This is a genomic window from Streptomyces sp. NPDC097981, from assembly GCF_040302565.1.
Taxonomy (GTDB): domain Bacteria; phylum Actinomycetota; class Actinomycetes; order Streptomycetales; family Streptomycetaceae; genus Streptomyces.
The window spans coordinates 112,154-169,824 of sequence record NZ_JBEORW010000004.1; the positions used below are offsets into that span (position 1 = coordinate 112,154).

Below are 57,671 nucleotides of genomic sequence, written 5' to 3' on the forward strand. Positions count from 1 at the left end.
GCATCTGGTTGACGCGGCGGATCGCGGTGCGGGCCGTCTCGCTCTCGAAGCCGTGCTCCACGACGGCGTCGAGGAGCAGCGCGGTGTCGTCGTACCGCTTCTGCGGGCGGTCGGTGAACTCGGCGGTCTCGGCCAGCAGGCGGCCGATGCTGGGGACGGCGTAGGTGCGGAAGAGTGCGAGCTCCAAGGCGCGGGTGAAGTCCCAGGGGAACTCGTAGGTGGCGGTGAGCCGGTAGATGGCGAGGAAGTCCTTGTCGGGGTCGAGACGGAGGATCTCCCTCAGCCGGTCGTAACGCTGCACCGGGTGTCCCTTTCTGTGGCGGGTAGCCAACTCTACGTGCAGGTGGCGGGCTTGGAAATCGCCGCCCTCAGGCTCTCGACGCGGCGGTTACCCGCTGGTTAGGGTGCGCCGACGAGAGAGCGACCGGGAGGCCACGTGTCCGACGAGGAGGGGGGCGGTTCGCTCTATGTGCTGACCGCCGTACTGCTGACCCCCGCGCAGTTTCCGAGCATCCTGGGCGACGATTTCCCGGAGGCCTGCTCGCTGCTGGGCGTGAAGCCGGTGGCCCGGGGCTACGGGCTGGTGCTCGGCCAGGACGAGGAGGGCGCGCGCTGGACCGTCGTCGTGGACGACGTCTCGCTCGTGGCCATGGCGATCGCCTCGTGGGACTGCGGCATGGAGTACGACCTGTCGCCCGACGAGCGGACGATCGTGGTCTCGCTGGCGGGCTGGCCGCTCGACCTGTCGGTCGCGACGCCGGGGATCCCCGAGCCGCACGACCCGGAGCAGGGCGCCGACGGCACCGGACGGGTGCCGCTGGCGCCTCCGTCCGCCGAGGCGTGGGGGCCGGTGCAGCGGCGGATGGGCGCGGACCAGATCGCCCGCGAGTGGTCCGACTGGCGCGAACGGGTCGCGACGGACGGCGGGGCGGCGGCCGCGGCGCACCCCGGGCTCGCGCGGGCGCTCAAGGAGGCTCTGGAGTACACGCAGAGCCCGCCGCCACCCGGCAGGGTGCGGTCCTCGTTCGCGGGCGAGGGGGCGCGGACCCTGCGGGTGGACGGTCCCGGGTGGTCGCTGGTGGCCCGGACCGACGACTCGGCCTTCGTACTGCTGGACGAGGCGCCGGGCGAGGTTCTCACGGTCCCCCGCAACGGGCATCATGATCTTGACTTGCCGAAGATGCCGGACCTGCTCGCGGCCCTCGACCGCGTGGCCGTGCGCCCGGCCTGAACCCGAGGGGGACCCCGTGATGGTGGAATCGGAGCCGGTGGCGGTGGTGGTGGGCGGCCGCGCGGAGGTGGTCGACGACGACTGGGGGCGCGAGACGGCCGTGATCCGCCTCGACGCCGGGCGGTTCGGCCCGGAGGCTTTGTACGGGCTGGCCGAGTTCTCGCACCTTGAGGTCGTCTACCACTTCGACCGGGTCCCGGCGGAGAAGATCGAGACGGGCGCGCGGCACCCCCGGGGCAACACGGACTGGCCGCTGGTCGGCATTTTCGCCCAGCGCGGCAAGAACAGGCCGAACCGGCTCGGTCTCTCCCGGTGCCGGATCCTGAAGGTGGACGGCCTGGACGTGCACGTGGCGGGCCTGGACGCGGTCGACGGGACCCCGGTCCTCGACCTGAAGCCGTACATGGCCGAGTTCGGTCCGCGCGGAGAACTGACCCAGCCGGAGTGGGCCACGACGCTGATGCGGGACTACTACTGACCCCGGCACCACACCCGCGCCCGGGTCCGTACGCAGTCCCGGGCGCGGGCCGGTCAGGGTCGCCGCACGTGCCCGCTCAGCGGCCGAGCTGCTTCCTGGAGATACCCCGCAGGCGACGCCGCTGGGAGGAGTCCAGCAGCAGGTAGGCGGCCGCCGGCACACCGATCAGGACCAGCAGCCCTGCCCAGAACCCGACCGTCCAGAACAAAACGATGGCTGCCGCGACTCCGGCAACCGCGACCTTGCCTCGATTGGACACTGCGGACACCTCCACCTGTCGTCGTCCACTATCCCCATCAACGCGCTGCCCCGGCCATGCGTTCCCGGCCACCCGGACGGGCGGAGGGCCCGGCCGGTGCGCCTTGGCGGCGTTTCGGCACCGAGTGGCCGACGCAGCGCTTGTCGGGGCCCGGGACCGGGACGACGATGGGGCGCTCCGGGTACCGCGGCACCACGGGAGGGTGACATGCACGATCCGTCGGTGGCGCTGCCGGGCGGGGCCGATCCCGCCGAGCGCACGCGCGTCCTGCGGCGGGCGCATTCCGCGTTCACGCAGGACGGGCGGGTCGAGACCCCGGTCCGGGCGGTGATCGCGAGGTCCTGGCGGCGGTGCGCCCGGGCCCGGGTCAGCCCGGAGTGCACGCCCCGGGTGGAGCTGGCGGAGGCGGAGCTGCGGTCGTACCGCGCGCAGCACCCGCTGGCCCGGGTGATGCCGGTGTTCCGGGACCTCGTGGGGGCGTTCGCCACGCACGGGGCCCACCTGCTGGCGGTGTGCGACGCGCGGGGCAGCCTGCTGTGGGTGGAGGGCGAGGCTGCCACGCTGCGGCGGGCGGAGCGGCTCGGCTTCGTACCGGGCGCGCGCTGGGCCGAAACGGCAATGGGGACCAACGCGCCCGGCACGGCGGTCGCCGTCGGGGAGCCGGTCCAGGTTTTCGGGGCCGAGCACTTCAGCCGTCGGGTCCACCCCTGGACGTGTGCGGCGGCCCCGGTGCGCGACCCCCGTACCGGCCGGCTGCTCGGCGCCGTGGACATCACCGGCGGTGACGGCCTGGCCCATCCGCACTCCCTCGCCTTCGTGCAGGCGGTGGCCCGGGCCGCGGAGGCCCAGCTGGCGCTGCTGGACCCGCTCCCGTCCACCCCAGGGGACACCCTCGCCGCCCTCGGCCAGGACGAGGCGTTGCTGACCGGCGGCGGCACCCGGATCCGCCTGGGACGGCGCCACAGCGAGATCACGGCGCTCCTCGCGCACCATCCGGAGGGGCTGTCGGGCGAGGAACTGGCGATCGCGCTGTACGAGGACGAATCGGTGTCACCGGTGACCCTGCGCGCCGAGATGTCCCGGCTGCGCGGACTGCTGGGGGCCCGCGCCCCGCTCTCCCGCCCGTACCGCACGGCGGAGCCGGTGGAAGCGGACTTCACCGTCGTGGCCCGCCACCTCGCGGCCGGCGCCGTCTCGGCGGCCCTCCACCACTACGCGGGCCCGCTGCTCCCCGGCTCGACCGCACCGGGCATCGTCCGGCTGCGGCGCCGGATCGAGGACCAGGCGCGGGCCGCGGTGATCGCCCGGGCGGATGTGGGGCTGCTGACCGACTGGGTGTGCGCTCCGTGGGGCGCGGACGACGCCGCGGTGTGGCGGGCGCTGGCCGCGACGCTGCCGCCGGAGGGACGCCCGGCCGCGCTGGCCCGCGTACGGGCCCTCGACAGCGAACTCGGCACCGCAACAGGAGCCGGAACCCGAACCGGAACCGCACGTGCCGCCGAACCGGCCGTCGTACGGCGGGAGCCGGCCCGGCCCAGCCGTGCAACCCATCCGCAACCTGCCCGCTCCTAGCCTCCTCCCGAGCGCTGTCCGACGGCGGCCGGCGCCGGTCAAGGGGAGGACACCATGACCCGTTACGCTGCGCCCGGCACCGAAGACGCGCTCATGTCGTACGCGTCCCGCTACGGCCACTTCATCGGCGGCGAGTACGTCGAGCCCGTCCTCGGCGGGTACTTCGCCAATCCCTCCCCCGTCAACGGCGAGACCTTCACCGAGGTCGCGCGCGGCACGGCCGAGGACGTGGAGCGAGCCCTCGACGCGGCGCACGCGGCCGCGCCCGCCTGGGGGCGCACCCCGGCCGCCGAGCGGTCCGCCGTCCTGCTGCGCATCGCGGACCGGATGGAGCAGAACCTGGAGGCCTTGGCGGTCGCGGAGACCTGGGAGAACGGCAAGCCGGTCCGCGAGACCCTCGCCGCCGACATGCCGCTGGCCATCGACCAGTTCCGCTACTTCGCGGGCGCGCTGCGCGCCCAGGAGGGTGCGCTCAGCCAGCTCGACGAGGACACCGTCGCCTACCACTTCCACGAGCCGCTGGGCGTCGTCGGGCAGATCATCCCGTGGAACTTCCCGATCCTGATGGCGGTGTGGAAGCTGGCCCCGGCACTGGCGGCCGGGAACACGGTGGTGCTGAAGCCGGCCGAGCAGACCCCGGCCTCGGTGCACTACTGGCTGAGCCTGGTGGCGGACCTGCTGCCGCCGGGCGTGGTGAACATCGTCAACGGCTTCGGCGAGGAGGCCGGCAAGCCGCTGGCGTCCAGCCCGCGCGTGGCGAAGATCGCGTTCACCGGGGAGACGTCCACCGGGCGGCTGATCATGCAGTACGCGGCCGAGCACCTCAAGCCGGTCACTCTCGAACTCGGCGGCAAGAGCCCGAACCTCTTCTTCGACGACATCTGGACCACCGACGACGACCTGCGCGACAAGGCCCTGGAGGGGTTCGCCATGTTCGCCCTGAACCAGGGCGAGGTGTGCACGAGCCCCTCGCGCGCGCTGATCGAGCGCGGCCGGTACGGGGACTTCCTCGACGCGGCCGTGGCCCGTACCGAACTGATCGTGCCGGGGCACCCGTTGGACACGGACACGATGATCGGCGCGCAGGCCTCCGAGGAGCAGTTGCGCAAGGTCCTGTCGTACGTGGAGATCGGCCGGAAGGAGGGTGCGAAGATCCTCACCGGCGGCGGGCGCATCGACCACGGGGGCGACCTGGCGGGCGGCTTCTACGTGCAGCCGACCATCTTCGAGGGCGACAACCGGATGCGGATCTTCCAGGAGGAGATCTTCGGCCCCGTGGTGTCCGTGACCTCGTTCCAGGACTTCGACGACGCCGTCCGGATCGCCAACGACACGGCGTACGGACTGGGCGCCGGCGTGTGGACGCGCGACATCAACACGGCCTACCGTGCGGGCCGAGCGATCCAGGCGGGCCGCGTCTGGACGAACTGCTACCACGCCTACCCGGCCCACGCCGCCTTCGGCGGCTACAAGCAGTCGGGCATCGGCCGGGAGACCCACAAGATGATGCTGGAGCACTACCAGCAGACCAAGAACCTCCTGGTCAGCTACTCGCCCAAGAAGCTCGGGTTCTTCTAGAGCGCTGGAGTCCGCTGCCGGAGACGGGCGAGCGTGCCCTTGATCGGTGGCGCGGCACGCAGCGGTCGCGCTCGGTGCCAGGGGCCGTTCCCCCGCCGAGGTCCTCCGGCTCGCGGAGAGCCGGAGGACCTCGGTGTCACGCTCCTGCCGACACCCGGCCGAGGTCGGTCCAGCCGCCGGCCCGGTCACCGCCGTTCCACAGCAGGACGCGGACGGAGTTGTCCGCGGCGGTCAGGATGCAGTCACTGTCGCCGTCCCCGTCGTAGTCGGCGAACGCGACCATCCGCTGGTCGGTCGTCTCGCCGGCCGATACCGGGCCCGCGGGCACGGACCAGCCGCCGTGGCCGTCGCCGCCGCGGTTGAGGTACGTCTCCACGGCTCCGCTCTCCGCGAGCACGGTGTAGTCCGCGTACCCGTCTCCGTCGAAGTCCGTCCACCTCACGCGAGACGGGTCCTTGGTCGTACCGGTGGCGATCGTGCCGCGGTCCTGCCAGCCGCCGTGCCCGTCGCCCCCCTTGTTGAGGAAGACGGTGACGGGACCGTCGGGGCGCACCAGGGCGTAGTCGGTGCGGCCGTCGCCGTCGAAGTCGACGAAGCGGACCTGGTCAGCGTCCCGGGTCAGTCCGCTCGCCACCGAGTCGGCGAGTTCCCAGCCGCCGTGGCCGTCGCCGCCCCGGTTGAGGTACACCGACACGCTGCCGGTCTCGGAGATCAGGATGTAGTCCGCCCGGCCGTCGCCGTCCCAGTCGGCGAACCGGACCCGCTTGCGGTCCGTGGTGAGGCCGGTGGCGATCTGCCCGAGGTCCGACCAGCCTCCGCGGCCGTCGCCGCCCCGGTTGAGCATGACGCGGACCACGCCGCTGTCCGCGACGATGATGCGGTCGGCCCGGCCGTCGCCGTCCCAGTCCGCCCAGCGCAGCGGGCCGGTCCCACCGGACTCCGTGCCCGCCCTGCCCAGGTGCGTTCGGGCGGCGACACCGTCGAGGACGGCCTTGTCCATGCCTTCGAAGAAGGCCGCGCCCATCTTGGCGTAGCCGGCGTCCCGCGGGTGCAGGCTGTCAGCCATTTCACCGGGACTCAGCGCGGGCGCGTCGACGTACCGCACCCTCGCCCCGGCCCCGGCCTTGGCCGAAGCCCAGTTCTTCACCTCACGGTTGAAGGCGGGAACCCCCGGGACGTTCGAGGTCGGTATGAGGCCCATCACCACGACGGTGACACCGGGCCGCGCGACGAGGATCTCATCGGTGAGCGCCGCGAGCCGTGCAGGGGCATTGGCCTTGTCCGTCCCGCGGTCCAGGTCGTTGACGCCTTCGTGGAGCAGGACCACGTCCGGCTCGGCGGCCCGCACCCACCCCGGGGCGCCGGCTCGGATGTCGTTGATCATGGTGGCGCCGTGCGCCTCGTTGTCGGAGTCACCGTTCGGGCCGGCCTGGCGTGACCCGACGAAGTCGACCCGGAACCGAGCGTGGGTCAAGGCCTGCTGCCAGAGGGGCAGGCGATAGCCGAGGCCGGTCGAACCCTGGTATCCGTCGGTGATCGAGTCGCCCAGTGGCATGACGCGAAGGACGGGCGGAGCCGGATTCGGGGCGGCTGTCGCAGGGGTCGCCGCCGCCCCGATCAGGCCGCTGACGCCGACGGCCGTGGCGGCCGTCAGTGTGATCATCTTGCGCAACATACGTGGTGAGACCTTGTCTTCGTAACTGCCCGCGCTCGGCGGGGTCCGGTCGGTTCGCTGCGCCTGCGGCAGACGCGGCCCGGTCATGAGCCGCTGGGGACGCCGCCGAGTTCGGTCCAGCCTCCGGCCCCCGGATCGCCGCCGTTGAAGGCGTAGACGGTGGTGCCGTCGGGTTGCTGCAAGAGGTAGTCGGCATGGGTGTCGCCGGTGAGGTCGGCGAGCTGGACCCGGGAGTGGTCGGGCGTCACTCCCGACGCGGTCTGACCGAGCGGCTTCCAGCCTCCGTGGCGGTCACCGCCGCGGTTGAGGTAGGTCGTCACGCTGCCGCCGGGGTTGACGGTCCAGTAGTCGGCACGTCCGTCGCCGTCGAAGTCGCCCAGACGTACGCGGGTGCGGTCGGTCGTCGTTCCGGTGGCGATCTGGCCGAGATCGGCCCAACCGCCCGCTCCGGACGGGTCGCCGCCGCGGTTGAGGTGAACGTTGACCGGTCCGTTGTCCGCGATGACCCAGTAGTCGGCACGTCCGTCGCCGTCCTGGTCGGCGAAGCGGACCTGCTCGTGTGCGGTGGTCGTGCCCCACGCGATCCGGCCGATGGACTTCCAGCCGTTGGGGCCGCCGACATCGCCTCCCTGATTGAGGTAGGCGGTCACATTGCCGTTCGGGGCGATGTACAGGTAGTCGGCCCGCCCGTCGCCGTCGAAGTCGGCGAAACGTACCCGGGTACGGTCGGTGGTGATGCCCGTGGCGATGCGGCCGATGTCCTGCCACGTCCCCACGCCCTCGCCGCCGCGGTTCAGCGTGGCCCGGACTTCACCGCCCTCGCCGATGGTGAGCCGGTCAGCGCGTCCGTCGCCATCGAAGTCGGCCCAGCGGATGCTTCCGGTGCCGCCCGATTCGGTTCCTGCCCGTGGTACGGCGGGGCGCCGGGTCCAGCCGTCGGTGACGGCCTGCTCGAGGCCCTCGTGGTACGCGGCCGCCATCTTCCGGTATCCGGCCTCGTTGGGGTGGAGCCCGTCGGGGAGCTCGGATGGCCCGTCCAGGCGCGGGGGCTCGACGTACCGTACGTGCACCCCGTCCGCGGCACGGGCGGAGACGGCGGTCCGCAGGTCCGCGTTGAAGGTGTTGACACGGTCGTACTGGCCGCGGGTGTCCAAAAGCAGCCCCTGCACGATGACCGCGGTACCGGGCTTGTTGGCCTGGATGCGATCGATGAGCGAGGCCAGCTCGGCCGCCGCGGCGTGCGGATCGGCCCTGCGGGTGTTGAGGTCGTTGATGCCGAGGTGGAGCAGTACGGCATCGGGGTTCGCGGCGGCCTGCCAGCGGTCGATTCCGTCCCGGATGTTCCCGATCGTGTAGCCGCTGTGGCCCTCGTTGTCGGGATCGCCGCCTCCGCCGAACGACCCGGACCCGACGAAGTCGGGCGTGTACCGGTTCTGCATGGAGATCAGGTTCCACAGGGGTGCGCGGTAGCCGGCCTCGCCGTTGCTGCCGGCGCCGGCGGTGATCGAGTCGCCGAGCGGCATGATCCGCAGCAGTGCGGGGGCGGGCTGCGGTGCCGCTGCGGCCTGCGTGCAGCCCAGGCCGAATGCGGCGGCGGCGGCGCCGACGGCCAGGGCGGAGGCTGCGGATGCGGTGCGTTTCATCGCTGGTGTCGCTTTCGCGAGTGACGGACGGCGGGGCTTCGACCTGCGGGAGGGCCTCGCCGGAGAGGGAAGGGGCGGCGCAACGGACGACCGCCTCCGGTCCTTCCCTGCGGGGAAGGACCGGAGGCGGTCGGTCGTCGGGCCGTACGGTGGGCTCCCGGCGTACCGGTGGCCCGGTCCGGGTCAGGTACCGCTCGCGACCTTGCCGAGGTCGGTCCAGCCGTTGCCCTTGTCGCCGCCGTTCCAGGCGAAGACGGTGGCGCTGTTGCCGGGGCCGGCGAGGACGTAGTCGGCGTGGGTGTCGGCGTTGAAGTCGACGAACTGGACCTTGGTGTGGTCGGTGGTCAGGCCGGTCGCGATCTGACCGACGGTGAGCCAGCCGGTGTTGGGGACGACGTCGCCTCCACGGTTGATGTAGAGGTCGACCTTGCCGTCGGGCTTGACGAAGTAGTAGTCGGCCTTGCCGTCACCGTCGTTGTCGGCGAACCGGATGCGGCTGCGCTCGCTGGTCACACCGGACGCGACCTTGCCCACCGCGGGCCAGCCGTTGCCGGACTGGTCGCCGCCCCGGTTGAGGTAGACGTACACCTCGCCGGCGTCGGTGAAGACCAGGTAGTCGGAGCGGCCGTCGCCGTCCCAGTCGGCGAAGCGGACCTTGGTGGGGTCGTTGGTGGTGCCGACGGCCACCTTGCCCAGGTGCTTCCAGCCGTTGCCCGGGTCGCCGCCCTGGTTGAGGTAGACCTCGACGGAACCGTCCGTGTTGATCAGGAAGTAGTCGGCCTTGCCGTCGCCGTCGAAATCGGCGAAGCGGACCCGGTTGCGGTCGTTCGTGAGGCCGGTCGCCACCTGCCCCAGGGGCTGCCAGCCGTTGGCACCGGCCGGGTTGCCGCCCCGGTTGAGCCAGACGGAGACCGCGCCGCTGTCGGCGACGTTGATGTAGTCGGGCTTGCCGTCACCGTCGAAGTCCGCCCACCGGATCCGCTCGCCCGCTCCGGCCTCGGTCGCGGCGGCGGAGCGCCGCGGCTTGACGGTCTCGGCGATCCAGGCCGCGAGGTCGGCGGTGCGGGTGGAGACTGCGCCGGTGCGGGTCTCGGCGGGGTTGACGCCGAGGCAGCCACCTTGCCAGGACCGGCTGTTGACGCCTACGAGTTCACCCGCGGCATTGAGCAGCGGGCCGCCGGTGTCACCCTTGCAGATGGCGTCGGTGCCCTTGCCCGTGATGGTGAGCGACGTCGCGGCGGCCGCGTTGAGGGTGAACGTACCGGTGTGAAGCTTGCCGGGCACCCACTCGGTCTTCGTCCGGCCGAAACCGACCGCGGTAAGGTCCGCACCGACCGCGGGAGTCGTGGCGGAGATCTTGGCCGTGGCCGCGCCCCTGGCCGGCAGGGCGAGGCGGGCCAGCACCATGTCGCGGTCGGAGCGGGGAGCGAGCTCGGTGACCTCGCGGGTCTCACCACCGGCGAGGGCGACGGTGGCCTTCAGCGCGGGCTTTCCGGCCGGAACCTGCTGGCCCGGGGTGGCCGCGAAGCAGCTGGCGGCCGTGGCGATCCACCACTCGTCCACGAGCGTGCCGGTGCAGGAACGGCTGTTCGCCTCGTCACCGATGCTGAGCTTCACGACGGCGGGGTGCTGGCCGGCGGCGGCCTCGGGCCCGGTGAGGGCGTGGGCCGGGACGGTGCCGGCGAGGCCGGCGGCGACCGCGGTGGCAGTCGCCAGCAGGCCGGTCATCCGCGCCGAGCGCGTACGGAGAAGAGACATGCGAGGCATCCTCCAGGAGGGGATCCGGATGGGTGAGCGAGCGTGTGGGAAGCGGAGCGGCGTACGGAGGAATGCGTCCTCCGTACGCCGCTGCGTCACTCCAGGAGTTGAGCGGGGCGGCGCCCGCCCCTACTTGGTGGTGGTGGCGGCGACGTCGGTCGGGCTGGTGAGCGTGCCCGGAATCTCGTGCCAGCCGGTCCAGGAGCCCAACGTGGCGTCGAGCGTGGTGTTCTGGACCTTGCCGCCCGCGCCGGTGGCGTAGACGTGGACGTTCTTGCCGGCGGAGGCGCTCGTGACGTGCGTCAGGCCCGTGCCGCCGGTCTTGGTCCAGGAGGGCTTCCAGATTCCGGCGAGGTAGTCGCCGGTCTGCGCGTAGAGCACACCGTCGGAACCGATGACCTGGACGTGGACGGTGTTGCCGATGTTGGACACCGCGATGTCCTTGGCGCCGGTGATGCCGCCGGGCAGTTCACCCCAGGCGGTCCAGCTGCCGTTGCGGCTGTCGAAGTCGCGACCTTGGACCTTGCCGTTCTTGATGCCGTAGAGGCGTACGAACGGACCCGCCTTGACGCTGGCGATGTCGGTCAGACCGGTCCCGCCGGACACCGGCGTCCAGTAGGTGTTCCAACGCCCGGCGTTGTAGTCGCCGACCTGCGTGTACAGGTCGCCGCTGGAGCCGATGGCCTGCACGTACAGAACGTTGTTGATCATGGCGGCTGCCACGTCCTTGACGCCGCCCGCGCCGCCGGGGACCTCGGTCCAGTTGCCCCACTTGTTGTTGCGGACGTCGTACTCGCGGTCGAAGACCTTGCCGTCGGCCACACCGACGTAGCGGATGGTGCTGCCCGTGTCCACGCCCACGATCCGACTGACGGTGGCGCCACCGACGCTGGCCCACTGGGCTCCGAAGACACCGGTGTCGAGCTTGCCGCTCTGGCTGAACAGGGTGGTGCCGGCCGGGGCGGCGAGCGTCACGTTCGAGGGGGCGGAAATGACGGAGGCGGAGACGTCCGAAGCTCCGGCGAGACCGCCCTGAAGCTGCTTGAAGGTGCTCCAGGAACCGGTCGTGGTGTTCATGGAGGCATTGTTGATCTTGCCTTCGGCGCCCACGGCGTAGAGCTCGACGGTGCCGCCGTCCGCGATGCTGCTGATGCGCGTCAGGCCGCTGCCGCCCGCCTTGGCCCACTGGTCGTTCCAGCGGCCGGCGTCGTAGTTGCCGAACTGCGTCCAGATCGCGCCGTCGGAACCGATGATCTGGACGTGGACGTTGTTGCCGACAACGCTGGAGGCGATGTCGACGGCACCCTTGGCGCCGCCCGGAACCGCACCCCACTGCGACCAGCTGCCCGTGCGGGTGTCCAGGTCTCGGCCGTAGACCTCGCCGCCGCCGATGGCCTGGACACGCACAGTGGTGCCCGAAGCCGCGCTGGTGACGTGGGTGAGTCCGGTCGCGCCGACCGAGGCCCAGTTGTTGTTCCAGCGCCCGGCCCTGTAATCGGCGGCCTGCGCATACAGATTGCCCTCGGAACCGACGATCAGCACGTGGACGGTGTCGCCGACCAAAGAGGCCGAGATGTCCTTCGCACCGGCGGCACCGCCGGGAATCTCGCCCCAGCCGGACCACTTGCCGGTTGCCAGGTCAAGGTCCTCGCCGTAGACGCGGCCGCCCGCGATGGCGTAGGCACGCACGGCGTCGCCGTGCCGCACGGTGCTCACGCGGGTGACGTCCTGACCATCGACCTTCCCCCACGACGCTCCGTACTCGCCGTAGCCGAGGTCACCGGACTGCGACCACATCGTTCCGCCGCCACCGGCGAGCAGAGACACCTGCGCGCCGCCGCGCGGAGCGGTGACCTGGTCGATCCACTGGCCGACGTTGTCGGTGCGGGTGGAGACTGCGCCGGTGCGGGTCTCGGCGGGGTTGACGCCGAGGCAGCCACCCTGCCAGGACCGGCTGTTGACGCCTACGAGTTCACCCGCGGCATTGAGCAGCGGGCCGCCGGTGTCACCCTTGCAGATGGCGTCGGTGCCCTTGCCCGTGATGGTGAGCGACGTCGCGGCGGCCGCGTTGAGGGTGAACGTACCGGTGTGAAGCTTGCCGGGCACCCACTCGGTCTTCGTCCGGCCGAAACCGACCGCGGTAAGGTCCGCACCGACCGCGGAGACGCCACCGGCCCGCTTGACGGGGGCGATGTCGGACACAGGAGTGGCAAGACGAGCGAGGACCAAGTCACGGTCGGCGGCGCTCGCGGAGACCTCGACGACCTCGCGGCTCTGACCGTTGCTCAGTGCCGCGGCGGTCTGCAGCGAGGGCTTCCCGGCCGGGACCGACCCACTGGGGGTGGCAGCGAAGCAGCTCGCGGCGGTCAGAACCCAGCGGGGGTCGACCAGCGTGCCGGTGCACGAGCGGCTGTTCGCCTCGTCGCCGATGCTGAGCTTCACCACGGCGGCGTGCTGGCCGGCGGCGGCCTCGGGCCCGGTGAGGGCGGAGGCCGATCCGGCCGTGACGAGGCCTGCGGCGACCGCAGTGGCCGAGACAAGTAGGCCGGTCATCCGCGCAGAGCGCAGATGGGGTACAGACATGCTTCTCCTTCGGAGCAGGGCGCCGGCAGGCGGTCATTTTTGAGCGCGCCGGAGCCCCGGTCGACTGAAAGTCGACCGTCGAGTCGGTGTCTCTGGTGATGGCGCAGAAAAGGATGGCCGATTGAGGCGACCGGCTCGATTCGGGCCGCAATTCCCACAGGGGCGGCCAATCGTGCAGTCGGAATCGATCCGTCACTTCTCCGCAACTCGCAGACGCCGAACGACTCCAGGGTGAGGTCGAACGACGATAGGCGGACGGTTCTCTCCGGGCATTCCTGCGCCTCACGGGAGAGTGGGTAATCGGATCCGGATTCAGCGAATCCGTGCGTAAGACATCAGGAATTCAAAGCAGATGATTTTGCACGGAACAGGCGCTGCCAACGAGTATTACTTGGAAGCCCTGATTTCCATGAGCATGAAGTCACGACCTTGCTCGTCCGCGCTCTCACCGACTGGAGTCCAGTCGTTCTTCTTCACCTCGAACGTCTTCTCCACGGCACCCGCAGACATGTCCACCTGGGCGCTGTAGCTGTTTCCCTTGATGAAGTAGACAGCGGGAATCTCCAAGGTCAGGTAGCCGCTGGTTCCCGTGACGCTGAAGCAGATCTTTTCGTTCTTGCGTCCCCAGACCTCGAGCACGTCGGCCGAGCTCGCGCAGTCCGCGAGGAGGATGTGGCCATCGCCGCGCTTGAGCGTGATGTGCTGCTCCGCGAGGATCTTGTCGGCGTTCGGGTAGGAGAAGTCCTCGACGGCGTAACCAGGGCCTTCGTCGGCGATCGTCTTCACGGAGGAGGCGTCCACGGCGGATCCGCCCGTCGCGCCGCCCGCTACCGCGAACCACGTCAAGATGCCGGCGCCCGCGGCCGCACCAAAGGTTCGCAAAATTGCCTTACGTGCCTTCATCGCTGTCCTAGTCGTCGGTTTCGAGGAAGCCCCGAAACGTGCGTCAACGTCGGAGGTGAAGGACACCATCTGACCAACAGGCAACAGCTCGTCGACGAGCCCGCCCCCCGCTGGAAGCCCCCCACTTCCAGTCGCAGCATAACTGTTCGTCAGGAGTCTCGTAAACCTGGCAACAATCAGCTCGATGGCGAGACGTCAGACAGACGGAACACCCTGCGGCTCGTGTGCGTAAGCACACCGGGCCGGCGCCGGTCCAACAACTTTCCCAGAGCCGGACGGTGCAACCCGCGGGCGCCGCGAGTGACTTTCGCCACGATGGAGATGCCCGGACCGATCCATACGGAAAACGAGGATCCGAACTCCCGAACCGGAATGCCGAATTCCCGTTCTCGTCTTGGCTCAAACCGTGTCGCTTGCAGCGTGTCGCGGGTGTTCAATACCTTCATCGCCGCATAAGGTCACGAGGCAGATCTGTCGTGTCCCTGCCCGACTTCCTTACGGGCCGGGGGACATGGCCTCGGCCAACGCAATTCCCCGTCTGGCGACAGGCCGCCGCCGGTGCGTCGAAAGTCAGGCGCTGATTCCGAAGGACTGTTTTGGACACCATCTATTGGAGCAGGCGGCGTGTGCTCACCGCCGTCGCGGCCGCCACGGCTGTCGTCACCACCTCCAGCCTCGTTCTCAACCCCGTTGCGGCGTGGGCCGATACTCCGCCGCCGGAGGGCGACGGAGGCGACCCGTTCAAGCTGCCCGACACTCCCCGGGCCAAGGTCGTCAGGGCCTGGCTGCTGGGCGGCAAGGGCGTTCGCGCGGCCGCGGAAGCGGCGTTGATCGGATCTGACGCCGACGTCCAGACCTTCCTCACCGTCACGCTTCCCGCGGAGACGTCGGTGGACAACCGCGTTGCCATCGGCACCTCTCTCGCGAGGGGCGGCAAGGGCACCCGGCGAGACGCCGAGGCGGCACTCAACGGCGGCGACGCCGCCATCGCCGCCTTCCTCGCGGGCGGCTTCAAGACCGCCATCGCCGAAGACCTGCGCGTGGCCACCGGAATCGTCATGGCCACCGGCGGCAAGGCCGTGAACCGAGCCGGGAACGATGCCCTGAACGCGGGCAACCAGGCCGCGTTGGAGACGTTCCTCACCGACGGTCAGTACACGGCCCGCCAGGAGGACATGCGCGTCGAGGTCGCCAAGCTCACCTTCCAGGCAGGTCCGGAGGTGAAGAAGTACGCCAACCGTGCCATGTCGGGCACTGCCGCCGACATCGAATGGTTCCTGGAGACCGGCCAGCACATCGCGCGCGCCCGCGACCAGGAGGCGACGAAGATCGAGGAACTCGTCGCGGTCGTCGAACGCGAGGGCAAGAAGGCCGACGCGATGACGAAGCAGGCCGAAGAGGCGTCCGCCCGCGCCGTCAAGGCGGCGGCACAGGCCAAGGAAGCCGCGGAGAAGGCGGCCTACGAAGCCCAGCAGGCCCAGGCCGACGTGGCCAAGTCCGGCAGGGCGGCCCGCAAGGCCGCCGAGGCCGCCAAGGGCGCGGCCGACTCGGCGCGTGTCGCGACCAGCGCTTCGCACGCCGCCGTTCAGGCTTCCCGTCGCGCCGCCTACGCCGCCGCCGCGGCGAGCCAGGCCGCAGCCACCGCCGGCTCCGCCGCCGCCCAGGCATACGGCGCCGCCATCGCCGCGTCCAAGGACGCCTCCCAGGCGGCCGCCGCCAAGGACGCCGCCGTCTACGCTCGCAACGCCGCGGCCAGGGCGCGCAGCGCGGCGACCGCCGCCGGCTACGCTGCCGATGCCGCGACCCAGGCGGCGGGTGCCGGCTCCGCCGCCGCGTCGGCCGCACGCAACGCCGCCTCCGCCGCGAACTCTTCGGCCGCCGCGGCCGAAGCGGCCGGCGTCGCCCAGTCCGAGGCCGCGGAGGCCAGGCGCGAGGCGCAGATCGCCAGCACCAACGCCCAGATCGCCACCAATGCCGCCGGCATGGCACAGAGCCTCGCGAACACGGCGGCGACGGCCGCCCGCACTGCGCGCGACGCGGCGAACAGTGCGGCCGACCACGCCGAGAAGGCCGCGGCCGCCGCGGACTGGGCCGTCCAGTACGCGGGCCAGGCACTGGAGTACGCGAACAAGTCGACCGAGTTCGCCAACGAGGCCAGCAAGGCCGCGAAGACCGCCACCGACGCCGTCGCCGAGGCGGTCGCGGTCGAGAAGGCCGCGCGTGAGGCCGAATGGCAGCGCCTCGACCAGGACGCACAACAGGCGGTCGAGGAGACCCGCCTGCTCAAGCGGATCGAGGACCTGGAGCGCGCGGAGCTCGCGGAGAAGCGCACCCAGGCCGCGCAGGCCGTACAGGCCCACAAGGACCTGATAGCCCAGGCCGAGTCGGCGCTCAAGGCGGGTGACACGAACCTTGCCGCCGCGCTCGGGCGCAAGGCCGCCGTCACCACGATGCGTTCCACGGGCACCTGGTCGCTCGAGGCCGCACGGTTCGCCCTGTCCGGAACGGACTCCGACGTCCACCTCTGGATCGACGCCTCCCGGCAGATCGCCCAGCGGCAGGACGACCGGGAGACCAGCCTCTACCTCGCGCGGACCTGCGCCCCGGACATCGCCGATGCGGCGACCAAGGCGCTGGCCAGCACCGACCTGGACGCCGCCACGAAGTTCCTCGGCACCGGCGCCGTCCAGGCCGCCGCGACGGACAACCGCGTCACGGTCGGCCGTATTCTCGCTGCCAACCCCGGCAAGGCGGTGAAACTGGCGGCGAACGACGCGATGAACGCCGGAACCGCTCAGGCCCTGCACGAATTCATCAACATCAAGCACGAGGTTGCGCAGCGGGAAGACGACGCTGTCGCCACCGCAGCCCTCATCGCCTCGGGGGGCCGGTACACCAAGGCCCACGCCCAGGCGGCGATGGAGGGCCCGGAGTGGATGCGACGCAACTTCATCGCCTCCGTCCAGTACAAGACCGCGCTGCTCGACTACGATTCCGCCACTCACATCGCGGCCATGCAGGGCGCGATCGCGGCAGCCGCGAAGATCGCTTACAAGGCTCAGGAGAACGCCCAGCGCGCCCAGCAGGCCGCGGCGCTCGCCCGTGACGCCGCTGTCGAAGCGCAGGAGTGGGCGAACAAGGCGGACGCGTCGAAGCGGCAGGCCGCCGCCTCCGCGCAGCAAGCGAACACGTACGCCGACGACGCCGAGAAGTCGGCGGTGTCCGCGCAGTCCTCGGCGGACCGGGCCAAGCAGGCGGCCGCCACCGCACGTACCGCCGCGCGCTCGGCGAACTACTCCGCCAACCGCGCCCTGGATTCCGCCCGGAGCGCGGTGGCCTCGGCCAACGCCGCCCAGGCGTCGGCCGCTTCAGCCCACGCCTCGGCGCTTCAGGCCGGTCAGGACGCGAGGACGGCGGCGGTCGCGGCGAGCGATGCGCAGCGGATCGCGACGGACAAGCGGACGGCCGAGATCGCGGCGGCCGCCAAGAAGGCGGCCGACGACGCGCGCGCGGCCAAGGACGCCGGGAAGAACCCGGCGGACACGTCCGACAACGACACCGTCAAGAACGACGTTCCCTGGTGGAAGGACGCCAAGTGGTGGGCGAACGCCACGAACTGGGCGAGCATCGGCACGGGCTTCCTGTCCGCCGGCTTCGGTGTCGCGGGCATCTTCTTCCCGCCTCTGGAGGTCATCGCCGGCGGACTCGCCTGGACCTCCCTCGGGCTGTCCGCCATCAGCACGGTGCTCACCGGAATCGGCTACGGATGGACGAGCGGCGAGTTCAAGACGTCCCTCGGGGGGACCGCCCTGGGCCTCCTCACCTTCGGCCAGTCCAAGTGGATCGGCGCGCTCGGCAAGATCGACGGCAAGGTGGTGGCTCCGATCGCGACGAAGATCTCGCAGTTCGGGCACGACCTCATCTCACCGGTCACCGGCCTCCTCGGAACCCTGGGGTTCTAGGGAGGTAGAAGGACGGGTCCGGGTTCAGGGCCGGCCGACGCACCTGCGGTCGGCCCTGAACCGGTTCCCGCGAACCCGTACCGGGCGCTACCGGGCTCGACCACTCGAAGAGGACATCCCGCATGTGATCAACTGATCTCATGGGAAATACGAGTGCGGCCCTGGGACCACTGGAACTGGTCGGAGGCATCTGGGTGGTAGGGGATTCCCGGCGCCCCGGCGGAACGTGGCTCGAATTCCGCGCGGAGGGGCTGTACCGGCAGAGATCAGCCGGGGATGGCGAGCTGATCCCGTGGCCCAGGATCATGCTCGGCGTCGGGGTGTACATCGGACGCGGGTATCCGCGTACAGGGCAGTACACGCTCGCGGGAATGCTCGGCAACCTCCCCGGTCCCTTCAGGGGGCACGGTGGCGGTCACCTCGACATGACGCTCCGCCACCCCTATGAAGACCGCAAGCTGACGTTTGACCGGCACGCACGCGCGTACCGGCTCCTCGACACCTTCCTCTTGGAAGAACTGCTGTCGCAGATCGTCGCCGCGAACGAAGCACACCGTCTCGGTGACCCTGATCTGCTCGGACAGGTGGTCGGCCGCCTGACATCGTTGAGCCCCTGGATGACGCGCCGCCGGCTCAGCGAAGCGGTGGCGGAAGCCTGGCGGGGCTCCCATGGCCCTTTGGGCAGTCGGCCCTGAGCCTGAGCCGACTCGGACGCCCGAGCATCGCGAGCCGGCTCGTCGTGCGGTCCAGGTCACGGGTCAGGGCCTGGCCTTCGGGGAGGGCGGTCAGGGGGGCGGCGCCGATGAGGACGAGCCGGATGTCACGGTCGCAGGCGACGTCGACGAGGTTCGCGAACCGCTGCCTTCCGTCCGCGGAGGCCTCGGTCAGCGGGGGGGGGTGACCCCGTCCAGGACCAGCGTGCCGAACCGTTCGGCGAGGGCCGGGTAGTCGGGCACCCCCGTCGCGGCCTCGCACAGGGCGTCGAAGGCGAACCAGACCATGTCACCGCGCACCGCGCGGGCCGGCAGCTCCCGCAGGTGGGCCTGGACGGGGGTGGCGTCCCCAGGCTCCGGGGCGCCGAGGCCGAGCTCCTCCAGGCCCGCGTCACGCGGTGGCAGACACAGGCCTGTCGCGAACCGGCGGCCCGCCGCCGCGGGCGCCGCCACGCGGCGGAGGTCCACCGGACCCGAGACGTCCAGGACGTCCATCCGCTCCTCGACGAGCCGGATGGTCGGCTCGAACAGGTGGTGGTAGAGCGGGTCCGGCATCAGCCCGGCGGGCGGGTAGTTCGAGGTGGTGACCAGGGTGATCCGGCGGTCGAGCAGAGTACGGAAGAGGCGTGCGATCAGCATCGCGTCGCCCGCGTGGAACTCGTCGAAGATCAGGATCCGGCTGTCCCCGATCAGCTCGTCGAGAGCGCTGTCGACGGCGCTCTGCCCGTCGTTACGGGCGCCCGGCCCGGTCACTCCGTCGTGCAGCCGGCGGACGAAGTCGTGGAAGTGCAGGCGACGTTTGCGCTCCGTGGGCAGCCCTTCGTAGAAGGTGCCCACGAGCCTGGACTTCCCCCGGCCCACCGGGCCCCACACGTACAGGTCGCGCGGCCGTCTGGGGAAAGTCCAGGCGGGCCGGACGAGTTCGGCCGCCAGGTTGGCCAGCCGTTCGACGGCGGCCTCTTGCGCGGGGGCGACGCGGAAGCCGCCACCGCAGTTGATCGGACGGGCAGCGCACGTCATGGAGCTGGGCGGAGCGGATGTCTCACGGTGGGCGCAGCTGAAAAGCAAACCCATGCCCTGCAATTTCTCAGCAACTGCGCATTAGATGCAATAGAGCGGATTGGCGGGGAGGGGCGCGCAGATGCACGACGGGGAGTGTGGGGGACCGCGGGAGCGCCGGGTACCGCCAGCCGAGGGCGTTGATACTGGGCCGGGGTTGTTCTACCCAGGTGGCCAGCCCGTTGGGCTTGGCCCTCGCCGACGCCCGCCAGTCCCGGGCGCCACGTGAACCAAGATCCGGACCATTTCCGGACCAGCCCCCTACAGGAGGCTGCAGGTGATGCCGTTTTCCCTGGTCAACATGGGTGCAACTGCCGTACCACCAGGAGACGAAGAACCTCCTCGTCTCGCACTCCCCGAAGAAGCTCGGCTTCTTCTAGAGCCATGGAGTCGGGTGCCTGGACCGGATGCTGCCCAGTCCAGGCGCCCGCCCCTTCGGACACGTACCGAACTCAAGGTCGCCGATCCGCAGGTTGAGCCGCTTGGGCACGGTCAAGCGCCGGAACTACCCCACCGGGGTGTCATGGCGGCGGATAGTTCTCGGGCGGGTACTCGTACGACTCGGGCCGCGGCTCCATCCGGGCCACCAGCTCCGTAAGCCGCTCGCAGACCCGTTTGATCTCCTCATGGGTTCTGTCGCGTTCGGTGATGACGGCCGCGATAAGGAGAGCAGTCAGCGCCGTCGTGCCGTTGAAGGCCTGGAGCGTGACCATGTCGGCAAAGACGTCCGCGCCGGCGAATGGGCCTCTGTCGCCGGCGGCAGCCATAATCGCCAGCGTCGACACCACGAGCGCGCACGGCGCTGCGCCGGGCAGCCGGAAGCGGAATGCCGCCCAGATCAAGAACGGCGAGACGAGGAAGAGCAAGTTCGAATCGGGCGTGCGCGTCACCAAGAGCGTGACGAAAACTGTACCGAGTGCCAGCGCCACCGCCTCGACCCATCGGCCGGGGCCTGCCCGCAACGGCCACCGGGCCTTGCGCAGCACGAGCAGGAAGGGTGTGACGACAAGGATTCCCATCGCGTCACCGGTCCACCACACCGACCATGTCGGCCAAAAGTCACCCGCATCCAGTGCTCCGGAGAGGACCAGTACGCCGCTGCCGATGGTCGAACTGATCAACATCCCGGCGAGCGCGCCGAGGAAGACCAGCGCCAGTACGTCCCGCAGGCGGTCCAGCTCGTTCCTGAACCCGGCTCTGCGCAACATCAGACAGGCGCAGACCGGCGCCAGGGTATTGCCCGCGGTGATGGCCAGTACGGAGATCAACGACGGTCCGAGGAACACATTGGCCAGGAACGCACCCAGTGCGATCCCCGGCCAGACGCGCAGCCCCAGCAGGAGCAGCCCGGCCAGCGCGACGCCGGTCGGCGGCCACAGGGGGGTGACCTGGTCACGCACCAGCTCCTGGAGAAGGCCGACCCGTGCGGCCCCGTAGTAGACGGCGGCGACGGCGAGGATGCGCAGAGCGGTGGACCCGTGACGACCCATCTCTGCGCTGCGCACGACAGCAGTCTGCACCCAGATCCCGCCACCGGCGACCGCAGCGACGCTCATCGGTCAGGCCGGCTCCTGCGGGCCGTCGTAGCGGACGACGAGGACAGCGGCATCGTCGCGGTGTCCCGTCAGGTCGGCCACTTTGACGACGGCGGAGGCCAGCACGTCGGGATCGGCGTCGAACCCCGCGCGCACCAGTTTGACCACCTCGGCCAGACCGGACTCCATCGGGTAGTGCGGGCCTTCCACCACTCCGTCGGTGAACAGCACGAGAACCCCTGCCTCTGTCAGACGCCGGTGGGTCACCGGATACCGCTCACCCGGCACGATGCCGAGCGGCGGCCCGCCGCGGTCTAGTGCTACGCCGTAGCGGCCTCCGGCTGTGGCCCAGACCATCGGGACATGGCCGGCCCTGGAGTCCGTCAGATCGCGACTGACCGGGTCGAAACGAAGGAAACAGCACGTCGCGAAGAGGCCACACCCCATGGCGATCAGCAGATCGTTGGCGCGGCCCAGCACCTCGCGGGTGTCGCTCGTCGCCTGTGCGAGGGCGCGCAGGCTGGTACGCACCTGCCCCATGAAGGCGATGGCCTCCACATCATGGCCCTGCACATCGCCCACCGTGAGCCCCAGTGACCCGTCATGCATGACGAAGGCGTCGTACCAGTCGCCGCCCACGTCCAGACCGCCTCGTGACGGCGCGTACCTGGCGGCCAGATGCAGCCCGGGCAACTTCGGCAGCCCGGGCGGGAGCATATGGCGCTGCAAAGCCATGGCCAGCTCGACCCTGGCCCGCTGGTACTCCATCCGTTCCAGGGCCTGATCGACGAGCTGTCCGAGTGCGACCAGAAGTTCCTGAACACTGTCGGGCGGCTCAGGACGGGGTCCACGCATCACGGCTCCTGGCTCTCCCACAGCCTCCTCACCTCACCCTAGCCGCCGCTGCCGCATGCCTCCACAGGGCTGAAACGGCGGGTCGGAGCCGGCGTCGGTGGTGTCGTGACGACTGATGCCCGAGCGCAAGCCGCACGGATCGGGGCCACCCCTGGACCTTGAGACACTTGGCGTAATCGGCCGGCAACCCTGAGCGAACCCCGTTGCGTTTCAGGCGTCGCCACCGTCGATGCCAACCTCCTTCATGGCCTCCGCGACGGCGGGGCCTCCCGGCTTGCAGGCCGGGACGGCAAGGCGAGGTTGAAGGCGCTCATGCGGTCACTGCTCGATGAGCCCGGTCCTGGAGCCTGACGGCGTACCCGTGTCCGGATCTGACAGAACGTGGTCATTGCGGCCCTCGCGGCGGGGCGAAATGATCGGCACATGCTCCAACCGCACAGGGTCGTCATCGCCGCCTTCCCCGGCGTCGAACTGCTCAACGTCACGGGTCCGGCCGAGGTGTTCTCGGTCGCCACGCGGGTCGCCGGCACCGGCCGGCCCGGCTACACCGTCCGCATCGCCACCGCCGATGGTGAACCGGTGGCCACCTCCAGCGGGATCCGGCTGATGGCCGACCTGACGCTGGACGAGGTGAACGGCAACGTGGACACCCTGCTCGTGTCGGGTGCCGTCCGCGTGGGCGACCACGGGGTGGAGCCGGTGCTCGACAGCGGGATCATCAACTGGCTGCGTGAAGCGGCGCCTGGAACACACCGGATGGGCTCTGTCTGCTCGGGCGCGCACCTGCTGGCAGCGGCGGGCGTACTGGACGGCCTGTCCGCCACGACCCACTGGCAGACGGCCGCGCGGCTGGCCGCCGACCACCCAGGTGTCACCGTCGATCCGGACCCGATCTTCATCCGGGAAGGCCGTCTCTGGACTTGCGCCGGTATCGCCTCGGGGATGGACATGGCGCTGGCCATGGTCACTGAGGACCACGGACCCGAACTCGCCCTGGCCGCCGCCCGCACGATGGTCATGTACGTCAAACGCGCCGGCGGCCAGAGCCAGTTCAGTGTCCCGCTCGCACCTCCGGCTGCCCCCGGCGACCGGATGGACGACCTGCGCATGTGGATCGGTGAGCACCTCGCCGAGGATCTCTCCGCCGAAGCCCTGGCCGCACGGCTGCACCTGAGCGTGCGCCATTTCTCCCGGCTGTTCCACCGGCGCACCGGCACCACCCCGGCCGCGTACGTCGAGTCCGCCCGGCTGGAGGCCGCTCGCGGGCTGCTCCAGGACAGTACCCACGGCCTGCCCGAGATCGCCGCCATCAGCGGCCTGGGCTCCGTGGAGAGCCTGCACCGTTCCTTCCGGCGCCGCCTCGGGACCACCCCCGCCCAATACCGGCGCCGCTTCCGCTGAGCCCAGCCCGTCCCCACCCCCGACCGCCCGCAGACCACCGCGCGGCGGAAGACAGCCATGCCCGCCCGAGCGGCGTCAACCAACACCACCAGGGAGAAAACGGTGTCCCGAACCAAGGTCGTCCCGATCCCGGTCATGGGCCGGCACAACATCAACGCATACCTGCTGCTGGGCCGCCAGCCCGTCATCGTCGACGCGGGGACACCCGGCAGCGGCCGAAGGATCCACGAGCAGGTCGCCGCACACGGTGTGGACCCCACCAACGTGGCGCTGATCATCGTCACGCACGGCCACATCGACCACTTCGGCTCCGCTGCCGAACTGCACCGGCTGACCGGGGCACCGGTAGCGGGACACATTGCCGACCTAGGTCCTTTCCGAACCGGCCGGGTCCGCGAACCCTACCTGCCCACCGGCCCGATGGGCCGCCTCATGGCCAGGAACAAGGACCTGCACGTCCAGGCCGAACCGTTCGAACCCGACGTACTCGTGACCGGCGAGACCGGCCTGGAGGACTTCGGGATCGCTGCGCGCATCATGCCCACCCCCGGACACACCGCCGGATCGGTCTCCGTCCTCACCGACCAAGGAGACCTCGTCGCAGGAGACCTGATCGCGAACTCCTTCTTCGGTCTCGTCCGGGGCCGGCCGGCCAATCCTCCCTTCCACGACGACCCGCTGCTCAACCTCGCCAGCCTGCGGAGGATGCTCGACCTGAACCCCACCAGACTCCACGTCGGGCACGGCACCCCACTGGAGCCCGACCGGGTCCGACGCTGGGCCTCCCGGGAACACGAGCGACTGTCCCGGCTCGAAGCAGCCGGACGAATCCCCGTCCGTATGGAAGACGACACGGCCTGACCGACAGGCACGGCCCGGGCGCCGCCGCCCGTCAGGCTGGATGGCACGGCCTTGCGGAGCGTGCCGGAGAACGCGCGGAGCACGGAGGCTGCGTCCGGTGGTCAGGCGCACCCACGCCCCCACCCGCGCCTGGCAGTGAGCCGGGGCGCCGACCCGGTCACATCGGGGTGCCGCACGGTCTACGAAGACTTGCGGGTCTCATCGGCAAAGGCCACGACCCGGTCTGCGTACGCCGTCGGGTGCGTGACGTGGGGGATGTGCCCGGCCCCTTCGAACGTGTGGACCTTCGACTCGGGCAGGGCCTCCGAAAGCCGGGAGACGATCGACTCGAACCAGGGCGGGCTCTCGGTGCCCTTCGTCAGCAGCGCAGGACCGGTGTAGCCGGACAGACGCTCTACGTCGAGACTCGCCCACTGCGGGTCGGCCTGCTCGTCGAGGAAGGTCGGGGCGTTGGTGAGGAACGTTTCCCGGACTTCGTCCGGAAGCTGGTCCCAGGCGCCGGGACCGAGGGCGACCTCCTCCACGAATTGGCGGGTCCCCGCAAGCGTCTCTCCGTCACGCAGGTGGGCGAGGACGGATCCGATCTTCTCGCCGGTGGCCGCCATCAGCAGTCGCAATTGCGGATCGTCGGCCGCGATGCCCATGAGCGGGGGCTCGTGGGCGATGACGCCCCGGAACAGCTCGGGCCTCCGGGCGGCCAGGCCGAGTGCCGCCGATGCGCCGAAGGAATTCCCCGCGACATAGGCCGGTGCGAACCCCATTGTTTCCATCAGCGCAGCCAGGTCCTCCTCGTCCTCGAACCGCGAGCCCTGCTGCGGCGGACGTTCGCTCTGGCTGTGTCCGCGCCGGTCGTAGACCAGCACGCGGAACCTCAGCGCCAGAGGGTGGAGGACCGGGGCCCAGTGGTTGTGATCGGCCCAGGAGCCGTGGACCAGGACCAGCGGATCGCCGTCCCCTCCGACCTCGTAGAAGAGCCCAACGTCGTTCACTTCGACCCGTGGCATGCAAGCTCCTTGATGAAAGGCGTCAGTCCTCGGTCCATTCAGGCACCTGCCGACTGACAGGTACAACCGTCGGCGGCCCAACATCACGCGTCCGGCCCAGGGGAGAGACTGGGGCGGATCAACCGTGTTTGGGCCTTCGCCCTTCTCCCCTGCCCCCGAGGCCCTGATCACGCGGGGGGCTTCCTTCGCCCGTCTGCCTCGCTCCGCACGACACCGTCCCAGAGGTAGGGCAACGTCGTGCGGAGTGCACGGAAAACCCCCTTCGCGAAGAGGCGCGCATGGACGAGGCCGAGCGGTACGAGCGCTACGTCGGAGGCAGCCCGGAGGCCGAACGGCTGGACTTCGAGCGACTCGCAGGTGACCTCCTTCGAGTACAGCTGAAGGTGAAGAAACGCAGCGGCTCCCCCGCTCTCGAACGGACCTTCCATGCCAAGGCGGTCCTCGGCGTGGAGAACGCCCGTCTGAGGTTCCACGACGACCTCCCCGAGACCCTGCGGACGGGTTTCGCCACGCCCGGAGCCGAGTACCCGGTCACGGTGCGGCTGTCCAACGCGAGTGGTGTCCGTCAGCCCGATTTCGCACCCGATCTACGCGGGGCGGCGCTGCGGGTCGAGGTGGGCCCCGACGAGACCCACGATCTGCTGATGACGAGTTTCCCGGTCTCCCATGCCGGCAACGCACGTGAGTTCGTCGCCTTCGCGCAGGCCATGGCGGGCGCCGACTCGCGGCTCGGCAAAGGGTTCGCCCTGTTCGTCAAGCTGCCCCTGGCGGTCGGCTGGTCCACGGCTGCCCGCATGCGGCGCAACGTCGTCGCGGGAACCAGGCGCACGGTGTCCAGTCTGGCGCTGGAGACGTACTGGAGCCGCGGCGCGATCCTGTGGGGCGACTCCGGACCCGTGCGCTATCTGCTGCGGCCGGCCGCAGACACCTCACCAGCCCCGGCAACCCCGCCCACCGATCCCGATCGCCTCCGGCGTGAGCTTTCACAGCGGCTGCGTCAGACGGATGTCGTCTTCGAGCTCTGCGTGCAGCGCTACGTCGACGCCCGGCGCACCGCCATCGAGGACGGCGCGGCTGAGTGGAGGGAGGAGGACACGCCCGTCCTGCCAGTGGCCACGCTGACCATCCCGCGCCAGGACATCCACACCGCCGAAGCCCGCGCCTGCGCGTCGCGGGTCGACCTGCTGGCATTCAACCCGTGGCACACCACCGAGAGCTTCCGCCCCCTGGGCAACCTCAACCGTGCCCGCAAGCTCGCTTACGAGGCAAGCAGCGCTCACCGCCTGGGGCACCGCTTCCTGACCGTCGAGCCACGGCGCAACACTCTGCTCGGGGCACCACTTCGGGCCGCCTTCCGCACCGTGAACCGCTTCGTCCCATGGCACCGGCTGCCCACCCCCCTCGGCCTGCTCAACCTCATGGCGTTCCGACAGACATTGCGCCGACACAACCTCATCGACACCGAAGCCCATGAGGCTCCGCCCGAGGCCCAGCCGGTGGAGACCCCGCTCGACGAAGAGTTGCTGGTCAGGCGCAGTTACGACGGCACCTACAACGATCTGTCGGCGCCGCGGATGGGCGCTGTCGGCGCGACGTTCGGCCGTACCATGCCCCCTGTCTACCGCCCGGACCAGTTCGACACCCCCAATCCGGTGACCGTCAGCAGGCAACTGCTCCAGCGTGACGTGTTCATCCCCGCGACGTCGCTGAACATCATCGCCGCCGCGTGGATCCAGTTCCAGGTGCACGACTGGGTCAACCACAAGAGGCTTCCCGTCGCCGCCAAGAGCGTCGACGTGCCACTGCCGCCCGGCGACAGCTGGCAGAACACCCCGGGCGGACCGCGGGAGAAGGTGATGCGCTTCGGCGAGGACGAGGCGGTGAATCCAGCCGGCAGCGGGCGGCCGCCGATCCTCTTCGCCAGCGGCGTGTCGCACTGGTGGGACGGTTCGGAGCTCTACGGCAGCAACCGGTCCGTCGCGATGTCGCTTCGTGAACCCGATGGCGGCGCCGGGCTCCGACTGGAGGAGGGGCATCTACCGAACGGCTCGAACGGTATCCCGCTCACCGGATTCACCGACAACTGGTGGCTGGGCCTCAGCGCCATGCACACCCTGTTCGCCCGTGAGCACAACGCGGTGTGCGAAGCCCTGCGGCACGAGTATCCGCGCATGGACGAGGATCGGGTGTACCACACTGCGCGGCTGGTTGTCTCCGCCTTGATCGCGAAGATCCACACGATCGAGTGGACTCCCGCGATCCTCGCCACCAAGACGCTGGACATCGGCATGAAGACCAACTGGCAGGGACCGCCGAAGAACTGGCTCGACCAGCTGGGCGTCTGGCTGCTGGAGGCGAACGGGCAGAAAGGCATCCCCAAGACGCTGCCCGACCACCACGGCGCCCCGTACTCCCTCACGGAGGAGTTCGTCACCGTCTACCGGATGCACCCCCTGATCCCCGACGACTACGAGCTCATCGACCACCGGTTCGGCCGTCGGCTCGACACCCTGGGTTTCACCGACATCCAGGGCGCCGCCGCGGAGCCGCTCATCCGCAAGACCGGTCTGGTGAACACCCTGTACTCGCTGGGAATCGCCCACCCAGGGGCGATCACCCTGCACAACTTCCCCCGCTCCCTGCAAGCGTTCAAGCGGGACGGTGAGGTGATCGATCTCTCCGTGGTCGACCTGGTGCGCACCCGGCGCCGCGGCGTCCCGCGCTACAACGACTTCCGCGCCGGCCTGCACAAGCCGCGGATCCGGCGGTTCGAGGACCTCTCCCCCGATCCGGAGACGGTCGCGCGGCTTCGGGACGTCTACCGCTCGGTGGACGACATCGACACCATGGTGGGGCTCTTCGCCGAGAATCCGCCCACGGGCTTCGGCTTCAGCGACACCGCGTTCCGCGTCTTCATCCTGATGGCCAGCAGACGGCTGCAGAGCGACCGCTTCCTCACGGTCGACTTCCGGCCAGAGCTCTACACGCCCCTCGGCATGGACTGGATCGAACGCAACGGCATGACGAGCGTCATCCTGCGGCACTGCCCCGAGCTGGCGGCCATCCTGCCACGCGCGGCCGGAGCGTTCACGCCCTGGCGCCCGGTCCAGCCCGTCCGGAACAACAGCGGCCCCGGCCGCGGCTGAGCGGGAGAAGGCCATGTCCGCACCCGACCGTGCAGGTGCAGGCCACCCCGGCCTGGAAGCCCTTCTTTCCCGTCCTCTGTGGGAGACGGTCTTCAAGCGGCGCACCCACCGCGTCAGCAGGGGAGCGTCCGTGCCGGCCGGGTCGATGAGCCATCGGTCCGCGCACCGGCCGGAGCCGCTGGGCGAGCTGGAGGAGGCGGTGCTGATCGCCCTCACCGGCTCCTCGGGACTCACCATGCCCGACCGTCCCTTCGAGGACCCGCGCGATCACAAACCCATCATGGCCAAGCCGAACCTGAACATGACGGGGCGAACCGCCGGCAGTCCCGACAACGCGCAGGGCACCCACTTCTTCATGATCAACGACAGTGGGACGTACTACCTGAGGAAGCTGCCTCCTTCGCCAGTCCAGGCCTTCGATCCCGACACGCTGATCGAGCGTGCCCGCCAGTCGAAGGTACGGGTACTGGACCGCCGCCTGGACGTCGCCGAGGGGATGCGCGACTTCCCTGCGTACCTCGACTCGAACCGGTTCCTGTCCAATCTCCCGGGCACCACGCTCTTCCTGCCGGTGGTCGATCTCTCCCATCAGTACATCAACGCGCTGATGTACCTGCTCACCCAGCCCGAGGGAGCCCGGCCCACGCTCGTCGACGACCGCAACTTCTACCGCCCGGCCGGGGTACGGAAGTGGGTGAGGAGCGGCTTCCTCAACTCCGCCATCAAGCTGCCGCTCGGTTCTCTGGGGCCGATGCGCACCCAGGTCGAAGCCGACCTGCTGCTGCAGAACATGATGCTGGTCGCCGACGCCATGGGACTCGGTGCGTGGATCCACGCGACGGTCAGCCCCCAGATCATGTTGGGCGACCCGAAGTTCTCGCGCACGTACGGCCGCATGCTGGGCTTCGACTTCGTCACGCCGAAGTTCCGCCCTGCCGACATCCTGCGCTGGCAGGTGCCGCTGCCGAAGTACGCCGAGCTGCGCGCCCACCCGGTGGGACTGCGGGCCGGCGGTGATCACCTCATCAAGGGCGCCTGCCCGCCCAACTACCCGTCGATGGGCGACGCCGTCGACTCCGTCGTCCGCTCCAAGTTCGGGGAGAACGGCATCTACGCGGACAAGGACGTGTTCACCCGCATTTACAAGGACGACTACGCACAGCGGTACCTCGCTGAGGCCAGTGAGTACGACCGGCAAGTGATCGAATGTGCGCGGGACATCTGCGTGTACATCCACGAGACCCACGGGCGGTTTCCGGCACACACCGACGCCATCCATGTACCCGGCGTCTGGCTGCAGGCACACCACGTCGAATCCGAATACTACGACCGGTTCTTCCGCGACGGCCTGACCGAAGCCCACCGTCGTCACGCTTCGCGCTGGGACGGGTAAAGGAGACCCGATGAGAGTCTACGAGGCCATCGTCAAGGGACTGGAAGGCATCGGGGTACGAGCAGCCTTCGGCGGTGCCGGGGAGAACGCGGCCGGTCTGATGCTGGCGTTGAAGCACTCGCGACAGATCCGGCCGGTCATCACCCGACACGAGCAGGCCGCGTCCTTCATGGCGTGCGGCTATGCCATGTACACCAACCGGCTGGGCTTCTGCTTCGCGACGGCCGGGCCGGGCGCGTTCAATCTGTTCTCGGGGCTGGCCGTGGCCCTGTCCGACTCCTATCCGGTCCTGGCCGTCTCGGGGTACGCAAGCATGGGATGGCGCGGCTGGGGCTCACTCAACGAGACCTCGGGAGTGAACCGCACGCCCGACTCCCAGGCCATGTTCGCGGCCACGACCAAGAAGTCCTTCCTGCTCACCGACATCGCCGACACGTGCGACGTCCTTGAGGAAGCGGTCAACATCGCATTCGAGGGAAGGCCCGGGCCCGTGCACATCCACGTGCCCGAGGACCTGACCCACCGAGGCGTCGAGGTCACCAACTTCCGGCCGCTGAAGCTCGACGTGAAGCCGGTCCTTCCGGACCCGGCGCGGGTGGCGGAGATCGCGGCGGTACTGGCGGACGCCCTGGCACGGGGAAAGCGGATCGTGGCGCTCGTCGGATTCGGCGCGGTGCGGAGCGGGGCGGGAGCGGAGATCAAGCGGCTGATCGAGCGGTTCCAGATCCCCCTGCTCACCACTCTGGACGGCAAGGGCATCGTCTCCGAGGGACACCCGCTCGCGGTCGGTGTCTTCGCCGACAGCGGCCACTCCAGTGCGTGGAAGGCCTTCCGCCAGGCCGACGTCGTGCTGTGCATCGGCAATTCCCTCAATCAGCACGCTACGTTCAACTACCGCGAGGACCTGTTCGAGGACAAGGTGCTCATTCATGTGAACATCTCCGAGGGCGAGTTCCACAAGGCCTACAAGCCCGACCACACCCTCTTGTCCGACGCGCGCCCCGCGGTGTCCGCCCTGGTCGACGCGCTGGAGCGGATGGTCGGCGAGGTACCGGCGGTCGAGGTCGACGGCCGGGACTACGAGGCCCGGAAGATCATCCACCTGACGGGGAAGATCCACCCCGGAGAACTCGCGCAGTCCATCGGGCGCATGCTGCCGCCACAGGGAGTTCTGCTCGCCGACGCGGGCGCCCATCTGGCGTGGCTCGGGTATTACGTGGAGCTCGAAGAGGGGCAGAACTTCCGCAAGGCCGGCTCCTTCGGGCCGATGGCCGGACACGTCAACGGAGCCATCGGCCTGAAGGTCGCCCACCCGGACCGGACCGTTGTCGTGGGCTGCGGCGACGGATGCTACTCGCTGTCCGGTTTCGAGCTGATGACCGCCGTCGAGCACGAGATCCCCGTCATCTGGGTGATCTTCAACGACGGGGAGTTCAAGCTGATCAAACTCTTCCAGATGGTCACGTACGCCGAATCCGGCCTGGTCGAGTTCCAGAACCCGGACTTCGCCGCGTACGCGCGTGCCTGCGGCGCTGACGGCTACCGCGTGGAGACGCTCGATGAGTTCGAGGAGGCGTTCCGCGCGGCCCTGGCCTCAGGCCGGCCCACGCTCATCGACGCCAGGATCACGCGATGGGCCGTACCGCACTACAGCCCGTCACCCGACGGCGTGATCGACGGTCTCGTCGAGAACCTCGAAGCACGCTTCCGGGGCTGACGGCCCGTCGGCCCCCGCCGAGACGCGGTGGGGACGTCCGGAAGGCGCTGCTCGATCTCGGGGCCTCAGACCGCCGGCCCACCCCCGCAAACCACCGCTAGGGGGCGAGCCGGCCGGTCAGTTTCCTTTCCCAGAAAACTTCATCGCGCCATGCACCGTCGGCGTAGAAGTGGTCGTGGGCGATGCCCCAGGAACTGAATCCGTGCTTGCGGAGGATCGCCTGGGACGCGAGGTTCTCCAGTTGGGTGTGTGCCTCCAGCCGATGCAGGTTCAGCTCGTCCTCGGCGATCCGCAGTGCCAGGCCGACGGCGCGGCTCGTGTGCCCGAGTCCCTGATGGACAGAGGAGACCCAGTAGCCGAGGAATCCCTTCTGGAACGGGCCGCGCAGGATCGAGCTGATGGTGACTTGCCCGATGACGGTCTCATCGGAGACCACGACGCCGGGCCACGTGAGCCCCTTGTCATGGGAGGCCAGAAGGGATTCGACGACCGAGGCTTGCCCGTCGGGCGTGTAGAACTCTGCCGGCCTCGCGGGCAGCCAGCGCGCGTACGCCTGCCTGTCCCGGGAGAGCAGGCCGGCGAGTACGGGGCCGTCGGAGGGCTCGATCAAGCGAATCGACGTGGAGCTCACGGCTGTTCTGCTGCCTTGTCAGTCGCAGTAGTCGGACGGGTGCGCGGGAGTCTTGCCGGGGTCGCGCTCGATGATCGGCTCAAGGATACGGTCGATGCGCTCGACGGCCTCGTCATCCAGCTCGATCCCGGAGGCCGAGGCGCTCTGAGCGATCTGCTCGGGCTTGGTCGCGCCGACGATCGCGGACGCGACGTTCGGGTTGCGCAGCACCCACGCGATGGCCAGCTGCGACATGGACAAGCCGAGATCTCGACGGACTCTCGGCGCACGTTCTCCAGAGCGCGACCGAGCACAACTTCCGCTCGAGTTCCGCTGAAGGGTGCCGGCTCACCGAACTCCAGGTCAGCAGCCGCGTGGAACACCTCTCCCACGAGACTGTCCTTGCCGACCCCGCGCTTGTCGTTCTCCGTCAGCCGGGGGCCCGGATCCGTGTCCGACCACGCGCCCCCGCCGAAGTTCCCGATCCCGAGCCAGTAGGCGTGCGCCGCTCCGTGGTAGTCGAGGTGCGCCGCGCCGAAGCCCTGGTCGTCCGGCTCGTCGCGCCGCCGGGCCCCTCAGCCCGGCGGCGCCGCCCGGTCCCTCATCAGCACCGGTCGTACGTGTGGAACCCCCGGCCGGTCTTGCGGCCCAGCAGGCCCGCCTGCACCATGCGCATCAGCAGCGGGGGCGGCGCGCAGAGGGGTTCCTTGAACTCGTCGTAGAGGGATTCCGCGATCGCGGCGACCGTGTCGAGGCCGATCAGGTCGGCCAGCTTGAGCGGTCCCATGGGGTGGGCACAGCCCAGTTCCATGCCCGCGTCGACGTCGGCCGCAGTGGCGAAGCCGGACTCGGCCATCCGAATGGCCGAGAGCAGGTACGGGACGAGAAGGGCGTTGACGACGAAGCCGGCCCTGTCCTGGGAGCGGATCGCCGTCTTGCCCAGGGTGTCGCGGGCGAACGCCTCCACCGTCTCCGCGGTCTCCCGGGTGGTGTGCAGCGAGGAGACCACCTCCACCAGCGGCAGGACGGGGACCGGGTTGAAGAAGTGCAGGCCGATCACCCTGTCGGCCCGGCCGGTGGCCATGCCCAGGCGCATGACGGGCAGGGAAGAGGTATTCGTGGCGAGGATCGCCTCCGGATCGGCGACGACCTTGTCGAGGGCGGTGAAGGTCTCGGTCTTGATCCCGGCGTTCTCGGTCACGGCCTCGATGACGAGCTGCCGGTCGGCCAGGTCGTCGAAGCTGCCGGTGAACACGAGCCGGGTGAGGGCGTCCTCCGCGGAGAGCCGGTCCAGCTTGCCTCGCTGGACGGCGCGTTCGAGGGAGACGGCCACGCGCTCGCGGGCCGCGCGGGCGGCAGTGGCGTCGGTTTCGCAGACGACGGTGTCCAGTCCGGCGCGGGCGCAGACCTCGGCGATGCCGGCGCCCATCCGGCCGCCGCCGACCACCCCGACCCTCCTGATGGCGGTGCTCACGACCGCACCTCCTGGCGGCGGACGAGGTGGCGGCTGTAGGCGTCGGGGGTGAAGAAGGCCGGCAGGTCGCGGCCCAGGGCCGTCCGTTCCAGGACGGCCCTGGCCTGCGAGACCAGGGCGCCGGGCTGCTGCGCGGCGAACGCCGCGCATTCCTCGTCGAGGACGGCGATCAGCTCCTCGCGACCGACGGTCCGGTGGCGCAGCCACTGCCACAGCTGGACGCGGGCGATCTCGGCGGTCGCGGCGTCCTCCATCAGCCCGTACAGGGCCACGACCCCGTGGCCGCGCAGCCAGGCGTCGAAGTAGCGGAGGGCGACGGCGACGTTGGCACGCACCCCTTGCGCCGTGGGCGGCGCGCCGATGCGGCGGACCGCGAGGAGGTCGGCGGCGGTGACGGCGACGTCGTCGCGCATGCGGTCGAGCTGGTGGGGCCGGTCCCCCAGGACGCCGTCGAAGGCCTCGCGGCAGACGGGGACCAGGCCGGGGTGGGCGACCCGCGAGCCGTCGAAGCCGTTCTCGGCCTCCCGCTCCTTGTCGAAACGGACCCTGGCCAGCGCCGCCTCGTTCGCCGCCGGGTCCCCGCTCGGGACGTGGGCGGCCATGCCGCCGACGGCGTGGGCGCCGCGCTTGTGGCACGTACGGACCAGCAGTTCGGTCCAGGCCCGCATGAAGGGCACCGTCATCGTGACCTCGGTGCGGTCGGGCAGTTGGAAGTCGGTGCGGTGCCCGAAGGTCTTGATCAGGCTGAACAGGTGGTCCCAGCGGCCGGCGGTGAGGCCGGCGGAGTGTTCGCGCAGCTCGTGGAGGATCTCCTCCATCTCGAACGCGGCAGTGATCGTCTCGATGAGCACGGTGGCCCGGATCGTGCCGCGGGGAATGCCGAGAAGGTCCTGGGCGAGCAGGAAGACGTCGTTCCACAGCCGGGCCTCGAAGCGGTTCTCCAGCTTGGGCAGGTAGAAGTACGGCCCGTGCCCGGCGCCGATCTGCCGCTGCGCGCAGTGGAAGAAGTACAGCCCGAAGTCGACCAGCGAGGCGGACACTGCGCGCCCCCCGGTCTGGAGGTGCTCCTCGACGAGGTGCCAGCCGCGGGGCCGGACCATGATGGTCGCGGGCTGCGCCGCGAGGCGGTACTCCTTGCCCCCGGCTGTGGTGGAGTCGATGCGGCCCCGGCAGGCATCGAGCAGGTTCAGCTGACCGCCGATGACGTTGTCCCAGGTGGGTGCGGTGGCGTCCGCGAAGTCCGCCATCCACACCTGCGCGCCGGAACCCAGCGCGTTGACGGCCGTCCGCCTGTCCGGCGGGCCGGTGATCTCCACTCGGCGGTCAGTCAGGCCGGGTGCCGGCGGGGCCACCCGCCAGTCGGGGTCCGCGCGGACGGAAGACGTGGCGAGGGGGAAATCCAGGGGTGAGCCGGCGGCGAGCCGGTCCGCCAGACGGCGTCGCTCCTTGAGGACCTCCAGGCGCCGGGGCTCGAAGACCGCGTCGAGCCGGGCGAGGAACTCCAGGGCGTCGGGGGTGAGGATCTCGTCGTGGCGGTCCCCGGGGTACGCGAGGACGCGGAGGGAGCGGGTCGGGGCGCTGGCGGTCATCGGCTTTCTCCTGGGCTGGGAAGGGAGCGGGGGCGGGCGGGGACGGGTCGCCCGGCCACCCGTTCGGCCGGCCGGCGTACCGGGTGGACGCCGGAGGGCGGTTCAGTGGAACTGCTCCTCCTCCGTGGAGCCGGTCAGCGCGGTGGTGGAGGAGGCCGGGTTGACGGCGGTGGAGACCAGGTCGAAGTAGCCGGTACCGACCTCGCGCTGGTGCCTGACGGCGGTGAACCCGTGCTGCCGGTCGGCGAATTCCCGCTCCTGGAGGTCCACGTACGCGGTCATGCCGTGCTCGGCGTAGCCGCGGGCGAGGTCGAACATGCCGTGGTTGAGGGAGTGGAAGCCGGCGAGGGTGATGAACTGGAACTTGTAGCCCATGGCGCCGAGTTCGCGCTGGAACTTGGCGATCTGGTCGTCGTCCAGGGCGGCCTTCCAGTTGAACGACGGGGAGCAGTTGTACGCCAGCATCTGATCCGGGTACTGCGCGTGGACGGCCTCGGCGAACTCGCGGGCCTGGGCGAGGTCAGGGGTGCCCGTCTCTACCCAGATGAGGTCGGCGTACGGGGCGTAGGCCAGGCCGCGGGCGATGACGGGCGCCATGCCGCTGCGCACCCGGTAGAAGCCTTCGGCGGTGCGCTCTCCCGTCGTGAACTGCGCGTCGCGCTCGTCGACGTCGCTGGTGAGAAGGTTCGCGGCCAGGGCGTCCGTACGGGCGATGATCAGGGTCGGCACGTCGGCGATGTCGGCGGCCAGCCGGGCTGCGTTGAGGGTGCGGACGTGCTGGGAGGTGGGGACGAGGACCTTGCCGCCGAGGTGGCCGCACTTCTTCTCGGAGGCCAGCTGGTCCTCGTAGTGGATGCCGGCCGCACCTGCCGCGACCATCGCCTTGGTCAGCTCGAAGGCGTTGAGCGGGCCGCCGAAGCCGGCCTCGGCGTCGGCGACGATCGGGGCCAGCCAGTCGGTGGTGTCCGCGCCGCCCTCGGAGGTGGCGATCTGGTCGGCCCGCAGCAGCGCGTTGTTGATCCGGCGCACCACCTGGGGCACGGAGTTGACGGGGTAGAGGCTCTGGTCGGGGTACGTGTGCCCGGCCTGGTTGGCGTCGGCGGCCACCTGCCAGCCCGAGAGGTAGATCGCCTGGAGGCCGGCCCGGACCTGCTGGACGGCCTGGCCGCCGGTCAGGGCGCCCAGGGCGTGGACGTAGTCGAGCTCGTGCAGTTGGCGCCACAGTCGCTCTGCGCCGCGCCGGGCGAGGGTGTGCTCCTCGCGGACACTGCCGGACAGCCTCACCACGTCCTCGGCGCTGTGGGTGCGCTCCACACCCTCCCACCGCGGATCCGTCGCCCACTGCTCCTCCAGCCGCTGCGCCGCCGCCGTGGTCGTGTTCGCCTCTGCCATGACCGTCACCGTCTCCATGAGTCGCTTGATCTGCCAAGACTCATGTCCGTCACGACGAGCCTTGGCACTGTGTGCCTTAAACGAGGGTTGCGGCTGCCGGCCCCGCCCGGCTGCGGAGCTGAGCAACCATGCAGGTCAACCGAGAGTGGTTGCCGGGATCTCCCATGTCAGGGCGCGAATTGGCCCGGACTGGCCATCTCGGCCGCCGGGGTCCGGCGGGCCGCACGACAGACTCTGACAGCGGCACGCAGTGCCATCAACGGGGGACACATGCCAATTTCTGCGAATCTTCCGCCGCACTTTTGCCAAGATTGCAAAGGTCGGCAGGAGCAGAATCCTGCGTACTCTGGGACCCGGCCGAAGGGTGGGGGAACGCGGGTGGGCAAGACGTACGCCGGAGCGCGGCTGCGGCGGCTTCGCGAGGAACGCCGCCTGAGCCAGACTGACCTGGCCCGGGTGTTGGCCATCTCACCCAGCTACCTGAACCAGATGGAGCACGACTCGCGCCCGCTCACCGTCCCGGTGCTGCTGCGGCTGACCGAGGCCTTCGGCGTCGACCCCGGCTTCTTCTCCGAGCGGGACACCACCCGGCTCGTCGCCGACCTGCGCGAGGTGCTGGCCGGCGAGGTCGCGGAGGCCCGGGTCTCCCCCTCCGACCTGGCCGAACTCGCCACCCGGATGCCCGCCGTCGCCTCCGTACTGCTCGACCTCGGCCGGCGCGGCCAGCTCCTCGCCGAACGGCTCGCCGAGACGGCGGACGGACGGGGTGGCGGATCCGGCGCACCGCGCTCGCCGCACGAGGAGATCCGCGAGTTCTTCTACCGCCGCCAGAACTACCTCCACGACATCGACATCGCCGCCGAGAGCCTCGCCCAGGAGGTCGGCATCCGCCCCGGTGAGGTCGTACGCGTCCTTGAGGAACGCCTCTCCGAGCGGCACGGGATCCGCCTGGCCGGCGGCAGCGACCGGTTGCACCACTTCGACGAGCGGGCACGGGTCCTGCACCTGTCCGGCCGGCTCAGGCCCGGCCAGCAGGCGTTCCGGATGGCCACCCAGCTGGCCCTGCTGGAGTACGGGGAGGAGCTGGACCGGCTGGCCGCCGAGGACTTCCCGCCGGGCTCCCCGGCACACGGCCTCGCCCGGATCGGCATCGCGAACCACTTCGCCGCCGGACTGATCCTGCCGTACAGGGTCTTCCACACGGCCGCCGAGGAGTTCCGCTACGACATCGAGCGGCTCACCGACCACTTCGGGGTCGGCTACGAGACGGTCTGCCACCGCCTGAGCACCTTGCAGCGGCCCAGGCTGCGCGGGGTGCCGTTCTCCTTCGTCCGGGTCGACCGCGCCGGGAACATGTCCAAGCGGCAGTCCGCCACCGGATTCCACTTCTCCCGGGCCGGCGGCACCTGCCCGCTGTGGAACGTGTACGAGGCCTTCGCCTCCCCCGGCCGCATCCACGTCCAGGTGGCCGCCATGCCCGACGGGCAGCGGTACCTGTGGACGGCCCGGGCCGTCACCCGCCACCGCGGCGGCTGGGGCGAGCCGGGCAAGACCTTCGCCATCGGTCTCGGCTGCGAGCTCCGCCATGCCCCGCGCCTCGTCTACTCCGACGGCCTCGACCTCGGCAACGCCTCCGCCGCCACGCCCATCGGCATGGGATGCCGGCTCTGCGAACGCCTGGACTGCCCCCAGCGAGCGGTTCCGCCGCTCGGCCGAGCCTTGGCGGTCGACGAGAACAGCAGCACCTTCGTGCCCTACCCGGTCGCACCCGAACACGGCTGAGCGGCCCCTCGGTCCGCACGCGAAGGGGCGCCTGACGGGGCCTGCCCGTCAGACGCCCCTTCCGGCGGAATCCGTGCCGCCCGTGGCTCAGTAGACGCGCTTGAGCTGCCATGCGTTGTTGTTGAAGCTCGGGTTCGACGAGTACACGCAGCTGCTGCTGTAGTACGAGCTGGTCTGCACCCAGCCGTCGGGCTGGTAGGTGGAGGCACAGGCCTGCACCACGGTGCCGACGGGCAGTCCGGTGAGCTGCTTGATCTGCTTGATGTTCGGGCTGAAGCTCTGCGTGCCGCAGCTGTTGCTGTAGCCCCAGCTGACGTCGACGTAGCCGGCGGGAGTGACCACGCTCGCGCAGGAGGTTCTGACGTCACCGGGGGCGGCCTGGGCGGGCGCTGCGGTCAGGGCGAACATCGCCGCGGCACCGGCCAGGGCCATTGCGGTGGTACGAAGTCGAGTCATGGTGGTGGCTCCTTTTGGTCACGGACGGCCGGTCAGGCCGAGAAACCATTACTACGCGTTCATGATCACCTTCGAACAGCGACTTTTCGGACGTGCCGGTGCCGCGATCGCGTGGCCGAACTCACTGCCGTCGGGGGGCAGGTGGTCGTTCGCGACCGCCAGGGCGTGATCTCGCCTGGCCCGTCCCTGCCGCGCCCCCCTGGACCTGCACATCGGCCCCGGTGCCACCGCGGCCAGGGCCCGGCGGCTGCGGGACGAGCTGTACCTCCAACTCCTCACCCGGCGGCCCCTCCTGGGAACGCTGGCACGCACGTCCGGCGCGGTCGGCGGGAATCTCCTGGCCAACATCTGGCTCACGCTGATCCAGGTCCTGGTCGTCGGACTGCCCCGCCGGGTCTACGGTCTGTGGCTGAGCAGGCGCCGCTGCCTGCGCTGGGTGGGCTCCCGCTGCCCCAGCGGCGGGAACTTCCTGCGGATGGCCCTGGCCATCACCCAGGGCGGAAGCGCCCGGAACAACGAGGCCCTGGTCCAGCGCATGCTGCTCATGGCCCTGCTCAACGACCTGTCCGGCGCGGCGTCGCCGTCCCGGTTCTGGGTCCTTCGCGCCCGCCGCCGGCCCTTCGTCCTGCTCCTGCCGGAGGTCGGCCAGGAGGGGGCGCCGATCCGCCGGCTCCTCGACACCTACGCGGACATCTCCCGCACCGAGCCGGCCGCGCCGCTCATGGTGCTGGGGGCCGTGGCCGGCGAGGCGCCGTCGTACGCGCAACCCGTCGCCGCGGATCCCCGCAGCCTGACCGGTCTGGCCGACCGTGTCCGCGCGCTGTACACCCGACGCTCCGCGTCCGCGGTGTATCTCGTCCCCCTAACCGACGGACGTGTACGCACGGCTCTCGAATCCGGGCGTCCAGGACTTCTCGGGTGCCTCCGGCCTCATCTCGCTGGACATCCGCCACAAGTACCCGCCGAACGCCGCCGTTTACGTCCTGGAGTCGCAGGTGGACAAGAGCGTGACGACGTGGCTGGCGTGCGGCGCGCTGCCCGGCTGGCCGCCGCACCTGAACAACCCCACGACGTGGGGCCGGCCGGGCAGGACACGCCCCCTGCCCGTAGGCAACCGTGACTTCACCCGTCCGCCCGGGAGCGGTTCCCCGGTCCGGATCGGCCCGCCCGTCAGAATCACGTCGTCGAGGCGGGTCCGCCAGCACGGTCCGGGAGGAGATCCGATGACCCAGCCGGCCGGTACGGCCGCCGAGGGTGCCCGCCGCGTCGCGCGGCTCCTCCCGGGCCTGGCGGTGCTCCGGTCGTACCGACGCGGCTGGCTGCGTACGGACCTCGTGGCCGGAGTCACGGTCGCCGCGTACCTGGTGCCGCAGGTCATGGCGAACGCGACGGTTGCAGGCCTGGATCCGGTGGCCGGGCTGTGGGCCATCCTGCCCGCGCTCGTGGTCTACGCCTTCCTCGGCTCGTCCCGGCTGCTTTCGGTCGGACCCGAGTCGACGACCGCCCTGATGACGGCCAGCGTGGTGGGACCGCTGGCGGCCGGGAACCCCGAGCGCTACGCCGTGCTCGCGGCGGCGCTCGCGGTCATGGTCGGGTTCATGTTCGTGATCGCCTGGATCGCCCGGCTGGGATTCGTCGCGGACCTGCTCTCGCTGCCCATCCTGATCGGCTACCTCGCCGGGGTTGCGCTGATCATGATGGTGGACCAGCTGACGAAGCTCACCGGCGTCGAGACCGAGGGTTCCCGCTTCTTCCCGCAGCTGTTCTCCTTCCTGCGGAACATCTCCCAGGCCCATCCCGCGACGGTGGTCTTCAGCGTCGTGACGCTGCTCTTCCTGTTCCTCGCACCCTTGTTCCTGCCGCGCGTCGTCCCGGTCCCCCTGCTGACGCTCGCCCTGGGTACGGCGGTCGTCGCCGCGTTCGGCCTGGAGGCGCACGGCATCCCGGTGATCGGGGAGATCCCGACCGGGCTCCCGCCCTTCTCCTTCCCGTCCCTGAGCGAGTTCCAGCAGCTGGTGTGGCCCGCCATCGGCGTGCTTCTGGTGGGCTACACCGACGTGATCCTCACGGCGCGCGCCTTCGAGTCCCGCGGCAGCGGCGAGCGGCTGGACGCCAACCAGGAGCTTCTGGCGCTGGGCGTGGTGAACTTCGGTTCCGGTGTCCTGCAGGGATTCCCGGTCAGCAGCAGCGCCAGCCGCACCACCCTGGCCAAGTCCGCGGGCGCCCACTCGCAGGTGTACGGGCTCGTGGCGGACGCGGTCGTCGTGTGCGTGCTGCTGTTCCTCGGCCCGGTGCTCTCCCACACGCCGTCGGCAGTGCTGGGCTGCCTGGTCGTCTACGCCGCGGTCCGGATGATCGACATCGCCGGCTTCCGCCGGCTGGCCGCGTTCCGCCGCCGGGAACTGCTGCTCGGACTCGGATGCCTGGTCGGCGTACTCCTCCTGGACATCCTCTACGGCGTGCTGGTGGCCGTGGCGTTGTCGGTGGCCGAGCTGCTGACCCGGGTGGCGCGGCCGCACGACGCGGTGCTCGGCCTGGTACCCGGGGTGGCGGGCATGCACGACATCGACGACTATCCCGAGGCCCGGACGGTCCCGGGACTGCTGGTCTACCGGTACGACTCGCCGCTCTTCTTCGCCAACGCGGAGGACTTCCGGCGCCGGGCGCTGGCCGCCGTGGCCGAGCAGCCGGTTCCCGTGCGCTGGTTCGTGCTCAACGCCGAGGCGAACGTCGAGGTGGACATCACCGCCCTGGACTCGCTGGAGGCCCTGCGGGACGAGCTGACGGAGCGCGGCATCGTCTTCGCCGCCGCCCGTGTCAAACAGGACCTGCGCGACGAGTGGGATGCGTACGGGCTCACCGAGTCCATCGGCGAGGACCGGATCTTCCCCACGCTGCCGATGACCGTGGCGGCGTACCGGTCCTGGAGCGGCGGGACGGCGGACCGGACGGGCGACGCGGACACGTGACGGCCGGTGGCCGCTGCAGTGCTCTCGTTCCCCCGATCGGCGTACGCGCCCCCAAGCCCGGGTTGCGGCACCGGGTGGGGCGGCACAGGCTCGGATCCAGGCTCCGTGCGGCCTGACCCGACGACGCGGCGAGGGGACGGAGCGGCCGGGAGCCACCCGGCACCCGGCGCTCTCGGCATCGGCCGCGCCCCGCAACGGGAACGAGGGATGGTCCTGTCATGGCAGACCGGCGAGCCAAACGCATCGCGAAGTTCATCAAGCCGCTGCGCGTGAAGCCCGGGTCGCGTGTGGACTTGAGCGAGCTCGACCCCCGGCACACGGCGGGGATCAAGAAGCGCGAGGGCGTGGAACTGCTGGAGGCCGGCGTGTCGCTGCTGGCCGAGTACCAGGCCCGGCTGGCCGCCCAGGACAGCCACGGGGTGCTGCTGTGCCTGCAGGCGCTCGATGCCGGAGGCAAGGACGGCACCATCCGCCACGTCATGAGCGGCGTCAATCCCCAGGGCGTCCGTGTCAGCAGCTTCAAGGTGCCGTCCACCGAGGAACTCGGCCACGACTACCTGTGGCGCTACGCACGCAGGCTGCCCTCGCGCGGAGAGATCGCGATCTTCAATCGGTCGCAGTACGAGGAGGTCCTCGTGGTGCGCGTGCACCCGGAGGTCCTCGACCGGCAGCGGCTGCCGGACTCCACCTTCGGCTCCCGTTTCTGGGACCGGCGCTACCGGGAGATCAACGACTGGGAGCGCTACCTCACCGACAACGGGTTCAAGGTGGTGAAGGTCTTCCTGAACCTCTCCAAGGAGGAACAGCGCACCCGTTTCCTGAAACGCATCGACCTGCCTGAGAAGAACTGGAAGTTCTCCGCGGCCGATGTCCGGGAGCGCCACCACTGGGACGAGTACCAGGAGGCGTTCTCCGAGATGCTCTCGGCCACCAGCACGCACTGGGCGCCGTGGTACGTCGTCCCGGCGGACCGGAAGTGGTACGCACGCATCTGCGCCGCGGCGGTGCTCGCCCACACGCTGATCAAGATCGACCCCCAGTACCCGGTGGTCGGCGAGGAAGCCCGCCGGGACCTGCTGGTCGCCCGGCGGGAGCTGGAGGCGGAGGCTCCCGAAGGAGCGCCGGCCGACCCGTACGAGGCCCGGCACGGCCGCGCCGGCGGGAAGAAGCAGCGCTCCGCGGGCGCGCACCGCGCGAAGGGCGGCAAGGGCGCATAGGCCGCCGGCAGAGCCGCGCGGACATCCAGATCGGAGACAGCGAGAAGATGACGGCCGAACCCGACCCCTCCGCAGCCCAGCCGCCCGAGCGGACGGACTGGTACGCACGCGATCCGCAGGAGGTGGCACGCGCCCTCGGCGTGGATCCCGACATCGGGCTCCCGGCCGCGCGGGCGGCCGAGCTGCTGGCGGAGCGCGGCCCGAACGCCCTGCCGGAGGAGGAGGCGAGGCCCGCGCTGCTGCGCTTCGTGGACCAGTACCGCAGCTACATGCAGATCATCCTGGTGGCGGCGGCCGTGGTCTCGCTGGCGATCGCGCAGTGGAGCACCGCGATCCTGCTGGTCCTGCTGACCTTGCTGAACGCGGTCGTCGGCCTGCGCCAGGAAGGCAAGGCCGAGAGCGCGATGAACGCGCTGAAGTCGATGATGAAGGCCACCGCACGGGTACGCCGGGACGGCTCCGAGTCTCAGATCCCGGCCGAGGAGCTCGTCCCCGGTGACGTCGTGCTCATCGCCGCCGGTGACCAGGTGCCGGCCGACGGGCGGATCGTCGCCGCGAGCGCGCTGCAGATCGACGAGTCCAGCCTCACGGGCGAGAGCACGCCCGCCGCGAAGCAGTCCGCCCCGCTGCCCGCCGCGCGGCTCGGGCCCGGCGACCAGACCAACATGGCCTTCATGAACACCCCGGTCACCCACGGCAGCGGGGTTCTGGTCATCACCGGCACCGGCGCGGACACCGAACTCGGCAAGATCTCCGGGATGCTGTCGGCCACCGCCAAGGAGGAGTCGCCGCTCACCCGTGAGCTGAACAACCTCACCCTGTGGATCGCCGGTGCGGCCGGCCTGACGATGATCGTGATGTTCGCGCTGGGCCGGACCCGCGGCCAGGCCTGGGACACGCTGTTCATCAGCGCGGTCTCGCTCGCCATCGCGGCGATCCCGGAGGCGCTGCCGACCGTGACGCAGGTGATCCTCTCCGTGGGAAGCCTCAACCTGGCGAAGCGCAACGCGATCGTGAAGGAGCTGCCCTCGGTCGAGACCCTGGGCTTCACCTCCGCGATCAACTCCGACAAGACCGGCACTCTGACGATGAACCAGATGACCGCGGTGGAGGTCATCACCCCGACGGACCGCTACACGGTCTCGGGCACGGGGTACCGCCTCGAAGGCCGGATCCACCACGCGGCGGGCTCGTCCGCCGGGATCGAGGACGCGGTCCTGCCCTACCTGGTCGCCAGTGACGCCACGCTCGTGGACGGCACGGTGGTGGGCGACCCCACCGAGGGGGCGCTGCTCGTACTCGGCCACAAGGCCGGACTGGACATCGACGGCACGCGGGAACGGCTGCCGCGGCTGGCCACGCTGCCGTTCGACCCGGACTACAAGTTCATGGCCACCTTCAACGCCGCGAAGGACGACTCGGGGCGGGCGGTCGTGCGCTGCTTCGTCAAGGGAGCCGCGCCCGCGGTGATGGCCCGTGCCTCCAGTGCGCTCTCGGCGGGGGAATCGGTGCCGTGGGAGGGCGAGCTGAGCCGGCGCGCCCAGGAGCAGACCGAGCGGATGGGCGGCGAGGGCCACCGGGTGATGGCGGCTGCGACCCGGGACCTGGACCCTGCGGAGTTCGACCCGGACGGCGACCTGCTGGCGCTGGTCACCGGTCTGCGGATGACCAGTCTGGTGGGCATGGTCGACCCGCCGCGGGCCGAGTCCAAGGCCGCCGTGGCGAGCGCCCACGACGCCCGCATCCGGGTGCGCATGGTCACCGGGGACGACGTCACCACCGGTGCCGCCATCGCCCGTCAGCTGGGGATCCCCGGCGAAGCCGTCCTCGGTGCCGACTTCGCCGCGCTGCCGGAGGACGAGCAGCTCGCGCGGATCGACGGCATCGGAGTGGTCGGGCGGGTGGCGCCGGAGCACAAGGTCCTGCTCGCCGCCACGCTGAAGAAGAAGGGTGACGTCGTCGCCATGACCGGTGACGGCGTCAACGACGCACCGGCGATCAAGGCAGCCGACATCGGCATCGCGATGGGCAGCGGCACGGACGTGGCGAAGAACGCCAGCCGGATGATCCTCTCCGACGACAACTTCGCCACGATCGTGTTCGCCGTGGAGGAGGGGCGCAAGCTCTACGACAACCTCACGAAGTACATCCGCTTCGTACTGCTGCTCCTGGTCACGTTCGTGCTGACCTTTCTAGGCGCCACGATCTTCAACATCGCCGCCGGTGAGCCGTTCCCGCCGCCGCAGGTGCTGTGGATCCACTTCGTGGTCAACGCCCCGTTCGGCTTCGCGCTCGGCTTCGACCAGGCGAGCCCGGGGCTGATGCGGCGCAAGCCGCGCCCCCGGGGCGAGTCGGTCCTGACCCGCCCGCTGCTGGTCACGGTGTGCCTCTCGGGCCTGCTCCTCACCGTGATGCTGCTCGGTCTGATCGGACTCGGCGACATCCGCTTCGGCAGTGTGCACATCGGCAGTTCGATGGCGTTCACCGCCTTCTCGCTCTGCCTGATCGTGGCGGCGTTCGAATGCCGCAGCGAGACGGAGTCGGTGCTGACGACGACCACGTTCGACAGCAAGACGATGAACGTGGCCGCGCTGTCCGAGTTCTTCCTGGCCGTGCTGGTGACCCAGATGGACGCGTTCCGCCGCATCCTGGGCACGGCGGAGATCAACCTCCGCGAGTTCGGGTGGGCGCTGCTGGCCGCCGTGGTGTTCCTGCTGCTCTGGGAGCTGGGGAAGCTGGCGGCGCGCAGAACGCGGGCGGCCACGGGCTGAGCCAGGGGAATTGACGAGTGCGAGCGGGCGTCTTCACGCGGGACGGGGGTAGACCCTGGACTGCTTCACGCTGCCGAACGCGAAGCTCGACTCGATCGAGGCGATGCCGGGGATGGCGTGGATGCGGTGGCGGACCAGCGCCTCGTACGCCTCCAGGCTCTCGATGACCACCCGGAGCAGGTAGTCGCTGCTTCCGGCCATCAGGTAGCAGTCCTGGATGTGCTCGATGACCGCGACGTGTTCCTCGAAGACACCGACCGCCTCCTTCGTGTGGCGGTCCAGGCGTATCCGGACGAAGACGGTGATCGGCAGGCCGAAGGCGACCTGGTCGACCATCGCCGTGTAGCCGCGGATCAGGCCGGCCTCCTCCAGGCGCCGCACCCGGCGCAGGCACGGCGACGGGGACAGCCGCACCCGGTCGGCGAGGTCCTGGTTCGACAGCCGTCCGTCGGCCTGCAACTCACGGATGATCTGCAGATCGACTGCGTCCATCACCACTCCTTGGCAGATTCTGCCTCAAACGTATGCCCGAGGGGCAGAACTGGCAATCGGCTGCCCCGGCAGAAGATCTAGCGTTGCCCCATGGCCGGATCCGGCCCCCGAGGCTGGAGGAGCCCCCTTGGTCACCACGAATGCCGGGCCCGTGACAGCGCCCGCGCCGGCCCCCGGCACGGGCCGCACGAGCCTCTCCCCGCAGGCACGGGGCACCCTCGCGCTGGTGGTGACCGTACTGATCTGGGCCGCCTTCGCGCTCAGCGCCCGGGCCCTGAGCACCTCCTCCCTGCTGCCCGCCGACGCTGCCCTGCTGCGCTTCGGCGTCCCGCTCCTCGTCCTGGCGCCCGCGCTGTGGCGGCGGCGCCGGCGGATCGCCGCCGTGCGCCCGGCCGCCGCGCTCAAGATCGCGTGCGGGGCGGGGGTGCCGTTCTTCCTGGCCGCGATGTACGGCGGCTCTCTGACCTCGGCGGCGTTCGTCGGCTCGATCGTCCCCGGGATGGTCCCGCTGTTCGTCTCCGCGCTCATGGTCGCCGGCGGCCGGGGCGCCCCCCGGGGCACACAGGCTGCCGGGCTCGGCCTGATCGCGGTCGGCGTGGTCGCCCTGGTGTGGCGCTACGTCGTCCCGCTGAACACGCAGGTACTGGCCGGCGCCGGCATCCTCCTGGTCGCCAGCGGACTGTGGGCCCTGTACACGGTCGGGCTGAAGGAGGTGGACCTCGATCCCGTCGGCTCGATCGGCCTGCTGTGCCTGCCCTCGTTCGCGGTGATGGCGCTCCTGGTCCTGACCGGGGTGCTGCCCACCGGCCTGGCGTCGGCGGCAGGGAGCGACATCGCCCTGTTCCTGGTGGTGCAGGGGCTGGGGGTCGGCCTGTGCGCCGGCCTGCTCTACGCCTTCGCCATCCGCAGCCTCGGCGCGGAGCGCAGCTCCACCGTCGGCAGCCTCAGCCCGGTCGTGGTGGTCCTGCTCGCCATCCCGCTGCTCGACGAGTCGCCGACCGTGGCCGTGCTCGTCGGCGTCCCCCTCATCACCGCGGGCGTCGCCCTCGCCAACCGGCGCCCCCGCATCCGCACCCAGCCCGAGGTTCCCGCCCATGCTTGAGCTCCTCCTCCCGCCCCCCGTCGACCCGCTGTGGGACCTGACCGAGGCTTACGGCGCCGACGCCCGGCCCGAGCGCCTGAACCTCGTCCTCGGCGTCTACCGCGACCAGACGGGCGGCACCCCGGTCATGGCGGCCGTGCGAGAGGCCGAGATACGGCTGGCGGAGCGCTCCGCCTCCAAGGAGTACCGGGGGCTCTCCGGCAACACCGCGTTCAACCGGGCGATGCTGTCGATGGTCTTGGGCTCAGGCGGGGCGGCCGAGCGCGCCGTGGCCGTCCAGACGGTCGCGGGCAGCGGCGCGCTGCGCCTGCTGGCCGATCTGATCTGCCGCACCCGGCCGGGCACGACGGTGTGGATCAGCGACCCCGCGTACGTCAACCACCGGCCCATCCTGGAGGCCGCCGGGCTGACCGTGCGCACGTACGGCTGGCTCGACGCCGAGGGCGGTTTCGACACGGAGGGCCTGCTGCGCGACCTCGGGGAGGCGCGGCGCGACGACGTCGTGCTGCTCCAGGGCTGCTGCCACAACCCCACCGGGGTCGACCCGTCCGCGCAGGCCTGGGAGGCCGTGGCCGAGCTCGCCGCGCGAAGCGGATGGGTGCCGTTCGTGGACCTCGCGTACCACGGACTCGGCGACGGGCTGGAAGCCGATCTGGCGGCCACGCGGCTGCTCGCGGAGCGGGTGCCGGAGATGCTCGTCGCCATCAGCTGTTCGAAGAATTTCGGGCTGTACAGCGACAGGACCGGCTGCGCCGTCGTGCTCGGGGCGTCGCGGCAGTCGCTGCGGCACGTGGAGACCGCTCTGCAGAACGCGGCCCGCACCCTCTACTCCATGCCTCCGGAGCACGGCGCCGCGGTGGTGGCGGCAATCCTTGAGGACGACGGGCTGCGGGCCCTGTGGAGCGCCGAGCTGGACGGGATGCGGAGCCGGATCGAGGCCAACCGTCGCGGGCTGGCTGCCGAACTGACCGCCCTCGGGTGGGACGCGCAGGCCGATGTGCTGGCTCGGCAGAAGGGGATGTTCTCGATGCTGCCGCTCACACCGCCCCAGATGCTGCGGCTGCGCAGCACGTTCGCCATCTACGGGACGACGGCGGGGCGGATCAACATCGCGGGAATCCCGGCGCACCGGATCCCGTGCCTCGCGCAGGGCGTCGCGGCGGTCCTCGGCGAGGGCGGCGAGTAGCGGCCGGGAACCCGCAGGAGCCCTGGTGACGGCGCCGGCCGTCACCAGGGCCCGCGCGTGCCCGGCACCCGCCCGCCCTGGGTCTGACATTCCATCAGGTCACTTGTCCCGGACTATTGACTCTGTTCGCACCAGTCGCGATTCTCGTCGCAATGCCTGCGCGGGACATGACAATTCACCGGCCTCTCGGACCGTCTGCGTCCTCGACCGCGCCTTCCGCCGACCGATGACGTGAGTGATGACCATGACCCGAGCCCCGCACAGCCGGCGCAGGCCCCTCGCGCTGCTCGCCTTACTCCTCGCCATGGTGGCCATGGCCCTCGGCCCCGCGCCCGGCGCGGCCGCCGACGGCGACGCCGGGTGGTGGAACCCCACCGCCCGCCCCGCGCCCGACTCGCAGATCAACGTCACGGGCGAGCCGTTCAAGGGCACCGATGCGAACGGCAAGGTGCGCGGCTTCGTCGACGACCACGTCCACCTGATGTCCAACGAGGGTTTCGGCGGCCGCCTCATCTGCGGCAAGCCGTTCTCCCAGGACGGCATCGCCGACGCCCTCAAGGACTGCCCCGAGCACTACCCCGACGGCTCCCTCGCCGTCTTCGACATGATCACCAAGGGGGGCGACGGCAAGCACGACCCCGTCGGCTGGCCCACCTTCAAGGACTGGCCCGCCCATGACTCGCTGACCCACACGCAGACGTACTACGCCTGGGTCGAGCGGGCCTGGCGCGGCGGCCAGCGCGTCCTCGTCAACGACCTCGTGACCAACGGGGTCATCTGCTCGGTCTACTTCTTCAAGGACCGCAGCTGCGACGAGATGACCGCCATCCGCCTGGAGGCGCGCAAGACGTACGAGATGCAGGACTACATCGACAAGATGTACGGCGGCCCGGGCAAGGGCTGGTTCCGCATCGTCACCGACTCCGCGCAGGCCCGCGAGGTCATCAAGCAGGGCAAGCTCGCCGTCGTGCTCGGCGTCGAGACCTCCGAGCCCTTCGGCTGCAAGCAGATCCTCGACATCGCGCAGTGCAGCAAGGCGGACATCGACCGCGGCCTCGACGAGCTCTACGGGCTCGGCGTGCGCAGCATGTTCCTGTGCCACAAGTTCGACAACGCCCTGTGCGGGGTGCGCTTCGACTCCGGCGCGCTCGGGGTGGCCATCAACGTCGGCCAGTTCCTGTCGACCGGCACCTTCTGGAAGACCGAGGAGTGCACCGGCCCGCAGCACGACAACCCCATCGGCCTGAACGCCGCCGCCGCGCCGGAAGCCGTGAAGATGCTGCCCGAGGGCGTCTCGCTGCCCGGGTACGCGGCCAGCGCGCAGTGCAACTCCCGCGGTCTGACCGACCTCGGCGAGTACGCCCTGCGCGGGATGATGAAGCGCAAGATGATGCTCGAACTCGACCACATGAGCGTGAAGGCCGCGAGCCGGTCCCTCGACATCATGGAGTCGGAGAGCTACCCGGGCGTCATCTCCTCGCACAGCTGGATGGACATGGCCTGGACCGAGCGGCTCTACAAGCTCGGCGGCTTCATCGGCCAGTACATGAACGGCTCCGAGGGCTTCACCGCCGAGGCGCGCCGCACCAAGGCGCTGCGCGACAAGTACCACGTCGGGTACGGCGTCGGCACAGACATGAACGGCGTCGGCGGCTGGCCGGCCCCGCGCGGCGCGAACGCGGCGAACCCGGTCCGCTACCCCTTCCGCAGTGCGGACGGCGGTTCGGTGCTCGACCGGCAGGTCACCGGCGAGCGCACCTGGGACATCAACACCGACGGCGGTGCCCAGTACGGCCTGGTGCCGGACTGGTTGGAGGACATCAGGGTCACCGGCGGCCAGGACGTGGTGGACGACATGATGAAGGGCGCCGAGTCCTACCTGACGACCTGGGGGTCCTCCGAGAAGCACAAGTCCGGGGTGAACCTGGCCGCCGGCGCCGCCGCTTCCGCCTCCTCGGCGGAGTGGTGGAACCCGTTCGTCAACTACTCCCCCGGCCGGGCCGTGGACGGTGACCACGGCACCCGCTGGGCCAGCGAGTGGAACGACGACCAGTGGCTCCGGATCGACCTCGGGTCCCCGGCCCTCGTGAAGCGCGTCACCCTCGACTGGGAGCGCGCGTACGGTAGGTCGTACCGGATCGAGGTCTCCTCGGACGACGCGAACTGGCAGACGGTGTGGTCCACGACGTCGGGTGACGGCGGCCTGGACACGGCGCAGTTCGCCGGCGTACCCGCCCGCTACGTCCGCGTCCACGGAGTGGGGCGCGGCACGCAGTGGGGGTACTCCCTGTACGAGGTCGGCGTCTACAGCAGCTGACGGCACCGAGGCGGCGTCCCGTGGCCGGGGCCCGGCCGGATCGGCTCGTTCGATCCGGCCGGCCCCGGCCACGGCTGTCCCCGGCCGTCCGCGAATCCGCCCGTCCGCCCGGTGCGGTACTCGAACGAAGGGAACCGAATCCGCATGGCACGCATGCCGTTGGCGCAGCGGCGCCGGCAGCTGACCGAGGCCGCGATCCGCGCGATGGCCCGCGACGGCGTCCCCAGGACGACGACCCGGTCCATCGCCGCCGAGGCGGGCGTGTCACTGAGCGTCTTCCACTACTGCTTCGACTCCAAGCAGGCGCTGCTCGAATCCGTCATCGAGACGATCACCGAGCACTACCTGACGGTGGTGAAGGAGGCGATCCGGCCGCGCACCACCCTCCTGGAGACCGTCCGGGCCGGCTTCCAGGCCTACTGGGACCACGTCTGCGCCCACCCGGCCGAGCACATGCTCACGTACGAGCTCACGCAGTACGCCCTGCGCGAGCCGGGTTTCGAGCACCTGGCGCGGCGCCAGCACGAGCTGTACTGCGCGACGTACGCCGAGCTCATCGAGCAGGTCCGGCTCGGCATGGAGTTCGAGCTCCGCGTCCCCGTCCCGGTGCTGGCCCGCTATCTGGCGGCGATGACGGACGGGCTGACCCTGAACTTCCTCGTGCTCGGCGACGGCACCGGCGCGGCGGCGATCCTCGACATGGTCGCCGACCACGTCGCGGGCCTCGTCCACGGCGAGCGGATCCTGCCGCTTTCCGGCCGCATCCCCACCTGAAGGCCGTCCTCAGTCCTCCGCGCGCTGGGTGACCGGGGCGCTGCTCTCGTCGCCGAGGAACTCGTACCAGCGGCGCTGGAGGCACAGGTAGCGGGTGTCCGCCTCGGCCAGCGCCAGGAAGGAGTCCACGGTGGCGGCCAGCCGTTCGCGCAGGCCCTCGTCGGCCAGCCCGCCGTCCTCGCGGAAGGCGGAGTGCGCCATGGCGAGGCTGAACATGTCGGGGTACACGCGCGCGCCGAGGTGTTCGAGCGGGATGCGCAGGGCCCAGAGACCGCGGTTGCCGCCGACCATCGACGGCGAGGCCGAGGCGAGCAGCGTCTGCTTGTCCTTGAACGGCTGCGGCCGGAACCGGGAGACCCAGTCGATGGCGTTCTTGAGCACGCCGGGCACCGAGGCGTTGTACTCGGGCGAGGCGATGACCAGGGCCTGCGCCGCGATCAGCCGCTCGCGCAGGTCCGCCGCCCCGGGCGGCGGCCCCTCGCCGGCCTCGACGTCCCCGTCGTAGGCCGGCATCTCGAAGTCGCGGATCCGCGCGAGGTCCGCGACGGCACCGGACCGCTCGACCTGTCCCGCCACGAGGGCGGCCAGCCGGGCGTTCACGGAGCCTTCCCGGGAGGACCCCGCGAGGACGAGGACGCGCAGGGCGCCCGGCCCTCCGCTCGCGGTCACGTCCGTCACGTCGTTCGCCTCGGTCACACGGGGACCGTACGGCACCCGGGGCGCGGGAAGCCTGCGGCAGCCGGACCGCCCGTACGGGATCACCCCAACGGTGGCGCCGGCCGCCGCACGGAACACTGCGTTCTCACCCGAGGACCGGGTGGGCCTCCGGGTGGGCGTTCCACCACGTGCGGTGGAAGGGGTTGTTGTCCACGTTGGCCAGGTACGCGCCGGCCGCCGCGCAGTAGAGGGCGTCCGCCTGTCCGGCGGAGACCGTCGAGCGGTTCCAGGCGAGGCGGATGCGGCCCGTGATGGGGGTGCCGAGCAGCGGGCGCATCACGGTGCCCTCGACCGCGGGTGCCGTGGGCTGGGTGAGAGAGATGGCGCGGCCCGCCGCCACCAGGTCGTGGCGCATCTTGCGGTCGGTGATCCGGTGGCGCAGGGAGGGGACGAATCCGGCCTTCGCGCAGGCCTCGACCAGGGCCTCGGGGCCGCCGTCGTCATCCTCCACCAGGGTCATCCACTGCTCGTCGGCCAGATCGGCCAGGTCCAGCACCTCCCGGTCCGCGAGGGGGTGCCGTGCGGACATCCGGATGCAGAACGGTTCCTTGGGCACCAGGGTCCGAGCCAGGGTCCCTGGGGGCAGCGCGACCTCGTGGTCGTTCACCTCGCCGTACACGACGACGTCGTAGCGGCCCGCGCCGAGCATCCGTACCAGCGCGGTCACCGAGTGCTCCACGTCCACGGTGATCTCCCGCCCGGACACGGTCAGGTCCGTCCGCGTGAGCAGGCCGTCGATCAGGACGAGCAGGATGCAGCCGAGCCGCAGCGGCGCGTCGGTCGCCATGGCGCGGGTCTCGGCGCCGAGGGTCTCCATCTCGGTGAGCACACGGCGCGCCTTGGCCAGGACGAACTGGCCCAGCGGAGTGGGTTCCACCCCGTGCCGGCCGCGGACGAAGAGCTCGCCGCCGGTGACCCGCTCGATCCTGCGGAGCTGCGCGGAGAGCGCCGGCTGGGAGACCCCCAGCCGGCGGGCCGCGCCGCCCAGACTGCCGGACTCCGCTATCTGGCACACGGCTTGCAGATGTCTCAACTCCAGCTGCATTCCGGCAGCTTACGCAGCGTGACCCCACCGCACCATAACGCGGGTCTTATGCGCGCAGAGATGTCCCAATCTCGCCATGTCCACGCCCATACTCGGCGCGAACAGCCAGCCGCACCCCCCACACACGATCGGAGTGGACTCTTGCAGCCCACCAGATGGATGGCTTCCGTCGCGGCCATGGCCCTGGCCGCGAGCCTCGCCGGCACCCTGGCCGGCACCGCGTCCGCCTCACCGCAGGCCCAGCCTGCACCGTCTCCGCAGGCCTCGTCCGCCGAGCGCGCCGTCGCCGCCGCCGACGCGGCGGTCCGCAGCGGTCTCGACACCCTGGTCAACTCGCCCCAGCAGCAGTACGACCGGCGCCAGGTCACCCCCTGGCTGCAGGACCTGTACTCCGTCTCCTACGAGCGCAGCTACCGCGGCCTGCCGGTCGTCGGCGGCGACGCGGTCGTCCTCGCCGACGGCACGGGGCACGTCCGCGCCGTCCAGTCGGCCTCCTCCACCGCGATCGACGTGGCGACCACCCCCTCCGTCACCGCCAAGGCGGCGGAGGCCACCTCGCGTGCGGAGCTGGCGAAGGTCGACAAGGTGCTCGACAGCCGGCTCGTCGTCAAGATCAAGGACGACAAACAGGTCCTGGCCTGGGAGACCGTCCTCGCCGGCAGCACCAAGACCGCGCCCAGCAAGCTCCACGTGTTCGTGGACGCCCGCACCGGGAAGGTCGTCGACCGCCACGACGAGGTCGTGGCCGGCAGCGGCAACAGCAAGTGGAACGGCCCGAACCCGCTCACCATCGACACCACCGCGTCGGGCGGCTCGTACACGCTGAAGGACCCGAACCGGCCCGGACTGAGCTGCGCCGACTACAGCACCGGCAGCGTGTTCACGAAGTCCTCGGACTCCTGGGGCACGGGCAACGCGACATCCAAGGAAACCGGCTGCACGGACCTCATGTTCGCCGCCCAGAAGCAGTGGGACATGCTGAGCCAGTGGCTGGGCCGCAACGGGGTCAGCGGCAACGGCCGCAGCTTCCCCGGCAACGTGGGCCTCTCCGACCTCAACGCCTACTGGGACGGCAGCTCGGTCACCATCGGGCACAACAGCGCCAACGAGTGGATCGCCGGGATCGACGTCGTGGGCCACGAGTACGGGCACGCCATCGACTCCAACACCCCCGGCGGCACCAGCGGCCAGGAGGCAGGGCTCGGCGAGGGCACCGGCGACATCTTCGGCGCGCTCACCGAGGCGTACGCCAACGAGCCGGCCCCGTACGACACTCCGGACTACACGGTCGGCGAGATGATCAACCTCACGGGCAACGGTCCGATCCGGAACATGTACAACCCGCCGGCCGTCGACAACGACCCGGCCTGCTACAGCTCGGCGATACCGGGCACCGAGGTGCACGCGGCGGCCGGGCCCCTGAACCACTGGTTCTACCTGCTGGCCGAGGGCAGCAACCCGGGCGGCGGCAAGCCGAACAGCCCCACCTGCAACCAGTCCGCGGTCACCGGCGTGGGCGTGCAGACCGCCGGCAAGATCTTCTACGGCGGCATGCTGCTCAAGACCAGCAGCATGTCCTACAAGAAGTACCGGACGGCGACCCTCAGCTCCGCCAAGTCGCTCGACCCGGCCGCCTGCAACCTGTTCAACAAGACCAAGGCCGCCTGGGACGCCATCAGCGTGCCCGCCCAGTCCGGTGACCCGACCTGCACCCCGAGCGGCCAGAACGACGACTTCTCGATGGCGCTGAACCCGTCGTCGGGCACCGTCCAGCAGGGCGCCTCGGTCACCACCACCGTGACCACCAGCACCACAACCGGCCAAGCGCAGCAGGTGACCCTCACGGCCACCGGCCTGCCGTCCGGCGTGACCGCCTCCTTCAGCCCGGCCACCGTGCAGTCAGGCCAGTCCTCGACGCTGACCCTCTCCGCCACGTCCAACGCGGCGCCGGGTTCCTCCACGGTCACGGTCAAGGGGCAGGGCCCGAGCCTCGCGCACACCGTCGACTACGCGCTCAACGTCGGCGGCACCCCGCCCCAGAACGACCCCCCGAACATCAACGTGGCCAACGTCCAGGCGCATCTGACCCAGCTGAACACCATCGCCTCGCAGAACGGCGGCAACCGCCGGGCCGGCAGCGCCGGGTACACGCAGTCCGTGGCGTACATCAAGGGCAAGCTGCAGGCGGCCGGCTTCACCGTCACCGAGCAGAACTGCACCTCCTGCACCTACCCGTCCGACAACCTGATCGCGGACTGGCCCGGCGGCCCGGCAGATCAGACCGTCATGTTCGGCGCCCACCTCGACAGCGTCTCCGCGGGCCCCGGCATCAACGACAACGGCTCGGGCTCCGCGACCCTGCTGGAGAACGCGCTGGTCCTCGCGCAGAAGAACCCCACCCTGACCAAGCACGTGCGCTTCGCCTGGTGGACCGATGAGGAGCAGGGGCTGAACGGCTCCGAGTTCTACGTGGGCCGGCTCAGCAGCACCGACAAGGCCGCCATCAAGGGCTACTACAACTTCGACATGGTCGGCTCGCCCAACGGCGGCTACTTCATCAACAACCTGAACTCCACCACCGCCGCGCCGCTGAAGGCGTACTGGACCTCGCTGAACCTCGCTCCCGAGGAGAACACCGAGGGCCAGGGCCGCAGTGACGACTACTCCTTCCAGCAGGGGGGCATCCCCACCTCCGGCTACGCGGCCGGCGCCAGCGCCCGCAAGACCTCGGCGCAGGCCACCAAGTGGGGCGGCACCGCGAACGCGGCGTACGACTCCTGCTACCACAGCTCCTGCGACACGGCGAACAACATCAACGCGACGGTCCTGGACCGCAGCGCCGACGGCGTCGCCTACACGATCTGGAAGCAGGCCGTCGGCGGCGACACCCCGGCACAGGACTTCTCGATCAGCACCTCGCCCGCCGCGGGCTCCGCCGCCCCGGGCGGCAGCGTCACCTCGACGGTGAACACCACCACCGTGAGCGGCAGCCCGCAGACGGTCGCCCTGTCGGTCTCCGGCGCCCCGTCCGGCGTGACCGCGACGCTCAGCCCGGCCTCCGTGCAGTCCGGCAGCTCCTCGACGCTCACCGCGCAGGTCGGCGCGGGCACCACGCCGGGCACCTACACCCTGACCGTCACCGGCACGGGCACGGTCGGCCACAGCACGACCTACACCCTCACCGTCGGCGGCGGGGGCACGTGCACCCCGCGCCAGGTCGTCGTCAACGGCGGCTTCGAGAGCGGCAGCAGCCCGTGGACCGCCACCGCCGGGGTCGTCACCAACCAGTCCGGCCAGGCCTCGCACAGCGGCTCGTACATGGCATGGCTGGACGGCTACGGCGCCTCGCACACGGACAGCGCCTCGCAGTCGCTCACCCTCCCCGCCGACTGCGCCACGGCGCGGCTCTCCTTCTACCTCCACATCGACACCGACGAGGACGAGAACGTGGTCTATGACCGGTTCACCGTCTCGGTGGGCGGCCAGACCCTGGAGACGCTGTCCAACCTGGACGCGGCCCCGGGCTACGTGCTCAAGAGCTACGACGTGTCCCGGTTCGCCGGCCAGACCGTCACCCTGAAGTTCCAGGGCGTGGAGGACCAGTCCCTCCAGACCTCCTTCGTCGTGGACGACGTCACGCTCCAGGCGGGCTGACGCCCGTCCGGTCCCGTTCCGGGCGGCACGCACCACGGTCTCGCGGCCGGGGTGAGTGCCGCCCGGCCGCGTTTCAGTAGGGGCGCGGGGACATGACCTGGGGGGCGGCGTCCGGGGCTTCGAGGACGCAGCGGGGGACGCCGGGCCCGGGTGTCGTGCGGACGGACACCGGTGTCGGCGGCCGGGTCGGCAGCTCCACCTGCACGGTGACGGGCCGGTCGTGGTGCGTGGTGCCGTGGCCGGTCTCCTTGCCGTCGACCAGGATCTCCACCTCGACGTGGCGGCCGGTCTCGACGGTGGCGCTGACGGAGTGCCCCGCATGATCGATGTGGAAGTGATGGCGTCGTCTCATGTGGTCGCCTCCGGCGGGCGCTGCGCATCGTCCCCCTTGCCCAGGGTAGTCGCCGATGCCGCGGGCCGCAGCGGATGCCGTGGCGGGCCGCCGCACGGGGCAAGGTCGTCGGGAACCGTTTTCATCTCCAACGGTTTGGCTTGGCGGTCGATCCTCAATACGATCCGGCGATGATCACAAGAAAATGGGTGGCGGCCGGGGCCTGCGGCCTGTTGGCCACTCTGGCGGTCGGGCTCTTCCCGGCGAATGCCGCCGCCGGCGAACCGGTGGCGAAGGAGTCCCCCAAGGTCGAGCTGGTCCTCGACGTCAGCGGCTCGATGCGGGCGACCGACATCGACGGCAAGTCCCGGATGGCCGCGGCGAAGCAGGCGTTCAACGAGGTACTGGACGCCACACCGGACGAGGTGCAGCTCGGGATACGCACCCTGGGGGCCACCTATCCCGGT

44 protein-coding genes (2 of these 44 running past the window's edge) are annotated in these 57,671 nt (G+C 70.5%); 22 read left to right on the forward strand and 22 right to left on the reverse strand.

Annotated features, from left to right (window positions below; genetic code table 11):
* Positions 1 to 301, reverse strand: partial view of an oxygenase MpaB family protein gene (locus ABTY04_RS05345; RefSeq protein ID WP_352211976.1) — the beginning only. The gene continues 614 nt to the left of window position 1, outside the view; 301 of the gene's 915 nt are visible here — the first part of the coding sequence; the start codon lies at positions 299 to 301; its stop codon lies beyond the left edge, outside the window.
* A 135-nt stretch (positions 302 to 436) separates the two neighbouring features.
* On the opposite strand from ABTY04_RS05345, the gene ABTY04_RS05350 reads away from it, so the two are divergent.
* Both ABTY04_RS05350 and ABTY04_RS05355 read left to right on the forward strand, forming a co-directional pair.
* Positions 437 to 1,231 (forward strand): hypothetical protein, encoded by a 795-nt coding sequence (locus ABTY04_RS05350; protein WP_352211977.1) that lies wholly within the window; start codon positions 437 to 439, stop codon positions 1,229 to 1,231.
* Positions 1,232 to 1,250: 19 nt separating this feature from the next.
* A complete protein-coding gene (locus ABTY04_RS05355) occupies positions 1,251 to 1,709 on the forward strand; it encodes an SAM-dependent methyltransferase (protein WP_352212152.1) in 459 nt (152 codons plus the stop codon).
* A gap of 76 nt (positions 1,710 to 1,785) precedes the next feature.
* On the opposite strand, the gene ABTY04_RS05360 is transcribed toward ABTY04_RS05355, so the two are convergent.
* Positions 1,786 to 1,968: a tail-anchor membrane protein gene (locus ABTY04_RS05360; protein WP_352211978.1), complete on the reverse strand. Its 183-nt coding sequence runs from the start codon at positions 1,966 to 1,968 to the stop codon at positions 1,786 to 1,788.
* A gap of 207 nt (positions 1,969 to 2,175) precedes the next feature.
* On the opposite strand from ABTY04_RS05360, the gene ABTY04_RS05365 reads away from it, so the two are divergent.
* Both ABTY04_RS05365 and exaC read left to right on the forward strand, forming a co-directional pair.
* Entirely contained in the window at positions 2,176 to 3,540 is a 1,365-nt protein-coding gene (locus ABTY04_RS05365; RefSeq protein WP_352211979.1) for a GAF domain-containing protein, read from the forward strand.
* Positions 3,541 to 3,594: 54 nt separating this feature from the next.
* Positions 3,595 to 5,118 (forward strand): acetaldehyde dehydrogenase ExaC, encoded by a 1,524-nt coding sequence (exaC, locus tag ABTY04_RS05370; RefSeq protein WP_352211980.1) that lies wholly within the window; start codon positions 3,595 to 3,597, stop codon positions 5,116 to 5,118.
* Between the two features lie 136 nt (positions 5,119 to 5,254).
* Here the strand turns inward: exaC and ABTY04_RS05375 are convergent, their stop codons facing one another.
* From ABTY04_RS05375 to ABTY04_RS05395, 5 genes are all read right to left on the reverse strand, one after another.
* Positions 5,255 to 6,781 carry an FG-GAP-like repeat-containing protein gene (locus ABTY04_RS05375; RefSeq protein WP_352211981.1) on the reverse strand — a complete coding sequence of 509 codons (1,527 nt, stop codon included), beginning with the start codon at positions 6,779 to 6,781 and terminating at the stop codon, positions 5,255 to 5,257.
* 95 nt (positions 6,782 to 6,876) lie between these two features.
* Positions 6,877 to 8,436, reverse strand: coding sequence for an FG-GAP-like repeat-containing protein (locus ABTY04_RS05380; RefSeq protein WP_352211982.1), 1,560 nt, complete (start codon positions 8,434 to 8,436; stop codon positions 6,877 to 6,879).
* 183 nt (positions 8,437 to 8,619) lie between these two features.
* Positions 8,620 to 10,194, reverse strand: a complete 1,575-nt coding sequence (locus ABTY04_RS05385; protein WP_352211983.1) for an FG-GAP-like repeat-containing protein — start codon at positions 10,192 to 10,194, stop codon at positions 8,620 to 8,622.
* A gap of 129 nt (positions 10,195 to 10,323) precedes the next feature.
* Positions 10,324 to 12,777, reverse strand: coding sequence for a trypsin-like serine protease (locus ABTY04_RS05390; RefSeq protein WP_352211984.1), 2,454 nt, complete (start codon positions 12,775 to 12,777; stop codon positions 10,324 to 10,326).
* Between the two features lie 387 nt (positions 12,778 to 13,164).
* Positions 13,165 to 13,680, reverse strand: a complete 516-nt coding sequence (locus ABTY04_RS05395) for a hypothetical protein (RefSeq protein WP_352211985.1) — start codon at positions 13,678 to 13,680, stop codon at positions 13,165 to 13,167.
* Positions 13,681 to 14,276: 596 nt separating this feature from the next.
* Between ABTY04_RS05395 and ABTY04_RS05400 the strand changes: the two genes are divergently transcribed.
* Positions 14,277 to 17,642, forward strand: a complete 3,366-nt coding sequence (locus ABTY04_RS05400) for an ALF repeat-containing protein (RefSeq protein WP_352211986.1) — start codon at positions 14,277 to 14,279, stop codon at positions 17,640 to 17,642.
* A gap of 140 nt (positions 17,643 to 17,782) precedes the next feature.
* The gene (locus ABTY04_RS05405) at positions 17,783 to 18,337 is read left to right on the forward strand and encodes a hypothetical protein (protein ID WP_352211987.1); all 555 of its coding nucleotides are present in this window, start codon (positions 17,783 to 17,785) and stop codon (positions 18,335 to 18,337) included.
* Here the strand turns inward: ABTY04_RS05405 and zapE (ABTY04_RS05410) are convergent.
* The 4 genes from zapE (ABTY04_RS05410) to ABTY04_RS05425 all read right to left on the reverse strand — a co-directional run bounded on the left by zapE (ABTY04_RS05410) (position 18,276) and on the right by ABTY04_RS05425 (position 21,804).
* Positions 18,276 to 18,617 (reverse strand): AFG1/ZapE family ATPase, encoded by a 342-nt coding sequence (gene zapE, locus ABTY04_RS05410; protein ID WP_352211988.1) that lies wholly within the window; start codon positions 18,615 to 18,617, stop codon positions 18,276 to 18,278. The two genes, ABTY04_RS05405 and zapE (ABTY04_RS05410), sit on opposite strands and share 62 nt — an antisense overlap.
* Positions 18,527 to 19,375, reverse strand: a complete 849-nt coding sequence (gene zapE / locus ABTY04_RS05415) for a cell division protein ZapE (RefSeq protein ID WP_352211989.1) — start codon at positions 19,373 to 19,375, stop codon at positions 18,527 to 18,529. Before zapE (ABTY04_RS05415) ends, zapE (ABTY04_RS05410) begins: the two co-directional genes overlap by 91 nt.
* Positions 19,376 to 19,935: 560 nt before the next feature.
* Complete coding sequence (locus ABTY04_RS05420; RefSeq protein ID WP_502996561.1) at positions 19,936 to 20,970, reverse strand: MASE1 domain-containing protein; 1,035 nt, start codon at positions 20,968 to 20,970, stop codon at positions 19,936 to 19,938.
* 3 nt (positions 20,971 to 20,973) lie between these two features.
* On the reverse strand, positions 20,974 to 21,804 hold the full coding sequence (locus ABTY04_RS05425; RefSeq protein WP_352211990.1) for a PP2C family protein-serine/threonine phosphatase: 831 nt from the start codon (positions 21,802 to 21,804) through the stop codon (positions 20,974 to 20,976).
* A 423-nt stretch (positions 21,805 to 22,227) separates the two neighbouring features.
* On the opposite strand from ABTY04_RS05425, the gene ABTY04_RS05430 reads away from it, so the two are divergent.
* Both ABTY04_RS05430 and ABTY04_RS05435 read left to right on the forward strand, forming a co-directional pair.
* Complete coding sequence (locus ABTY04_RS05430) at positions 22,228 to 23,205, forward strand: GlxA family transcriptional regulator (RefSeq protein WP_352211991.1); 978 nt, start codon at positions 22,228 to 22,230, stop codon at positions 23,203 to 23,205.
* 102 nt (positions 23,206 to 23,307) lie between these two features.
* A complete protein-coding gene (locus ABTY04_RS05435) occupies positions 23,308 to 24,066 on the forward strand; it encodes an MBL fold metallo-hydrolase (protein WP_352211992.1) in 759 nt (252 codons plus the stop codon).
* Between the two features lie 179 nt (positions 24,067 to 24,245).
* Here the strand turns inward: ABTY04_RS05435 and ABTY04_RS05440 are convergent, their stop codons facing one another.
* Positions 24,246 to 25,070 (reverse strand): alpha/beta fold hydrolase, encoded by an 825-nt coding sequence (locus ABTY04_RS05440; RefSeq protein ID WP_352211993.1) that lies wholly within the window; start codon positions 25,068 to 25,070, stop codon positions 24,246 to 24,248.
* A gap of 278 nt (positions 25,071 to 25,348) precedes the next feature.
* Between ABTY04_RS05440 and ABTY04_RS05445 the strand changes: the two genes are divergently transcribed.
* The 3 genes from ABTY04_RS05445 to ABTY04_RS05455 are packed head-to-tail and all read left to right on the forward strand — an operon-like array spanning position 25,349 to position 31,326.
* Positions 25,349 to 28,216: a peroxidase family protein gene (locus ABTY04_RS05445; protein ID WP_352211994.1), complete on the forward strand. Its 2,868-nt coding sequence runs from the start codon at positions 25,349 to 25,351 to the stop codon at positions 28,214 to 28,216.
* A gap of 13 nt (positions 28,217 to 28,229) precedes the next feature.
* Complete coding sequence (locus ABTY04_RS05450) at positions 28,230 to 29,609, forward strand: hypothetical protein (protein ID WP_352211995.1); 1,380 nt, start codon at positions 28,230 to 28,232, stop codon at positions 29,607 to 29,609.
* Between the two features lie 10 nt (positions 29,610 to 29,619).
* Entirely contained in the window at positions 29,620 to 31,326 is a 1,707-nt protein-coding gene (locus ABTY04_RS05455) for a thiamine pyrophosphate-binding protein (protein ID WP_352211996.1), read from the forward strand.
* A gap of 97 nt (positions 31,327 to 31,423) precedes the next feature.
* Here the strand turns inward: ABTY04_RS05455 and ABTY04_RS05460 are convergent, their stop codons facing one another.
* The 5 genes from ABTY04_RS05460 to aceA all read right to left on the reverse strand — a co-directional run bounded on the left by ABTY04_RS05460 (position 31,424) and on the right by aceA (position 36,391).
* Entirely contained in the window at positions 31,424 to 31,936 is a 513-nt protein-coding gene (locus tag ABTY04_RS05460; protein ID WP_352211997.1) for a GNAT family N-acetyltransferase, read from the reverse strand.
* Between the two features lie 39 nt (positions 31,937 to 31,975).
* Positions 31,976 to 32,191, reverse strand: a complete 216-nt coding sequence (locus tag ABTY04_RS05465; protein ID WP_502996565.1) for an aldo/keto reductase — start codon at positions 32,189 to 32,191, stop codon at positions 31,976 to 31,978.
* 349 nt (positions 32,192 to 32,540) lie between these two features.
* Positions 32,541 to 33,410 (reverse strand): 3-hydroxybutyryl-CoA dehydrogenase, encoded by an 870-nt coding sequence (locus ABTY04_RS05470; RefSeq protein WP_352211998.1) that lies wholly within the window; start codon positions 33,408 to 33,410, stop codon positions 32,541 to 32,543.
* Positions 33,407 to 34,999 (reverse strand): malate synthase A, encoded by a 1,593-nt coding sequence (gene aceB, locus ABTY04_RS05475; protein WP_352211999.1) that lies wholly within the window; start codon positions 34,997 to 34,999, stop codon positions 33,407 to 33,409. Before aceB ends, ABTY04_RS05470 begins: the two co-directional genes overlap by 4 nt.
* A 102-nt stretch (positions 35,000 to 35,101) precedes the next feature.
* Complete coding sequence (gene aceA, locus ABTY04_RS05480; RefSeq protein ID WP_352212000.1) at positions 35,102 to 36,391, reverse strand: isocitrate lyase; 1,290 nt, start codon at positions 36,389 to 36,391, stop codon at positions 35,102 to 35,104.
* Positions 36,392 to 36,769: 378 nt separating this feature from the next.
* Between aceA and ABTY04_RS05485 the strand changes: the two genes are divergently transcribed.
* Positions 36,770 to 38,173: a short-chain fatty acyl-CoA regulator family protein gene (locus ABTY04_RS05485; RefSeq protein WP_352212001.1), complete on the forward strand. Its 1,404-nt coding sequence runs from the start codon at positions 36,770 to 36,772 to the stop codon at positions 38,171 to 38,173.
* A gap of 87 nt (positions 38,174 to 38,260) precedes the next feature.
* Here the strand turns inward: ABTY04_RS05485 and ABTY04_RS05490 are convergent, their stop codons facing one another.
* Positions 38,261 to 38,629, reverse strand: coding sequence for a hypothetical protein (locus tag ABTY04_RS05490; protein WP_352212002.1), 369 nt, complete (start codon positions 38,627 to 38,629; stop codon positions 38,261 to 38,263).
* A 475-nt stretch (positions 38,630 to 39,104) separates the two neighbouring features.
* On the opposite strand from ABTY04_RS05490, the gene ABTY04_RS05495 reads away from it, so the two are divergent.
* From ABTY04_RS05495 to ABTY04_RS05510, 4 genes are all read left to right on the forward strand, one after another.
* Positions 39,105 to 39,749 (forward strand): hypothetical protein, encoded by a 645-nt coding sequence (locus ABTY04_RS05495; RefSeq protein WP_352212003.1) that lies wholly within the window; start codon positions 39,105 to 39,107, stop codon positions 39,747 to 39,749.
* A 103-nt stretch (positions 39,750 to 39,852) separates the two neighbouring features.
* Complete coding sequence (gene sulP / locus ABTY04_RS05500) at positions 39,853 to 41,598, forward strand: sulfate permease (RefSeq protein ID WP_352212004.1); 1,746 nt, start codon at positions 39,853 to 39,855, stop codon at positions 41,596 to 41,598.
* A gap of 218 nt (positions 41,599 to 41,816) precedes the next feature.
* Positions 41,817 to 42,815 carry a polyphosphate kinase 2 family protein gene (locus ABTY04_RS05505; protein WP_352212005.1) on the forward strand — a complete coding sequence of 333 codons (999 nt, stop codon included), beginning with the start codon at positions 41,817 to 41,819 and terminating at the stop codon, positions 42,813 to 42,815.
* Positions 42,816 to 42,862: 47 nt separating this feature from the next.
* Complete coding sequence (locus tag ABTY04_RS05510) at positions 42,863 to 45,586, forward strand: cation-translocating P-type ATPase (protein ID WP_352212006.1); 2,724 nt, start codon at positions 42,863 to 42,865, stop codon at positions 45,584 to 45,586.
* Between the two features lie 33 nt (positions 45,587 to 45,619).
* On the opposite strand, the gene ABTY04_RS05515 is transcribed toward ABTY04_RS05510, so the two are convergent.
* Positions 45,620 to 46,078, reverse strand: a complete 459-nt coding sequence (locus ABTY04_RS05515) for an Lrp/AsnC family transcriptional regulator (protein WP_352212007.1) — start codon at positions 46,076 to 46,078, stop codon at positions 45,620 to 45,622.
* 127 nt (positions 46,079 to 46,205) lie between these two features.
* Between ABTY04_RS05515 and ABTY04_RS05520 the strand changes: the two genes are divergently transcribed.
* From ABTY04_RS05520 to ABTY04_RS05535, 4 genes are all read left to right on the forward strand, one after another.
* The gene (locus tag ABTY04_RS05520; protein ID WP_352212008.1) at positions 46,206 to 47,180 is read left to right on the forward strand and encodes a DMT family transporter; all 975 of its coding nucleotides are present in this window, start codon (positions 46,206 to 46,208) and stop codon (positions 47,178 to 47,180) included.
* Positions 47,173 to 48,366, forward strand: a complete 1,194-nt coding sequence (locus ABTY04_RS05525; protein ID WP_352212009.1) for an amino acid aminotransferase — start codon at positions 47,173 to 47,175, stop codon at positions 48,364 to 48,366. Before ABTY04_RS05520 ends, ABTY04_RS05525 begins: the two co-directional genes overlap by 8 nt.
* Positions 48,367 to 48,610: 244 nt before the next feature.
* The gene (locus tag ABTY04_RS05530; protein WP_352212154.1) at positions 48,611 to 50,683 is read left to right on the forward strand and encodes a galactose-binding domain-containing protein; all 2,073 of its coding nucleotides are present in this window, start codon (positions 48,611 to 48,613) and stop codon (positions 50,681 to 50,683) included.
* Positions 50,684 to 50,827: 144 nt separating this feature from the next.
* Positions 50,828 to 51,457: a TetR/AcrR family transcriptional regulator gene (locus ABTY04_RS05535; protein WP_352212010.1), complete on the forward strand. Its 630-nt coding sequence runs from the start codon at positions 50,828 to 50,830 to the stop codon at positions 51,455 to 51,457.
* Positions 51,458 to 51,466: 9 nt separating this feature from the next.
* Here ABTY04_RS05535 and ABTY04_RS05540 read toward each other — a convergent pair whose 3' ends face one another.
* Together ABTY04_RS05540 and ABTY04_RS05545 are read right to left on the reverse strand one after the other, a co-directional pair.
* Positions 51,467 to 52,153, reverse strand: coding sequence for an NADPH-dependent FMN reductase (locus ABTY04_RS05540; protein ID WP_352212011.1), 687 nt, complete (start codon positions 52,151 to 52,153; stop codon positions 51,467 to 51,469).
* Positions 52,154 to 52,259: 106 nt separating this feature from the next.
* Positions 52,260 to 53,219, reverse strand: a complete 960-nt coding sequence (locus ABTY04_RS05545) for a LysR family transcriptional regulator (RefSeq protein ID WP_352212012.1) — start codon at positions 53,217 to 53,219, stop codon at positions 52,260 to 52,262.
* Positions 53,220 to 53,378: 159 nt separating this feature from the next.
* Here ABTY04_RS05545 and ABTY04_RS05550 point away from each other — a divergent pair, with 159 nt between their 5' ends.
* Positions 53,379 to 56,873 carry a M28 family peptidase gene (locus tag ABTY04_RS05550; protein WP_352212013.1) on the forward strand — a complete coding sequence of 1,165 codons (3,495 nt, stop codon included), beginning with the start codon at positions 53,379 to 53,381 and terminating at the stop codon, positions 56,871 to 56,873.
* Positions 56,874 to 56,946: 73 nt separating this feature from the next.
* Here ABTY04_RS05550 and ABTY04_RS05555 read toward each other — a convergent pair whose 3' ends face one another.
* A complete protein-coding gene (locus ABTY04_RS05555) occupies positions 56,947 to 57,225 on the reverse strand; it encodes a hypothetical protein (RefSeq protein ID WP_352212014.1) in 279 nt (92 codons plus the stop codon).
* A 170-nt stretch (positions 57,226 to 57,395) separates the two neighbouring features.
* Here ABTY04_RS05555 and ABTY04_RS05560 point away from each other — a divergent pair, with 170 nt between their 5' ends.
* Positions 57,396 to 57,671, forward strand: the beginning of a protein-coding gene (locus ABTY04_RS05560; RefSeq protein ID WP_352212015.1) for a VWA domain-containing protein. Its footprint extends 1,005 nt past the window's final position; the window shows 276 of its 1,281 coding nt (coding positions 1-276); its start codon is at positions 57,396 to 57,398; its stop codon lies beyond the right edge, outside the window.

Coding starts and splice junctions, on each gene's coding strand:
- ABTY04_RS05355 (WP_352212152.1), top strand. CDS start 1,251: ATGGTGGAATCGGAGCCGGTGGCGGTGGTGGTGGGCGGCCGCGCGGAG.
- ABTY04_RS05365 (WP_352211979.1), top strand. CDS start 2,176: ATGCACGATCCGTCGGTGGCGCTGCCGGGCGGGGCCGATCCCGCCGAG.
- exaC (WP_352211980.1), top strand. CDS start 3,595: ATGACCCGTTACGCTGCGCCCGGCACCGAAGACGCGCTCATGTCGTAC.
- ABTY04_RS05375 (WP_352211981.1), bottom strand. CDS start 6,781: ATGATCACACTGACGGCCGCCACGGCCGTCGGCGTCAGCGGCCTGATC.
- ABTY04_RS05380 (WP_352211982.1), bottom strand. CDS start 8,436: ATGAAACGCACCGCATCCGCAGCCTCCGCCCTGGCCGTCGGCGCCGCC.
- ABTY04_RS05385 (WP_352211983.1), bottom strand. CDS start 10,194: ATGTCTCTTCTCCGTACGCGCTCGGCGCGGATGACCGGCCTGCTGGCG.
- ABTY04_RS05390 (WP_352211984.1), bottom strand. CDS start 12,777: ATGTCTGTACCCCATCTGCGCTCTGCGCGGATGACCGGCCTACTTGTC.
- ABTY04_RS05395 (WP_352211985.1), bottom strand. CDS start 13,680: ATGAAGGCACGTAAGGCAATTTTGCGAACCTTTGGTGCGGCCGCGGGC.
- ABTY04_RS05405 (WP_352211987.1), top strand. CDS start 17,783: ATGGGAAATACGAGTGCGGCCCTGGGACCACTGGAACTGGTCGGAGGC.
- zapE (WP_352211989.1), bottom strand. CDS start 19,375: ATGACGTGCGCTGCCCGTCCGATCAACTGCGGTGGCGGCTTCCGCGTC.
- ABTY04_RS05420 (WP_502996561.1), bottom strand. CDS start 20,970: ATGAGCGTCGCTGCGGTCGCCGGTGGCGGGATCTGGGTGCAGACTGCT.
- ABTY04_RS05425 (WP_352211990.1), bottom strand. CDS start 21,804: ATGCGTGGACCCCGTCCTGAGCCGCCCGACAGTGTTCAGGAACTTCTG.
- ABTY04_RS05430 (WP_352211991.1), top strand. CDS start 22,228: ATGCTCCAACCGCACAGGGTCGTCATCGCCGCCTTCCCCGGCGTCGAA.
- ABTY04_RS05440 (WP_352211993.1), bottom strand. CDS start 25,070: ATGCCACGGGTCGAAGTGAACGACGTTGGGCTCTTCTACGAGGTCGGA.
- ABTY04_RS05445 (WP_352211994.1), top strand. CDS start 25,349: ATGGACGAGGCCGAGCGGTACGAGCGCTACGTCGGAGGCAGCCCGGAG.
- ABTY04_RS05450 (WP_352211995.1), top strand. CDS start 28,230: ATGTCCGCACCCGACCGTGCAGGTGCAGGCCACCCCGGCCTGGAAGCC.
- ABTY04_RS05455 (WP_352211996.1), top strand. CDS start 29,620: ATGAGAGTCTACGAGGCCATCGTCAAGGGACTGGAAGGCATCGGGGTA.
- ABTY04_RS05465 (WP_502996565.1), bottom strand. CDS start 32,191: ATGTCGCAGCTGGCCATCGCGTGGGTGCTGCGCAACCCGAACGTCGCG.
- aceB (WP_352211999.1), bottom strand. CDS start 34,999: ATGACCGCCAGCGCCCCGACCCGCTCCCTCCGCGTCCTCGCGTACCCC.
- aceA (WP_352212000.1), bottom strand. CDS start 36,391: ATGGCAGAGGCGAACACGACCACGGCGGCGGCGCAGCGGCTGGAGGAG.
- ABTY04_RS05490 (WP_352212002.1), bottom strand. CDS start 38,629: ATGACTCGACTTCGTACCACCGCAATGGCCCTGGCCGGTGCCGCGGCG.
- ABTY04_RS05495 (WP_352212003.1), top strand. CDS start 39,105: ATGGCCCTGGCCATCACCCAGGGCGGAAGCGCCCGGAACAACGAGGCC.
- sulP (WP_352212004.1), top strand. CDS start 39,853: ATGACCCAGCCGGCCGGTACGGCCGCCGAGGGTGCCCGCCGCGTCGCG.
- ABTY04_RS05505 (WP_352212005.1), top strand. CDS start 41,817: ATGGCAGACCGGCGAGCCAAACGCATCGCGAAGTTCATCAAGCCGCTG.
- ABTY04_RS05510 (WP_352212006.1), top strand. CDS start 42,863: ATGACGGCCGAACCCGACCCCTCCGCAGCCCAGCCGCCCGAGCGGACG.
- ABTY04_RS05515 (WP_352212007.1), bottom strand. CDS start 46,078: ATGGACGCAGTCGATCTGCAGATCATCCGTGAGTTGCAGGCCGACGGA.
- ABTY04_RS05525 (WP_352212009.1), top strand. CDS start 47,173: ATGCTTGAGCTCCTCCTCCCGCCCCCCGTCGACCCGCTGTGGGACCTG.
- ABTY04_RS05530 (WP_352212154.1), top strand. CDS start 48,611: ATGACCCGAGCCCCGCACAGCCGGCGCAGGCCCCTCGCGCTGCTCGCC.
- ABTY04_RS05535 (WP_352212010.1), top strand. CDS start 50,828: ATGGCACGCATGCCGTTGGCGCAGCGGCGCCGGCAGCTGACCGAGGCC.
- ABTY04_RS05545 (WP_352212012.1), bottom strand. CDS start 53,219: ATGCAGCTGGAGTTGAGACATCTGCAAGCCGTGTGCCAGATAGCGGAG.
- ABTY04_RS05550 (WP_352212013.1), top strand. CDS start 53,379: ATGGCTTCCGTCGCGGCCATGGCCCTGGCCGCGAGCCTCGCCGGCACC.
- ABTY04_RS05555 (WP_352212014.1), bottom strand. CDS start 57,225: ATGAGACGACGCCATCACTTCCACATCGATCATGCGGGGCACTCCGTC.